Annotated in this window: 38 protein-coding genes and 1 pseudogene (1 of these 39 cut by a window edge); 15 read left to right on the top strand and 24 right to left on the bottom strand. The window is 52.0% G+C overall.

Features of this window, described 5'->3' with window-relative positions; translation table 11 throughout:
* Positions 1-86 precede the first annotated feature (86 nt).
* Positions 87-2,102 carry an excinuclease ABC subunit UvrB gene (gene uvrB / locus ACF8PE_RS10670; protein ID WP_032617132.1) on the bottom strand — a complete coding sequence of 672 codons (2,016 nt, stop codon included), beginning with the start codon at positions 2,100-2,102 and terminating at the stop codon, positions 87-89.
* A gap of 746 nt (positions 2,103-2,848) precedes the next feature.
* On the opposite strand from uvrB, the gene ACF8PE_RS10665 reads away from it, so the two are divergent.
* Positions 2,849-3,556, top strand: a complete 708-nt coding sequence (locus tag ACF8PE_RS10665; RefSeq protein ID WP_032617131.1) for an ABC transporter ATP-binding protein — start codon at positions 2,849-2,851, stop codon at positions 3,554-3,556.
* Here ACF8PE_RS10665 and bioD read toward each other — a convergent pair.
* Genes bioD through bioB form a run of 4 tightly spaced genes read right to left on the bottom strand, consistent with a single transcriptional unit; the run spans position 3,516 to position 7,146 of the window.
* Positions 3,516-4,220: a dethiobiotin synthase gene (bioD, locus tag ACF8PE_RS10660; RefSeq protein WP_392494831.1), complete on the bottom strand. Its 705-nt coding sequence runs from the start codon at positions 4,218-4,220 to the stop codon at positions 3,516-3,518. The genes ACF8PE_RS10665 and bioD overlap by 41 nt on opposite strands.
* Positions 4,213-4,968: a malonyl-ACP O-methyltransferase BioC gene (gene bioC, locus ACF8PE_RS10655; RefSeq protein ID WP_392494830.1), complete on the bottom strand. Its 756-nt coding sequence runs from the start codon at positions 4,966-4,968 to the stop codon at positions 4,213-4,215. Before bioC ends, bioD begins: the two co-directional genes overlap by 8 nt.
* The gene (bioF, locus tag ACF8PE_RS10650) at positions 4,952-6,109 is read right to left on the bottom strand and encodes an 8-amino-7-oxononanoate synthase (RefSeq protein ID WP_392494829.1); all 1,158 of its coding nucleotides are present in this window, start codon (positions 6,107-6,109) and stop codon (positions 4,952-4,954) included. Before bioF ends, bioC begins: the two co-directional genes overlap by 17 nt.
* Positions 6,106-7,146: a biotin synthase BioB gene (gene bioB, locus ACF8PE_RS10645; protein ID WP_144839853.1), complete on the bottom strand. Its 1,041-nt coding sequence runs from the start codon at positions 7,144-7,146 to the stop codon at positions 6,106-6,108. Before bioB ends, bioF begins: the two co-directional genes overlap by 4 nt.
* Before the next feature lie 69 nt (positions 7,147-7,215).
* Between bioB and bioA the strand changes: the two genes are divergently transcribed.
* Positions 7,216-8,523 carry an adenosylmethionine--8-amino-7-oxononanoate transaminase gene (gene bioA, locus ACF8PE_RS10640; RefSeq protein WP_392494833.1) on the top strand — a complete coding sequence of 436 codons (1,308 nt, stop codon included), beginning with the start codon at positions 7,216-7,218 and terminating at the stop codon, positions 8,521-8,523.
* A gap of 45 nt (positions 8,524-8,568) precedes the next feature.
* On the top strand, positions 8,569-9,045 hold the full coding sequence (locus ACF8PE_RS10635) for a kinase inhibitor (protein WP_392494828.1): 477 nt from the start codon (positions 8,569-8,571) through the stop codon (positions 9,043-9,045).
* Positions 9,046-9,113: 68 nt separating this feature from the next.
* Here ACF8PE_RS10635 and hutH read toward each other — a convergent pair whose 3' ends face one another.
* The 5 genes from hutH to hutI all read right to left on the bottom strand — a co-directional run bounded on the left by hutH (position 9,114) and on the right by hutI (position 15,382).
* Positions 9,114-10,634 (bottom strand): histidine ammonia-lyase, encoded by a 1,521-nt coding sequence (gene hutH / locus ACF8PE_RS10630; protein ID WP_032617123.1) that lies wholly within the window; start codon positions 10,632-10,634, stop codon positions 9,114-9,116.
* Complete coding sequence (gene hutU / locus ACF8PE_RS10625; RefSeq protein WP_392494827.1) at positions 10,634-12,319, bottom strand: urocanate hydratase; 1,686 nt, start codon at positions 12,317-12,319, stop codon at positions 10,634-10,636. Before hutU ends, hutH begins: the two co-directional genes overlap by 1 nt.
* Positions 12,320-12,444: 125 nt before the next feature.
* Entirely contained in the window at positions 12,445-13,179 is a 735-nt protein-coding gene (locus tag ACF8PE_RS10620) for a histidine utilization repressor (protein ID WP_032617121.1), read from the bottom strand.
* Between the two features lie 44 nt (positions 13,180-13,223).
* Entirely contained in the window at positions 13,224-14,162 is a 939-nt protein-coding gene (hutG, locus tag ACF8PE_RS10615; protein WP_032617120.1) for a formimidoylglutamase, read from the bottom strand.
* The gene (hutI, locus tag ACF8PE_RS10610; RefSeq protein WP_103791929.1) at positions 14,159-15,382 is read right to left on the bottom strand and encodes an imidazolonepropionase; all 1,224 of its coding nucleotides are present in this window, start codon (positions 15,380-15,382) and stop codon (positions 14,159-14,161) included. The genes hutG and hutI overlap by 4 nt, the downstream gene beginning before the upstream one ends.
* Positions 15,383-15,605: 223 nt before the next feature.
* Here hutI and ACF8PE_RS10605 point away from each other — a divergent pair, with 223 nt between their 5' ends.
* Positions 15,606-16,889, top strand: a complete 1,284-nt coding sequence (locus ACF8PE_RS10605) for a putative acyl-CoA thioester hydrolase (RefSeq protein ID WP_059308478.1) — start codon at positions 15,606-15,608, stop codon at positions 16,887-16,889.
* Between the two features lie 220 nt (positions 16,890-17,109).
* Here ACF8PE_RS10605 and pgl read toward each other — a convergent pair whose 3' ends face one another.
* Positions 17,110-18,105: a 6-phosphogluconolactonase gene (pgl, locus tag ACF8PE_RS10600; protein ID WP_200143028.1), complete on the bottom strand. Its 996-nt coding sequence runs from the start codon at positions 18,103-18,105 to the stop codon at positions 17,110-17,112.
* A 153-nt stretch (positions 18,106-18,258) separates the two neighbouring features.
* Here pgl and ACF8PE_RS10595 point away from each other — a divergent pair, with 153 nt between their 5' ends.
* Positions 18,259-18,519 carry an HAD-IIB family hydrolase gene (locus ACF8PE_RS10595; protein WP_371320490.1) on the top strand — a complete coding sequence of 87 codons (261 nt, stop codon included), beginning with the start codon at positions 18,259-18,261 and terminating at the stop codon, positions 18,517-18,519.
* 82 nt (positions 18,520-18,601) lie between these two features.
* Positions 18,602-19,444, top strand: coding sequence for a pyridoxal phosphatase (locus ACF8PE_RS10590; RefSeq protein WP_155166465.1), 843 nt, complete (start codon positions 18,602-18,604; stop codon positions 19,442-19,444).
* A 1,194-nt stretch (positions 19,445-20,638) separates the two neighbouring features.
* Here the strand turns inward: ACF8PE_RS10590 and ACF8PE_RS10585 are convergent.
* Both ACF8PE_RS10585 and ACF8PE_RS10580 read right to left on the bottom strand, forming a co-directional pair.
* Entirely contained in the window at positions 20,639-22,603 is a 1,965-nt protein-coding gene (locus ACF8PE_RS10585; RefSeq protein WP_155166464.1) for a nuclease-related domain-containing DEAD/DEAH box helicase, read from the bottom strand.
* A gap of 18 nt (positions 22,604-22,621) precedes the next feature.
* The gene (locus ACF8PE_RS10580) at positions 22,622-23,146 is read right to left on the bottom strand and encodes a DUF1643 domain-containing protein (protein WP_230459556.1); all 525 of its coding nucleotides are present in this window, start codon (positions 23,144-23,146) and stop codon (positions 22,622-22,624) included.
* A 376-nt stretch (positions 23,147-23,522) separates the two neighbouring features.
* Here ACF8PE_RS10580 and ACF8PE_RS10575 point away from each other — a divergent pair, with 376 nt between their 5' ends.
* Entirely contained in the window at positions 23,523-24,095 is a 573-nt protein-coding gene (locus ACF8PE_RS10575) for a recombinase family protein (protein WP_155166463.1), read from the top strand.
* A 777-nt stretch (positions 24,096-24,872) separates the two neighbouring features.
* Here the strand turns inward: ACF8PE_RS10575 and ACF8PE_RS10570 are convergent.
* Positions 24,873-25,202, bottom strand: a complete 330-nt coding sequence (locus ACF8PE_RS10570) for a hypothetical protein (protein ID WP_155166462.1) — start codon at positions 25,200-25,202, stop codon at positions 24,873-24,875.
* Positions 25,203-26,179: 977 nt separating this feature from the next.
* Between ACF8PE_RS10570 and ACF8PE_RS10565 the strand changes: the two genes are divergently transcribed.
* Complete coding sequence (locus tag ACF8PE_RS10565) at positions 26,180-26,518, top strand: zinc ribbon domain-containing protein (protein ID WP_155166461.1); 339 nt, start codon at positions 26,180-26,182, stop codon at positions 26,516-26,518.
* A gap of 137 nt (positions 26,519-26,655) precedes the next feature.
* On the opposite strand, the gene ACF8PE_RS10560 is transcribed toward ACF8PE_RS10565, so the two are convergent.
* On the bottom strand, positions 26,656-27,420 hold the full coding sequence (locus ACF8PE_RS10560) for a lysozyme inhibitor LprI family protein (RefSeq protein WP_392494826.1): 765 nt from the start codon (positions 27,418-27,420) through the stop codon (positions 26,656-26,658).
* Positions 27,421-27,862: 442 nt separating this feature from the next.
* Between ACF8PE_RS10560 and ACF8PE_RS10555 the strand changes: the two genes are divergently transcribed.
* Positions 27,863-28,627, top strand: a complete 765-nt coding sequence (locus ACF8PE_RS10555; RefSeq protein WP_155166459.1) for a hypothetical protein — start codon at positions 27,863-27,865, stop codon at positions 28,625-28,627.
* A gap of 170 nt (positions 28,628-28,797) precedes the next feature.
* On the opposite strand, the gene ACF8PE_RS10550 is transcribed toward ACF8PE_RS10555, so the two are convergent.
* The 5 genes from ACF8PE_RS10550 to ACF8PE_RS10530 form a co-directional block, all read right to left on the bottom strand.
* Positions 28,798-29,211: a hypothetical protein gene (locus ACF8PE_RS10550; RefSeq protein WP_155166458.1), complete on the bottom strand. Its 414-nt coding sequence runs from the start codon at positions 29,209-29,211 to the stop codon at positions 28,798-28,800.
* A 190-nt stretch (positions 29,212-29,401) separates the two neighbouring features.
* Positions 29,402-32,464 carry a hypothetical protein gene (locus ACF8PE_RS10545; protein ID WP_392494825.1) on the bottom strand — a complete coding sequence of 1,021 codons (3,063 nt, stop codon included), beginning with the start codon at positions 32,462-32,464 and terminating at the stop codon, positions 29,402-29,404.
* 107 nt (positions 32,465-32,571) lie between these two features.
* Positions 32,572-32,826, bottom strand: a complete 255-nt coding sequence (locus ACF8PE_RS10540) for a hypothetical protein (protein WP_155166455.1) — start codon at positions 32,824-32,826, stop codon at positions 32,572-32,574.
* A 15-nt stretch (positions 32,827-32,841) separates the two neighbouring features.
* On the bottom strand, positions 32,842-32,997 hold the full coding sequence (locus ACF8PE_RS10535) for a hypothetical protein (protein ID WP_155166454.1): 156 nt from the start codon (positions 32,995-32,997) through the stop codon (positions 32,842-32,844).
* Between the two features lie 271 nt (positions 32,998-33,268).
* On the bottom strand, positions 33,269-35,116 hold the full coding sequence (locus tag ACF8PE_RS10530; RefSeq protein ID WP_155166453.1) for a recombinase family protein: 1,848 nt from the start codon (positions 35,114-35,116) through the stop codon (positions 33,269-33,271).
* Between the two features lie 68 nt (positions 35,117-35,184).
* Between ACF8PE_RS10530 and ACF8PE_RS10525 the strand changes: the two are divergent.
* A pseudogene (locus ACF8PE_RS10525) lies at positions 35,185-35,799 on the top strand (pyridoxal phosphatase); the annotation flags it as partial.
* On the opposite strand, the gene modC reads toward ACF8PE_RS10525, so the two are convergent.
* The 4 genes from modC to ACF8PE_RS10505 form a co-directional block, all read right to left on the bottom strand.
* On the bottom strand, positions 35,800-36,858 hold the full coding sequence (gene modC, locus ACF8PE_RS10520) for a molybdenum ABC transporter ATP-binding protein ModC (protein ID WP_077226606.1): 1,059 nt from the start codon (positions 36,856-36,858) through the stop codon (positions 35,800-35,802). It lies immediately after the preceding pseudogene.
* 2 nt (positions 36,859-36,860) lie between these two features.
* Positions 36,861-37,550 carry a molybdate ABC transporter permease subunit gene (modB, locus tag ACF8PE_RS10515; RefSeq protein ID WP_032617114.1) on the bottom strand — a complete coding sequence of 230 codons (690 nt, stop codon included), beginning with the start codon at positions 37,548-37,550 and terminating at the stop codon, positions 36,861-36,863.
* A complete protein-coding gene (gene modA / locus ACF8PE_RS10510; RefSeq protein ID WP_103791926.1) occupies positions 37,547-38,323 on the bottom strand; it encodes a molybdate ABC transporter substrate-binding protein in 777 nt (258 codons plus the stop codon). Before modA ends, modB begins: the two co-directional genes overlap by 4 nt.
* A 181-nt stretch (positions 38,324-38,504) precedes the next feature.
* Positions 38,505-38,654, bottom strand: coding sequence for an AcrZ family multidrug efflux pump-associated protein (locus ACF8PE_RS10505; RefSeq protein ID WP_032617112.1), 150 nt, complete (start codon positions 38,652-38,654; stop codon positions 38,505-38,507).
* 127 nt (positions 38,655-38,781) lie between these two features.
* On the opposite strand from ACF8PE_RS10505, the gene modE reads away from it, so the two are divergent.
* From modE to galK, 5 genes are all read left to right on the top strand, one after another.
* Entirely contained in the window at positions 38,782-39,570 is a 789-nt protein-coding gene (modE, locus tag ACF8PE_RS10500; protein WP_392494824.1) for a molybdenum-dependent transcriptional regulator, read from the top strand.
* Positions 39,571-39,637: 67 nt separating this feature from the next.
* The gene (gene modF, locus ACF8PE_RS10495; RefSeq protein WP_155166449.1) at positions 39,638-41,107 is read left to right on the top strand and encodes a molybdate ABC transporter ATP-binding protein ModF; all 1,470 of its coding nucleotides are present in this window, start codon (positions 39,638-39,640) and stop codon (positions 41,105-41,107) included.
* Positions 41,108-41,312: 205 nt separating this feature from the next.
* On the top strand, positions 41,313-42,329 hold the full coding sequence (gene galE, locus ACF8PE_RS10490; RefSeq protein ID WP_032617109.1) for a UDP-glucose 4-epimerase GalE: 1,017 nt from the start codon (positions 41,313-41,315) through the stop codon (positions 42,327-42,329).
* A gap of 9 nt (positions 42,330-42,338) precedes the next feature.
* Positions 42,339-43,385: a galactose-1-phosphate uridylyltransferase gene (galT, locus tag ACF8PE_RS10485; protein WP_392494823.1), complete on the top strand. Its 1,047-nt coding sequence runs from the start codon at positions 42,339-42,341 to the stop codon at positions 43,383-43,385.
* A gap of 2 nt (positions 43,386-43,387) precedes the next feature.
* Positions 43,388-44,255 carry the 5' portion of a galactokinase gene (gene galK, locus ACF8PE_RS10480; protein WP_059308486.1) on the top strand. The gene runs 281 nt beyond the window's last position, so the window shows 868 of its 1,149 coding nt (coding positions 1-868); its start codon is at positions 43,388-43,390; its stop codon lies off the right edge, out of view.

Below are 44,255 nucleotides of genomic sequence, written 5' to 3'. Positions count from 1 at the left end.
ATATTCTGTTGAACCTGAGGTGAACGGAACATTCCGCCAGACTCAACTGACTGGCATTACTCCAGAGATGGCCATTTCGCTTTTACCTAGGACGCGGCGATAAATAGATCCCGCAGCTGGTGCAGCTGGTCGCGGATCTGCGCGGCCTCCTCGAACTCCAGATTCTGCGCATGCTGCATCATCTGTGCTTCCAGTTCGTGAATTTTCTGCTGCAGCGCCTTCGGCGTCAGGGCAACGGTATCAGCCTCAACCGGTGAGCGTGACTTGCCGCGACCTTTCGCTTTGGTTTTGGCAATATTCTGGCCGAGCGCCAGGATATCCACCACCTTCTTGTTCAGACCCTGCGGCGTAATGCCGTGCTCTTCGTTGTAGGCCTGCTGCTTCTCGCGACGGCGTTCCGTTTCCCCAATCGCTTTTGCCATTGACGGGGTGATTTTGTCGCCATAGAGAATCGCTTTGCCGTTGACGTTACGCGCAGCGCGACCAATGGTCTGGATAAGCGAGCGCTCAGAGCGCAGGAAGCCCTCTTTATCGGCATCCAGAATCGCCACCAGCGACACTTCCGGCATATCCAGCCCTTCACGCAGCAGGTTGATCCCCACCAGCACGTCGAACTCGCCAAGACGCAGATCGCGGATGATCTCCATTCGCTCCACGGTGTCGATATCGGAGTGCAGATAGCGCACCTTCTCGCCGTGCTCCTCGAGGTATTCGGTCAGATCCTCGGCCATGCGTTTGGTCAGGGTGGTGACAAGCACGCGCTCGTTGATGGCCGACCGGGCGCGGATCTCCGACAGCAGGTCATCCACCTGCGTCGCAACCGGGCGCACTTCGATAATCGGATCCAGCAGGCCTGTCGGACGCACCACCTGATCGACCACTTCGTCGCCCGATTTCTCCAGCTCGTAGTTGCCCGGCGTTGCGGAAACGTAAATGGTTTGCGGTGCGAGCGCCTCAAACTCTTCAAACTTCATTGGGCGGTTATCCAGCGCTGACGGCAGGCGGAAGCCGTACTCCACCAGGGTCTCTTTACGCGCCCGGTCGCCACGATACATCCCGCCAATCTGCGGAATGGTGACGTGGGATTCGTCCACCACCAGCAGGCCATCCGCCGGCAGGTAGTCAAACAGGGTTGGCGGTGCCTCCCCCGGCCCGCGGCCAGAGAGATAGCGCGAGTAGTTTTCAATCCCGGAGCAGTAGCCCAGCTCGTTCATCATCTCGAGATCGAACTGGGTACGCTGGCTGATACGTTGCTCTTCCAGCAGCTTGTTATTGTCCAGCAGCGTTTTGCGGCGATCCGCCAACTCGACTTTGATATCTTCCATCGCCTGCACGATGCGCTCGCGCGGGGTCACGTAGTGGGTTTTCGGGTAGACGGTGAAGCGCTGAATAATTGACTCCACCTGGCCGGTCAGCGGGTCAAACAGCGACAGACGCTCGACCTCTTCATCGAACAGCTCGACACGCAGCGCGAAGTCGTCCGACTCAGCCGGGAAGATATCGATGACCTCCCCGCGAACGCGGAAGGTGCCGCGCTGGAACGCCTGATCGTTACGGGTGTACTGCAGTTCCGCCAGCCGCCGCAAGATGGCGCGCTGATCGATAATCATCCCCTGGGTCAGGTGCAGCATCATCTTCAGGTAGAGATCGGGATCGCCGAGGCCGTAAATGGCTGATACCGATGCCACCACCACTACGTCACGGCGTTCAAGCAGCGCCTTGGTCGCGGACAGACGCATCTGCTCGATATGCTCGTTCACCGAGGCATCTTTTTCGATAAAGGTATCGGAGCTAGGGACGTAGGCTTCCGGCTGATAGTAGTCGTAGTACGAGACGAAATACTCCACCGCATTTTCGGGGAAGAACTCTTTCATCTCGCCGTATAGCTGCGCAGCCAACGTTTTATTCGGTGCCAGCACCATGGTCGGCCGCTGCAGATCGGCGATCACGTTGGCGACGGTAAAGGTTTTACCCGAACCGGTCACGCCCAGCAGCGTCTGGTGTGCAAGCCCATCCTCCAGCCCCTCTTTCAGACGGCGAATCGCTTCAGGCTGATCGCCGGAAGGACGGAAAGCGGAATTCAGTTTGAACGGTTTACTCATGAGCGGCGACCTGATGATGGTTAATACGGCAGGTGTGTAATTTTACTCCTGATGGCTATTTTTGCCAGTAAATTATACTGGATATAAATCCAGTGGCATCCGCGCCATTTTGTGCCAGCAGCAGTGGGAATCGAGCGAAGCTGCGTAAAATTTCGACTGCAACGGGATAAAATTCCAACAGGGGTGGGTTATCCCCAGAACTTTTCATTTTTTAACATTTGTCAAGGCGAGCCGCTGGACTTCACCCCTGCAAGTTGACACTTTGATGACAATGATTGCTTTTATTTAACGCTTTGATCTGCTTAAAAGTTTTCAAAAAGACGCGTTTCGCAGCAATTCAGGCGCAGGCCGCGTATTCTCTCGCTTACCTTGTGTTTTCTAACTCTAATGCACATGGTTATCCACAGGAATAGTGGATAACTGCCGCCAGCCCATACGGAACGTGACTCGGCTCGTTCCCGGTTTTTACCCACAACGGAACGGTAAAAAATTTTTATCGCCTAATTTTGGCGATCTGATGACCAAAATCACCGAAGGATTTGGTGAGATCCTGTTCACATTTTGACCAAAATCGCCCTGCACCAGGCGCATCTCAGAGGGCACCGACGCGGTGCATCGCCCCTGGCTCACCGCGCTGATTTTTGAGCCGATTCCGAAAAAAGCCGCTTTAAACGCCCTTTTATAGGCAGTGGCAAGAGTCTTGCAGAGTATCAGGTGTCACCGATGCCTGAAAAAGGAGCACCACCATGTTAAGCCTGCGCGCCGTTAATCAGTATTACGGAGATCGCCACACCCTGTGGAACGTTGACCTCGATCTCCCCCCCGGCGTCTGCACCGGCGTACTCGGGCTACCCGGGATGGGGAAAACCACCCTCGTGAGCTGTATTGCTGGCCTGCTGCCGATTGCCAGCGGCACCATGGTCTGGCATGACGCCGGGGCCTCGCCCTGCGATTTGCAGCAGGCCAGGACGGGAATTAGCTTTGTGCCGCAGGACAGGCGGATCTTCTCGCAACTGACGGTAGAGGAGAATTTGCACATTGCGCGAATGGCGAAAGGCGTCGCGGGCGGAACAACAAGCCGCGACGTTTTTGAGTTCTTTCCCGAGCTTTATCCGCTGCGCCAGCTGCGGGCCTCCGGTCTTAACGACGATCAGCAATATCAGCTGGCGCTGGCGAACGCGCTGGTGACCCGCCCTCGCCTGCTGATCCTCGACGAGCCGAGCCGCGGGACCGGCCAGTTATTTACTCTCAAACTGGCGCAACTGCTGCTCAGGTTCAACCGGGAGCTGGGGTTATCGGTGCTGCTGGCCGAGCAGCACCTCTCCCTGATCCGCCGGGTAGCGGATCGCTTTTGCCTGCTTTACCGGGGGCGAAATGTAGCCCAGGGCAGGGTCAGCGAGCTGGATGATCCGCTTATAGCCCACTGGATGGGGCCTGCGGCGTCAGCGCAGTAAGGGAAAGATAGTGCCCGACGGTTGCGGTGTCCGCCTCGTCGCCCAGCCACGGGATTTCGCCCAACAAGGGGGCTGGCAGCACGCGCCTGAGCGTGGCCATGTATTCAGGATGGCGCTTGCCGGACGGCACCACCCCGTTCGCTACCCAGCCTGCAAAATGCAGCCCTGCCTGGCGGATCGCCTGCGCGGTCAGCATGGCGTGGTTAATACAGCCCAGCTTGACTCCCACCACCAGGATCACCGGCAGGCGCTCGGCCATCACCCAGTCTGCGAAGGTCTGCTCTTGCGACAGCGGCGTAAACCAGCCGCCCGCGCCTTCCACCAGCACCCAGTCAGCCTGCGTCTCCAGCGTACGTAACCCGGCGGAAAGCGTACTGAACAGGATCGGGCGCTGCTCATCCGCGCTGATGATATGCGGCGAGGTCGGCTCGGCGAAGGTGTAGGGATTGACCGCCGGATAGCTCAAGGCCACGCTGCTGTTGCGTTGTAACGCCAGCGCATCGCTGTTACGCAGCCCTGCTGCGGTCATCTCGCTACCGGAGGCCACCGGTTTGTATCCCGCGGTATGGCGACCCAGCGCACGCGCCGCCTGTAACAGAGCGGTGCTGGCAACGGTTTTTCCGACCTCGGTGTCGGTGCCGGTGACAAAATAACGTTCAGTCACGTTCGATAATCCCATGAAAAAGTTGGTAAGAGAGCGGGAATTTCCCCGCCTGCTGTGGCCAGGCCTGGGCCAGCTGGTGCAGTTGCCCGCGGGTTAAGGGTTTATTCGACCGTCCGGCGTGAAGATGGGTGGCCCCAATCCCCTTCAGGGACTGCATGGCGCTGAGCGCATCGTCAAACAGCAGCGTGACGATCTGGACCGCGGAGCGGTACTGCCAGCCGGACAGGGCGTCGTTTACCTGCTGCCCGGACAGAAACCGGTTGGCATGTGGCTGGGTATCTATCGCCTGCCAGGCCTGATTCAGCTCCGGCAGCGAGCCATTGAGCAGCGTCGTGAAGGCCACCTTGCCCCCCGGCTGCGCCACCCGGTAGAGTTCGGCCAGCGCCTGCGGCAGGCTGGCGCACCATTGCACCGCCAGATGGCTCCAGACGAGGCTGAACTGCCCCTCCGCCAGCGGAATGGCTTCGATATCGGCCTGCAGATAGTGGTCGGCCGCCTGGTTGCGACGCGCTTCCTCCAGCATCGGGGCGCAGAGATCCATCGCCGTCACGTGGCTCCCGGCCTTGCGCCAGGTGAGGCTGTTACTCCCCGGTCCGCAGCCCGCATCCAGCACGCGGGGGAAACGGTTTTCAGCGAGCAAGGCCCGCAGCCCGTCAGCGCTTTCCCGCTGGAGTCCGTCGTGGCGTGCGTAGCTGTGCGCCGCCCGGCCAAAGGCGGCGGCAATCGCCTGTTTATTCACTTGCGACATGCAGCGCCTCCAGTAATGCGGCGATATCAGCCGACTCATGGGCCGCCGTCAGGGTCAGGCGTAAGCGCGCCGTCCCTGCCGGCACGGTAGGAGGACGAATCGCGGTTACCCAGATCCCCTGCTGCCTGAGGGTGTGCGCCAGATGCAGCGCACGGGCGTTTTCGCCCACAATCAGCGGCTGAATGGCGCTCTGCGAGGCGGTGATCGTCATCGGGAGGTCACCCACACCCGCTCGGAACTGGCGGATATGCCCCGCCAGCCGCTGCCGACGCGCTTCACCTTCGTCGCTACGGATCAGGTTAAAGGCCGCCAGCAGCGCCACCGCCTGGGCGGGCGGCATACTGGTGCTGTAGATCAGGTGCCGGGCGAACTGCAGCAGGTAGTCGGCTACCGGGTCGCTGCACAGTACCGCCGCCCCGCTGATGCCAACGCCTTTGCCAAAGGTCACCACCAGCAGCTCGGGTTTTACCCCCTGCCCGGCGGCACTTCCTCGCCCTTCTGGCCCGGTGACGCCAATGCCGTGGGCATCGTCCACCAGCAGCCAGCTGCCCTGGCGCTGCGCTGCAGCATGGATCTCACCCAGCGGCGCGCTGTCGCCGTCCATGCTAAAGATCCCCTCGGTCACGACAAGCTGTTGCCCCTCGCAGGGTTTATCCAGCAGCGCGTCCAGCTGGGCGACATCGTTGTGGGCAAAACGGCGTAATTGTGCCGGGCTAAGGCTGGCGGCTTCCAGCAGCGAGGCGTGGCTTAAGCGGTCAGCCAGGATGCGATCGTCCTTGCCGGTCAGGGCGGCAATCAGCGCCTGATTGGCGGCAAAGCCGGATATAAACAGCAGCGCCCGGGGGTAGCCGAGCCAGTCAGCAAGATGCGCTTCCAGCGCCTGATGCGCGTGGGTGTAGCCGCTGACGTGGCCGGAGCCGCCGCTGCCTACCCCGTACTGCTCCGCGCCCTGTTGCCAGGCGCGGATGATCGCCGGGTGCTGACTCAGGCCGAGATAGTCATTGCCGGAGAAATTGCAGTATTGCCGCTGCTCGCGGATGAGAAAGCGCCCCGCGCCGTTCTCCACCGGGGTGCGCACGCGCAGGGCATCTGCCGCCCGGCGCGCATCAAGGGCAGCATCGATGCGTTGTTGCCAGGTCATACCGTCGCCGCGTTGTAGAACTGGTCGGTATCGGCGTTGATCAACTGCTGTTCGAGCTGATACTGCTGCTCGTTATCGCCCGTCAGCACCGCGGTTTGCTGCGGATTCAGCCCCAGCTTGCGGAACAGCTGTACGTCTTTGTCCTCTTCCGGGTTCGGGGTGGTGAGCAGCTTGCAGCCGTAGAAAATGGAGTTGGCCCCGGCCATAAAGCACATCGCCTGGGTCTGCTCATTCATCTGCTCCCGGCCCGCCGAGAGGCGCACGAACGACGTCGGCATCATCACGCGCGCAACCGCAATGGTGCGAATAAAATCAAACGCGTCCACATCGTCGTTGTCGGCCAGCGGGGTGCCCTTCACCTTCACCAGCATGTTAATCGGCACGCTCTCCGGCGGGGTCGGCAGGTTCGCCAGTTGCAGGAGCAGACCGGCGCGATCGGTCACCGTTTCGCCCAACCCGACAATCCCGCCCGAGCAGACCTTAATGCCCGCATCGCGCACTTTGTCCAGCGTATCCAGACGCTCCTGATAGGTGCGGGTGGTGATAATGTTGCCGTAAAACTCCGGGGAGGTGTCGAGGTTGTGGTTGTAGTAATCCAGCCCTGCCGAGGCCAGACGCTGGGCCTGGGTGTCGTCCAGCGTGCCGAGGGTCATACAGGCTTCGAGGCCCATGGCCTTCACACCCTGCACCATCTGCTCGAGGTAGGGCATGTCGCGCTCGTGCGGGTTTTTCCATGCCGCGCCCATGCAGAAGCGGGTCGAACCGGCGTTTTTCGCCTGACGCGCCGACTCCAGCACCTGCTCGACCTCCATCAGGCGTTCGGATTCAAGGCCAGTCTTATAGCGCGCGCTTTGCGGGCAATATTTGCAATCTTCCGGGCAGGCGCCGGTTTTGATCGACAGCAGAGTACTGACCTGAACCTGCTGCGGGTCGAAATGCTGACGGTGGATCTGCTGCGCTTCAAACAGCAGTTCCAGCAGCGGTTTTTCAAATAATGCGGTGACTTGCGACAATGTCCAGCGAGTCTGGTGAGCCATGGGGCGTCTCCAAAGGGGTTTAGTTCAGGATGGGTTCGGGTTATGCTTGTAAACCTAAATGTTTTCAAAATGGTTTACAAGTCGATTATGACAACGGACGATCTCGCCTTCGATCAGCGCCATATCTGGCATCCCTACACCTCCATGACTCAGCCCCTGCCGGTGTACCCGGTGACGGAAGCACACGGCTGCGAGCTGACGCTGGCCAGCGGCGAACAGCTGGTGGACGGTATGTCCTCCTGGTGGGCAGCCATTCATGGCTACAACCACCCGCGGCTGAATGCGGCGATGAAAGCGCAGATTGACCGCATGTCCCACGTGATGTTCGGCGGGATCACCCATCAACCGGCGGTAGATCTCTGCCGTCGGCTGGTGGCGATGACCCCCGAGGCGCTGGAGTGTGTTTTCCTGGCGGATTCCGGCTCGGTGGCGGTGGAAGTGGCGATGAAAATGGCCCTGCAGTACTGGCATGCGAAAGGCGAAAGCCGTCAGCGCTTTATCACCTTCCGCAACGGCTACCACGGCGACACCTTCGGCGCGATGTCGGTGTGCGATCCCGACAACTCCATGCACAGCCTGTGGAAAGGCTACCTGCCAGAAAACCTGTTTGCCCCGGCACCGCAAAGCCGCTTTGACGGCGAGTGGGATGAAATGGACATGGTCGGCTTTGCCCGTCTGATGGCCGCCCATCGCCATGAGATTGCGGCGGTGATCCTTGAGCCAGTGGTACAGGGTGCGGGCGGGATGCGCATGTATCACCCGGAGTGGCTGAAGCGCATTCGCAGGATGTGCGACCGCGAAGGCATCCTGCTGATTGCCGATGAAATTGCCACCGGCTTCGGGCGTACCGGCAAGCTGTTTGCCTGTGAGCACGCGGGCATTACGCCGGACATTCTCTGTCTCGGCAAAGCCCTGACGGGCGGCACCATGACGCTCTCCGCCACCCTCACCACTCGCCAGGTGGCAGAGACCATCAGCAATGGCGAAGCAGGCTGCTTTATGCACGGCCCGACCTTTATGGGCAACCCGCTGGCCTGTGCGGTGGCCAGCGAGAGTCTGGCGTTGCTGGAGAGCGGCGAGTGGCAGAGCCAGGTGGCCGCCATCGAAGCCCAGCTGAAGGATGAGCTGGCGGCGGCGCGGATGGCAGAATATGTCGCTGACGTGCGGGTGCTGGGGGCCATCGGCGTCGTCGAAACCACCCATCCGGTGAACATGGCGGCGTTGCAACGCTTCTTTGTGGCGCGTGGCGTCTGGGTACGCCCGTTCGGAAAGCTAATTTATCTGATGCCGCCGTATATCATTGGCCGCGATCAGCTCAGCAAACTGACCGCCGCCGTGGTGGATGCTGTGAATAATCCCGCCCACTTTGCGATTTAAGCCCACAGGATTACACTTTTTGCAGGGCTTATACGGAGAGATACGATGAAACTGATCAGTCAGGATCTGCAAGACGGCGATAAACTCCCGCTGCGCCACGTGTTTAACGGTATGGGATATGAGGGAGATAACATCTCTCCGCATCTGGCGTGGGACGAGGTGCCATCGGGCACCAAAAGCTTTGTCGTGACCTGTTACGACCCGGATGCGCCTACCGGCTCGGGCTGGTGGCACTGGATCGTCGCCAATATTCCCGCCAATACCCGCGTGCTACCGCAGGGTTCCGGCTCCTCGCTGGTGGCGCTGCCGGATGGCGCGGTGGAGACCCGTACCGATTTTGGTAAGCCGGGATATGGCGGCGCGGCTCCGCCGAAAGGCGAAACCCATCGCTATATCTTTACGGTGCATGCGCTGGATGTGGAGAGAATCGAGGTCGATGAAGAGGCGAGCGGTGCGATGGTGGGCTTTAACGTCCATTTCCATACCCTGGGCAGCGCGTCGATTACGGCGATGTACAGTTAACTAAAAAAACCGGCCAATAAGCCGGTTTTTTTGTAGGCCCGGTAAGCGAAACGCCACCGGGCAAACCGTTACAGCACGGGAGGCAATAACGCCACCAGAGTGCGTTTATCCAGCAGCCCCATCGCCGCATCAATATCCGGGGCGAAGAAGCGGTCATCATCATAGTGCGCCACCTGCTCCCGCAGGATCTGCCGCGCCTGCTCCAGCAGCGGGCTGGAGGTCAGACCGTCGCGCAGATCGCAGCCCTGACAGGCCGCCAGCCACTCCACCGCCAGCACGCCGCGGGTATTGCTCGCCATCTCCCACAAACGACGCCCCGCCGCCGGGGCCATCGAGACATGATCTTCCTGATTGGCTGAGGTCGGCAGGCTGTCCACGCTGTGCGGGTGCGACAGGGCTTTGTTCTCGCTCGCCAGCGCCGCCGCCGTCACCTGGGCAATCATAAACCCGGAGTTTACGCCGCCGTTGCGCACCAGGAACGGCGGCAGTTGCGACATGTGTTTATCCATCATCAGCGCGATACGGCGTTCGGACAGCGCGCCGATTTCGGCAATCGCCAGGGCCAGATTATCCGCCGCCATCGCCACCGGTTCGGCGTGGAAGTTCCCCCCGGAGACCACGTCGTTTTCGGCCGCGAACACCAGCGGGTTATCGGAAACGGCGTTGGATTCAACCAGCAGGACCTCTGCCACCTGGCGCATCTGGGTCAGGCAGGCGCCCATCACCTGCGGCTGGCAGCGCAGGGAGTACGGGTCCTGCACTTTGTCGCAGTTGTGATGCGATTCGGCAATGGCGCTGGTATCGGTCAGCACGTGACGGAACAGCGCCGCGGCGTCGATCTGCCCGCGCTGGCCGCGCACGTCATGAATACGGGCATCGAACGGACGGCGGGAACCAAGCACCGCTTCGGTGGTGAGCGCCCCGCAGACAACCGCCGAGGCAAACAGATCTTCGGCTTCGAACAGGCCTCGCAGGGCAAAAGCGGTGGAAGCCTGGGTGCCGTTCAACAGCGCCAGCCCCTCTTTTGCCGCCAGCGTGACCGGGGCAAGCCCGGCTTTTTGCAGGGCGGTGGCGGCCGGTAGCCATTCCCCACGGTAACGGGCTTTGCCCTCGCCGAGCAGGGTCAGGGACATGTGTGCCAGCGGAGCCAGGTCGCCGGACGCGCCGACCGAACCCTTGGCCGGGATCCACGGATAAACCCCGGCATTGACCAGCGCGATCAGAGCCTGAATCACGCTCAGGCGGATACCGGAGAAACCGCGCGCCAGGCTGTTGATTTTCAGCACCATCATCAGACGCACAATGTTGTCATCCAGCGGCTCGCCGACGCCCGCCGCATGGGACAGCACCAGCGAACGTTGCAGATTTTCCAGGTCGTGCGTGGCGATACGCGTCTGCGCCAGCAGGCCAAAACCGGTGTTGATCCCGTAGGCGGTGCGCCCCTCTGCCACTATCGCTTCCACGCAGGCCACGCTGTCGTTAATCGCCTGGTGGGCTGATTCATCAAGCGTCAGCTGCAGCGGCTGTTGCCAGACCTGGCGCAGCTGGGCCAGCGTCAGTGAACCGGGAATCAGGGTTAAGGCGTTCATCAGTGCTTTCCTTCTCTGGAGGTGATCATCGGCAGGTTCAGGCCCTGCTCTTTCGCGCAATCAATCGCGATGTCATATCCGGCATCAGCATGGCGCATTACGCCTGTCGCCGGATCGTTGTGCAGAACGCGGGCAATACGGGCTGCGGCTTCATCGGTGCCGTCACAGACGATCACCATCCCGGCATGTTGGGAGAAGCCCATCCCTACCCCGCCGCCGTGGTGCAGCGAGACCCAGGTCGCGCCGCTGGCGGTATTGAGCAGGGCGTTCAGCAGCGGCCAGTCGGATACTGCGTCGGAACCGTCCTGCATCGCTTCGGTTTCGCGGTTCGGGCTGGCAACCGAGCCGGAATCAAGATGGTCGCGACCGATGACAATCGGCGCGGAGACTTCCCTGCTACGAACCATTTCATTAAAGGCCAGGCCCAGCTTCTGGCGCCACTCCAGCCCCACCCAGCAGATACGCGCCGGCAAGCCCTGGAAGCTAATGCGCTCGCGGGCCATATCCAGCCAGTGATGCAGGTGCTCATCATCGGCGACGATCTCTTTCACTTTGGCGTCAGTTTTGTAGATATCTTCCGGGTCGCCTGAGAGCGCCACCCAGCGGAACGGGCCGATGCCGCGGCAGAACAGCGGGCGGATATAGGCAGGGACAAAGCCCGGGAAATCGAAGGCGTTGGTCACACCCATCTCTTTCGCCATCTGGCGAATGTTGTTGCCGTAATCGAAAGTGGGCACGCCCTGCTGGCTGAAGGCCAGCATCGCGCTAACGTGCTCGGCCATCGAACGCTTCGCCGCCAGAACGGTGCCTTCAGGATCCTGCTGGGCTTTCTGCTGATACTCTTCCCAGCTCCAGCCTTTTGGCAGGTAGCCGTGCAGCGGATCGTGGGCGCTGGTCTGGTCGGTGACCAGGTCCGGGCGCACGCCGCGCGCCACCAGTTCCGGCACGATATCGGCGGCATTGCCACACAGGGCAATCGAGACCGCTTTGCCTTGCTGGGTGTATTTATTGATGCGTGCGAGGGCGTCATCCAGCGAGTCGGCCTGCTCATCGACGTAACGGGTGCGCAGACGGAAATCGATGCGGCTCTGCTGGCACTCAATATTCAGGGAGCAGGCGCCTGCCAGGGTCGCTGCCAGCGGCTGTGCGCCACCCATCCCGCCTAAGCCCGCAGTCAGTACCCAACGTCCTTTCAGGGAGCCGTTATAGTGCTGGCGTCCCGCTTCGACAAAGGTCTCATAGGTGCCCTGGACGATGCCCTGGCTGCCGATGTAGATCCAGCTGCCCGCGGTCATCTGGCCATACATTGCCAGCCCCTTCGCATCCAGCTCGTTGAAGTGTTCCCAGGTCGCCCAGTGCGGCACCAGGTTGGAGTTGGCGATCAGCACGCGCGGGGCGTTTTCGTGGGTTTTGAATACGCCGACCGGTTTACCGGATTGCACCAGCAGGGTTTCGTCGTTTTCCAGTTCGGTGAGGGCGGCAACTATCGCGTCATAACAGGCCCAGTTACGCGCCGCGCGGCCAATCCCGCCATACACCACCAGCTCGTGAGGATTTTCCGCCACGTCGGGATCGAGGTTGTTCATTAACATGCGCAGCGGGGCTTCGGTGAGCCAGCTTTTGGCATTTAACGTGGTGCCACGGGGGGCGCGGATCTCTTGCTGGCGATACTTACCTGACGACATTGTGTGCTCCTCATTGGGGACAGAATATACAGTAAGATATACTTGTATAGACAAGTGCACACAAGGCTGGTTTTAACAATTACGATACATTTTTGTTATATTGCGTCAGCAATCACGCTTTTGGCTTATGACATGAAATGGCCCTGCAGCCGGTAGCGGTTGCCCGGGAACAGCAATCTGGCGTGGGAAACGATGTGCGAGGCTGACCAGGTGCGGCGGTGGATCAGCAGGCAGGGATCGTGCTCTTTAATGCGCAGCAGCTCGCACTCCTGCGGCGTGGCGCGTACCGCTTCAACGATATGCTCCCCTTCCGTCAGCGGCGCAACCTGCGACAGCCAGGCATGAGGCGTGGTGACGGTGTAGTCCTGTTGCAGATAGTCCGGCACCAGCGTGGCGTTTACACAGCGATCTTCTATCTGGACCGGTACGTCGTTTTCGTAGTGCAGCATCAGGGAGTGGAAGATCAGCGTGCCCTCTTTAACATTCAGCGCCACGGCCTGCACGGCGTTGGCCTGCGTCTCTTCGAGGAGCAACACCTCACAACGGTGTTGATGGTTGCGGGAGGCGATCTCATCGGCAATGCTGCGGATCTCAAACAGCGCCGACTGCCCCTTCGGCTCGGCCACAAACGTGCCGACCCCCTGCAGACGCACCAGCAGCCCCTCATCGGTTAGCTCCCGCAGCGCGCGGTTAATGGTCATCCGGCTAAAGCCGAACTGCGCCACCAGCTCGGCTTCGGACGGGATGCGATCGTGCGGACGCCAGACGCCGGTGGCGATCTGATGGCTGATCGCTTGTTTTACCTTTTCATAGAAAGGGGCTGGCGTATTGGCCTGCTGCTGCGGGGCGCGAGAAAACATAGCAATTCCTTAAGCCGGAAGAAAAAGTCGAGTATATACAGCCTTTATGCCCACCAGTGAGCTATTTGCCAGGCAAGCCGCGCGGCGAGCTTCGCGCCCTGACCGTCGCGGTCGAAACCGGGGCTGAACTCTACCAGATCGGCCGCCTGCAGTTTGCCGCTGCGGCAGACCCGCTCAATGACCGGCAGCAGATCCCGGGCGGGAACGCCCAGCGCAGCAGGCGCGGACACGGCGGGCATCTCCCCGGTCGGCATCACGTCAAGGTCGATGGTGAGATAGACCCGATCCGCCTCGTTCAGGATGTTCTCAACTACCCGTAACGCCTGCTGCGGGAAGTCGAGATCCTCGACCAGGGTGACGTTAAGACGGGCCGCCTCATCCCAGAGTGCCCGGGTATTTGCCGCCCGGCTAACCCCCAGGCAGGCATAGTGAAACTCACGCTGCTGTTCGGCGCAGTATAGCGCCAGCTGGCGGAAGGGTGTCCCGGAGGTGGCCTGGCTGGCGTTTCGCAGATCGAGATGCGCATCCAGGTTGATAATCACCACCCGCTCGCCGGGAAAGGCATCCAGCACGCCCCGGCCATGCGCCCAGGCGGTTTCATGCCCGCCGCCGAACACCAGGGTGCGCATTCCCGCCTGCTGACAGGCGGTCACCGTCTCACTCAGTGCCTGCTGGGCGGCCTCCAGCGCCTCCCCTTCAACGCGAATGTTGCCCATGTCGGTCAGCCGCTCATGGCCCTCATGGCTGGCCATATTCCCCAGCGCCCGACGTAACGTATCCGGGGCCTGTGCGGCACCGGTCCGGCCCTGATTGCGTCTCACCCCTTCGTCACAGGCGAAGCCGATCAGGGCGATGCCGTCGCCGGAAGGCTGCTGCGTGTCGCTTTGCCGTACGGTCTGGAACAGGCGCAGGGCGTTGCTGGCCTCGTGACGGTCGTCGCGCCCCTGCCAGATGTCAGGTGAAACGGGCTGCCACACACTCATTGTACTTTTCCTCTGAATACGCGCTGATAAAGCGGGTTACGCCCCGGCTCATACACCATCTCCACCGGGCTTTTCGCATCCCAGATCGCCAGATCGGCGACAAACCCGGCCTTCAGCTGGCCGTGCGTTTCGCCGCGACCGAGCGCCTGTGCGGCGTGCCGGGTCACCCCTGCCCACGCCTCTTCCGGGGTCAGACCAAACTGGACGCAGGCCATGTTCATCGCCAGATGCAGACTGGCAAACGGGCTGGTGCCAGGGTTGTAATCGGTGGCGACGGCCATCGGCACCCCCTGCTGGCGCAACAGCGCAACCGGCGGACGCTGGCGCTCCTGTAAGAAATAGAAAGCACCGGGCAGCAGCACCGCCACGGTGCCGCTTCGGGACATCGCGCTCACCCCGGCTTCATCAAGATATTCAATGTGATCGGCAGATAGCCCCTGGTAACGGCTCACCAGCGCGGTGCCGCCGAGGTTCGAGAGCTGTTCGACGTGGCCTTTTATCGGGATCCCCCGGGCCTGTGCCGCCTGAAACACCCGCTCGCTCTGTGCTGGAGTAAAGCCGACATTCTCGCAAAACACATCCACGGCTTCGAAAAGCCCTTTCTCCCACAGCTGCGGCAGGGTGTGCTGACAAACATGGTCTATATAAGCATCGGGATCCTGGCGGTACTCTTTCGGCACCGCGTGAGCGGCCAGCAACGTCGGGCTGATCTCAATGGGATGGGTATGCGCCAGACGCTGGACCACGCGCAGCATCTTCTCTTCCGTTTCGTCGTTCAGGCCATAACCGGATTTGATTTCGAGGGTGGTGACGCCTTCGCGCATCAGGCGCTGTAAACGCTGCTGCGCCAGCTGCTCAAGCTGCTCTGGCGTACTGTTCCGGGTGGCGGTCACCGTGGCATTAATCCCACCGCCCTGGGCGCTGATGGTCTGATAGGAGACGCCGTTCAGCCGCTGCTCCCACTCGGCGGCGCGATCGCCGCCGAACACCAGATGGGTGTGGCAATCGATCAGGCCCGGCGTGACCAGCCGGCCCTGTAAATCGTTGGCGTTGGGCAGATCCGCAGGCAGGTCAGATTCAGGCACGATCGCCAGGATGGTCTCACCGCGCACAATTAACGCCCGATTCTCCAGCAGGCCATAGGCTGTGCCGTGGGCAGGATCCAGGGTCGCGAGGCGCAGGTTACGCCAGATTACGTCGTCGGGATGAAGTTGCAGCATCGGGCTTCCGCTTGTCATGAGTTGTATAGACATTTATTTTCATTCCCGGCGGCCTGTCAATCGCCTTTACCGAAATTGTTATTTATTTGTGACAACTTTCCCGCTAAGCGTGGGAAGAAAAAGTAACTTTTTGCCTTTTCATCTTCCCGTTTCGCTCAACTTAGTATAAAAAAGCAAGCTATTTCAGTTATCCCCCTATTGATATGCTTAGCAGGAGCTTCCCTTGAACATTTCCAGGATTTCTCGTCTGGCGCTGGCCCTCGCATTTGGCGTGACGTTGTCTGCGTGCAGCTCTACGCCGCCGGATCAACTGCCTTCAGAGCAGGCCGCGCCAGGCACGGCTTCCCGCCCGATCCTTTCCGCTGATGAAGCGAAAAACTTCCAGCAGGCCCGCTACTTCACGGCCATGGATCCGAACGCGGCGCCGTGGAGTCCTTATGCCATTCGCCTGCCTGCACAGCCAAACTTTGTTGTTGGCCCGGCGGGAACCCAGGGCGTTACGCATACCACTATCCAGGCGGCCGTCGATGCAGCCATTGCTAAGCACAGCAGCTCCCGCCAGTACATCGCCATTTTACCCGGCGAATACGAAGGGACGGTGTATGTACCTGCCGCGCCAGGCAGCGTGACCCTGTACGGTACGGGCGAAAAACCCATTGATGTGAAAATTGGTCTGGCGATCGACTCCGAAATCGATACCACCACCTGGCGTCGTCTGGTTAACCCGGGCGGTAAATACATGCCTGGCAAACCAGCCTGGTACATGTTTGACCGTTGCCAGAGCAAGCACAGCGCCACCATCGGCGTGATGTGTTCCGCGGTCTTCTGGTCGCAGAACAACGGCCTGCAGCTGCAGAACCTGACGATTGAAAACAATCTGGGTGACAGCGTCGATGCCGGAAACCACCAGGCGGTAGCCCTGCGCAGCGATGGCGATCAGGTGCAGATCGACAAGGTGAATATTCTGGGTCGTCAGAACACCTTCTTCGTCACCAACAGCGGTGTCGAGAACACCCTGAAAAACAACCGCATCACCCGCACCCTGGTGACTAACAGCTACATCGAAGGCGATGTGGATATTGTTTCAGGTCGCGGTGCGGTGGTGTTTGATAATACCGATTTCCGCGTGATGAACAGCCGTACGCAGCAGGAAGGCTATGTCTTCGCACCGGCTACCCTGTCGAACATGTTCTACGGCTTCCTGGCGGTAAACAGCCGCTTTACCGCGATGGGTGATGGTGTGGCGCAGCTGGGCCGCTCGCTGGATGTCGATTCTGCCTCTAACGGCCAGGTGGTGATCCGCGACAGCGTGATCAACGAAGGCTTTAATATGGCAAAACCCTGGGGCAACGCCGCGATTTCTCAGCGTCCGTATGCGGGTAACACCGGTGCGGTGGATGATAAAGGCAACGTGCAGCGTAACCTTAACGACGCTAACTTCAACCGCATGTGGGAATACAACAACCGCGGTGTAGGCAGCAAAGTTATCGCCGAACCAAAGCAGTAAGATTCTGGTAACAAGGGGGAGTGACTCCCCCTTATTGCTGCGGCTGGGCATGTCAGGCACCGCGCCTCAGATACGCATCCAGCCGTTGCAAAACAGCAACCCTGTTTATAGCGCATCAGCTCGGGATTAATAGTGGGGTTGGTGTTTTCGGTGTGCTCACCCGGTTACCTCCGGGCATAAAAAAACCTCGCATTGGCGAGGTTTTTTTATTTCATCGGCCTTAGTGCGCGTTAACCACCACCCACATTGGCCCCTGGCCGACTGCGTAACGCCCCTTCTCTTCCAGCAGGCCCTGCTCGCCCTGAATCTCATACAGGGCGATATGGTGGGATTTCTGTCCCGCCGCAATCAGGAATTTACCGCTGTGATCGACGTTAAAGCCGCGCGGCTGGGTCTCGGTTGGCTGGAAGCCTTCGATTGCCAGCACGCTGCCATCTTCAGAGATGCTGAAGATGGTGATCAGGCTTGAAGTACGATCGCAGGTATAGAGGTGGCGTCCGTCAGGAGTGATGTGAATATCCGCACCCCAGCGCGTATCGGTGAAGTCCGTCGGCATCATGTCCAGGGTCTGCACACACTCGATGTTGCCGTGCGGATCGCGCAGCGCCCAGACGTCCACAGAGCAGTTCAGCTCATTCACGACGTAGGCGTACTGCTGATTCGGGTGGAAGACCATGTGACGCGGGCCAGCGCCTTCTACAGTGGTCACTTCCGCAGGCGTTTGCGCCGCCAGCTTGCCGTCGTCGCCAAGAGTAAACAGGCAGATACGATCCTGTTTCAGCGCCGGTACCCACAGGGTGCGGTTATCCGGGGAGATGTTGGCTGAGTGGCAACCTTCCAGACCTTCAACCACCTCTACGGTCTCGGTCGGAATGCCGTCATCCAGGCGGGTCACGCTAACGCAACCGGCATTGTAGGAGCCGCTAAAGATAAAGCGCCCCTGTAGATCGGTTGAGATATGGGTTGGGCTACCCGGCAGGGCGGCTTCGGCCGTCCAGGTCAGAGCGCCATCGTCAGGAGAGATACGGTACGCAAGCACACGGAATTCCGGGCGCACGCCCACATACAGGAAACGTTTATCCGGGCTGATCACCATCGGCTGAACCTGGCCGGGAACATCGACGACCTGTACCAGGGTGAGTGTGCCTTCGGGATTCAGACGCCAGACATGGATCTGCTGGCTTTCAGGACTGGCGGTATAAACGGTTTGTTTCATGAATGCTCCTTTCCTCACTGCGCGTAAAAGTAATGTACCAGGATAGTCTTTTTTAACGGTGAATGCTGAATTTTAATCAGGAATTTTGCAGCGTTAGTTACGCGGTGTACCATCTGCTCATTCTGCCATTTCAACATTAACCCGGAATATCAAATGACCTCGCGTGTGATTGCACTGGATTTAGACGGTACGCTATTAACCCCGCAAAAAACCCTGCTCCCCTCTTCCCTCGACGCCCTGAAGCGCGCCCGGGAGGTGGGATATCAACTCCTCATCGTGACGGGTCGACATCACGTTGCTATTCATCCTTTTTATCAGGCACTGGCGTTAGATACACCTGCAATTTGTTGTAATGGCACTTATTTGAATGACTTAAATATTATACAAACAAATCCTTGCACTACATACATCTAATTCCTTGTCTCGTAATTTTGAAGTACTTAACAAGCGGTGTACCATCGGCATGACTTCTCAACTCTAACACGCGAAACAAGACATGAACTATCAAGTAATTGCCCTTGACCTAGATGGCACGCTGTTAACGCCACAAAAAACAATCCTGCCTGATTCCCTATTAGCATTACGGCGTGCACGCGAGAGTGGTGCAAAAGTGGTGATAGTCACTGGACGTCATCATTGTGCCATCCACCCTTTTTATCAGGCGTTAGAACTGGAAACCCCTGCAATTTGCTGTAACGGTGCGTTGCTGTACGATTATCATGAACAGAGAGTTATTACATCTGATCCATTACATCCAGACCAGGCAACACAGTTGATTGACCTATTTGATAGTTACAATGTTCACAGTTTGATGTATGCCGATAATGCCATGTTTTATACAGAACCCACGGGGCATATCATTCGTACTGAAAAATGGTCTCAATCGTTGCCAGAATCACAACGTCCGGTATTTAAACAGGTAACTTCACTACGTGAAGCAGCCCATGCAGTATCCGGGATCTGGAAGTTCGCCCTCACTGATACTGATACAGTCAAATTACAAAAATTCGGTCAGATCGTAGAGCGTGAACTGGGACTTGCATGTGAATGGTCATGGCATGACCAGGTTGATATAGCACAAGTGGGAAATAGCAAAGGTAAGCGATTAGCACAATGGGTAGAATCGCAGGGTTTATCTATGAACCAGGTAATCGCGTTTGGGGATAATTTTAACGATCTCAGTATGCTCAAATCTGCTGGTTTAGGCGTAGCAATGGGTAATGCTGCCGATGAGATCAAAGCAAATGCCGATCTTGTAATTGGCGACAATACAGAAACTGGAATTGCTGAGATAGTGAACAAGTACTTTATGTATGTACCAGCAACCGAACCAGTGTAATTCTGATTATGGCGGCATAGTTCAAACATTTATGCCGTCATAATCAGACTGAACTTGCCAGTACTGCACCGTTAGACCCCGCTCAATATCAGCACCAGCATCTTGATCACATCGTCCAGTACTACACAGGCGGCAACCATACGCCGAACACTGCCAGTACTACAGGTGCAATGACATAGTTCTATGCGATAAGGAACGCAAACATGTATGCGATGTAATGCTTCCATACTATCACCTTGAACACTGATTTTAGTCTTAACCTTGAAAGGATTCTTAGACTAACATTCACTAGAATCTTTACGATCCATACCTTGCTCAATTCAATCACGTTAAACGGTGTTGATTTATCATGAAGTTAACCTGTACGTGTGACATAGTACGCTTGTCACAGTTCACAATAAGTAAAAATTGATCATCATTATCTCCACTTCATGTAGGTACTATAGATCGCCTATAAACAATGCCATAATGGAATTGGAAGTTTGTAAAATTTTACTTCGGTCTGTTCTTCCCTAACAATGTATGTAGATCTACCCATCCAGTGAATTTTTGGTGAATATCTCTCCTTAATTGCTGTTGCTGCAACTGCTTTAGGCATTTTTGTACTTGAGGTTTGTTTTTCATTTGGTTCTCCTTGTAAGGGTATGTTAGGTATTTACTTATAGTCGCTCGTTAAATGATTTAATTGTATTCTTGGAGAGAGTACTAAAAATTAAATCCGGGAAGTATAAAGCAATCTGTAATATGTCTCTTCTTTATTGCCAGTGTTTATAGAGCATAAATGACATAGTACAGCCCTGAACTGATTAATAATTATTGTACCGCTAATGTTTTTGAGAGGAATTGCGAATAATGGGATAGTTAATTATCTGTGCTTATCAAGAAATATGTGGGACCAGCCAACTTACTGTACTGAATTGTGTAGAGTTATCATGAGATTACGTTTTGGTGCAACAAATGTAATGTAGCACCCTGAAAAACGTTGTCCAGTACTTAATCAGTACTACCTGCCTGACGTATATAGAATAGCTTCAAATTTAAAAGGTTTTCTTGCTGTACTTATGATTACAGTACCAACTATGCTGATACTGAGGAAAACCGTCAGTCCATGGCTTAAAACAAAGATGACAATGGGCGATGAACATAACATATTCCAGAGAATAGATTGTTTTCGCCCAGATGATAGCGAGGAGTTTAGTCAGAACTAATGCATTTAAAAAAATCTAAATATGGAACTTCCTTACTTTTATCCAAGATGATCAAATTCTCTGTTGATCGAGTAATCGACGTATAGATGATCTCCGGTGTGTCTTTGTCATCCATTACATAGAAAACTGTTTTTGACTCAAGCCCTTTAAAGCTATGTACCGTTGAAAGCTTAATTAGTCCGCTATTAGCATAAAAATGATTTTTTTTAGTTCTTCTTGCTCGCTCTAAATCAATCTTAAGTAATGGGAACCTTTTAATCACACCTCGCAATTCTTCCTCTTTCATAACTTTAAGTGACTCAACACTATAATCATGACTGTATTGAGCTATCAATTGAAAAAGTTCATGGTATGTTTCAAACATACAGTGTGTTTTTTCTCTCTCATTAAATAACTCCGCAATTCTCCTTACAATAAAAATATTTGATGACAATATGACGATATCATTAGGATTAAGATTGTAGTTGTTAATATAGTGTTGGATTTTTTGAAACGACTGAGTTATCCAATCCTTACCACACGTATAGTATGTTAGAAGATTAAAATTCATTCCTACCTGAACTGGTATGGTCTCCATTAATTCAGAGTCAGAATACTTACTTATTAAATATTTTGATTGGAAGTCTTTAAAAATCTCATTTAGTGGAGAATCTAAACTATTCCGATAAGAGCGTTTTAATTTTCTCCATCTCCCGAACCCATCCACTTTTATAGCAGCTTTTTCACTATCTCGCTCATAGATATTTTGCGATTCATCCCCAAACAGCACCATTTCACCATCAGGGACTAAAAAATTATCACAGATAATTTTTATCCATTCATTTTCAAAGTCTTGAACCTCATCAATCAGTATAGTTTGATATTGCTCAACTGACGTACCTTGAAAACAATCGCGTTTATATAAATTATCTAAACCAAATCTTTCAATCAAATCTCCAATATCTTGTCCTGTCGAATTCAATTGAGAACTAAAAAATTGATGATAATTTGTCACAGCAAAATTTTGCGTATCTCGATAGCCTAAAATGTCACTAATCCTATCCTTAATGAGGTTTTTCAGTGTAATATTAAAAGTCAGAATAAGTACTTTATCCTGATGCCTCATATGTGCATTGACCGCACGGCTTGCAATAATCGTGGTTTTTCCACAACCTGCAACACCTTTTATTTTTTCTTTAGCTTGTACACTTATAGTAAGTTTAACTTGTTTATCATCTAAAGGTATTTTTTTGCCTTGTTTAAGCGTATGTTCACTAGGCATTAGACGTCGTTTTAGATCATCGTAAACTCGCTGATCAAATAATACATGTGGTTTAAAACTTTGTATCTTTTTGGCCAGATCTTTGATTCGATCAAAACCAAAAATCATTGATTTATCCCTTGAGAGCTTCTTTTTACTTGCCGATAATTGTTCAGCCCGTTGATTGTATTTCTCTTGAGTGAGCTCATTTTTTTTATATTGATCGCTAAGTTCTTTTGATTTTTCTCGGATTTGGTTGTCAGCACTCCTATAAAAATCATCAACCAACGTTTTATCACTCTTGTGAAGATAAACAAACGGATGGACAAGATTAAAGAAATTTCTATTTTCTAAGTATGAAAGACCCAACACAGGCAAATGTAATTGATATAAATTAGATTTATAAATAAATGCCTGCGACTGTGGTGAAGGAATACGAACTAAACCCCGATTGGTTTTAACATGCCATTTATTAAAGCTATCGACACAGTAGTTATCTAAATTATAATCCTTTACTTCAATGACAAATATCGCTGTATTTTCCTTCAAAATAATAAAGTCTGGTCGATCTCCATCTAAAAATGGATTGAAATAAACTTCAAACGTGTCATCCAAATTTTCATGTAAGTAGCTAAGTAAGTAAAACTCGCCTTCTGTGGGCTTTACTTTCAAGCGAGATATGTTTTCTAAAGAAGGGTAAATTATGGCCATAACTTACTTCCTGTATTATTAATACGCCGTGATGTTATCTATCAACTTCGCCCAGAGAGCTGGAGTCAATGTCGATTTGAGATAAAGTGGATGGGCAGGTTCACCTGACTTATTCAATTTTAGATAATACAACTCAGGTATTAATGACCTTACATGTGCTGAACGTTGTCGGAAACTTCCTTCATTCCCCCATGCAGCAATAACCACCCCAGCGTATCTGGCTAATTCCACCACCCAGTAATCGTTCTCTTCACCAAGTGGGTCATCCTGCTTCTTCATTTCTTCCGGTTCAGTTGCACGATAGGCAAAAAGGTTAGCCATCACGAGGCCGCCATATCCCCAGCTTTTGGCAAACCCGATGCAGCGGCGAATGGTGGGATCATCCAAAGCCTCATCCGCCGTCGAAGGATTCAGTCCTATGAACAGAGCATAAGGCTTATCTGCGTCCCATACACGGCTTAAGGCGTAGCGGTAGCGGCGGCAAGGTGATAATACTGCATGACTGAAACTAGTCTCGTATTGCAATCTGTTAATTAAATTCACTATACTACCTCTGCTTTATGCCCATACTAAGACTGTCTAAAATCGCCACACAATCGCGTCAGGAAAGTAATATTGGTCATGATTTTTATCAATGATAAAACACGCGACTAAAAGAATACTACTCCCTCTTTCTGACTGACAATGAATTAAATACCTTTTTATGATCTTGTCCATATCTGAAGCCAGCCGCTCCAACACTACAAATTCATCGGATAGTAATATCAACAATGTATATGGCTTCTAATGCAGTATCAGAATCGTTCGTTTTTGACACCAGCACAGACAACTATCAAAACTAGTATCAAAAAATAGTACTGGACAGTTTTGATACCACTTGTACTATGAGCCTACCTTTTTGATACTATAGGTGATGATCATGAGTCGCATTTTTCTGTACTGTCGAGTGAGTACAACGGAACAGACTGTAAAAAACCAGTTATTGGCATTAAGCCAACGTGGTTACAACGTTCCGCCAGCTCGTGAAGTTGTTGAAACCATCAGCGGGGGAGTATGTGCAATGGAACGCCCCCAGTTCAGAAATATGGTACAGAACAAACTCGAACCAGGTGATGAATTAATCGTCCTAAAGCTTGACCGATTGGGCAGGGACATGATTGATGTTCTCAGTACTGTTGATATGCTCCGGACCAAAGGGATAATCGTCAAGTCATTGGATCTTGATGGTGTGGATCTGACCAGTTCTGCAGGACGCTTCCAGATGTCGGTGCTCGCTAGTGTTGCTAACTTTGAAAGGGACCGCATACGCGAACGTACTATGGATGGCTTGCTTCAGGCCAAATCACTTGGGAAAAAACTTGGGCGTCCTAACGCTGTCAGCACTGAGCGTATTCAGGAATGCAAACGTGAGGGATTATCCCAGTCTATGACAGCAAAAAAACTTGCTGTTTCAATTGCCACTGTGAAACGGTACTGGAACTATGCCGAATGATGAATTTTCATTTGTTAATGAAGAACTACTCGAATTTTGGCCGTTCGTTGAAAAGTACTACGAAGAGGAAGAGTTACTCATGTACGGCGTACTCATTTTGGATTTTGAGCATACACTCATAATGAGGATAGCGATGTATGCTTTTCCCCCTGTTTACTCATCTATATATCATTAGTATATGGTCTGTGCTAATTTATTGGTCAAGCATGCAATATCTTGATCGGTGCTACTCAATACTGAACCATTGTTTAAAAAAAACTAAAAGGTATAATAAAGGCACCAATACCATTCCACAGTTCAAAAAAAGTACAGGACATAAGCTTTAGGATTCGACAGAAAAATATTACATGAGAGTGACATTTCGTTTCATCCAAGATACTCAACATATCCGGACAGCTTATTGTATGTATTCATCAGATATAGCTGTTATAAGGTTTTTGCCATGTATACTTGTTTGACCCCACACGGATCAAATTTAGGGGTGAGGTATGTATAACATCTAATATATACGAACGATATTACTCGCTGGGCAGTACTAAACGAAGTTTACAGTATTCCATGAAAATCAATCTATAGCGTAATGACTGGGATCACATCAAAGCATGTACCAGTACTGTTATTGTGCGGTACGCGAGTGTTCAAAACTTGAATATACACATAAAAGATCGGCCTGCCGAAACTACGCGAGGCTTCCCCCGTCTGGGAGTGCCTTTTAATGCGTCTGTATCGCTCTGTATGCGTCTGTACTGAATTAAACGCGTCCGTGCGTGAATAATTCTAGCGTTGTTTGTGAAGTGATACAGGCTGTTCTAAGAGGTATTCTAAATAGTAATCACGGATTGCAATAACTTCTTCTTTGTAGAACGAATGGTTAACACCAGAATATAGTTCTTCTACAGTTTGCCAGTACTCAACATTCATAAAGTCTTCTGCGACAGTCAGTAATAGGCAACACGCCCTGCCCAGTTCTTTAGCGGTTGGTTCTTCCGAACCTTGTTCAAACTTCGAAATTAGTTCTAAAGCGTTGTGGGTCAGTTTGATACTTTCATCAGCAGACAATGATTCAAATACCAGTGTATCGTCTGCGATACTTTGTACGATTTTCATACACTTCCCGGTGTTATTGTTTAAACTCCGGCCAGTCTGGATCTTATTCTTACTGTCTGCAATACTGTACAAACATACAGTATAAATGGAGGGTATAGGGATGGGGAACAAAGATGGCTACGATGCTTCAATCACCAGTGGTATACAGCGGTTCGTACATCATGGGCAGTGGGCTACTGTGTGCTATTGGGGTTCAGCTCTAGATGAGTTCAGGATGGGTGATAAAGTCTTCTTTCAGAACGAGCATAGGCAGTACTGGTTAGGTCAGATTCAACCTGATTGCTTTGTACTGCTCTACCCTGAACCTCTACCACGAGTGCTAGACGGCCTTACCTATCTGGACTCAGTACACCGTATGCATCAGATACACGACGATGATGATTGGTTCTGTGACCAGGGTGAACTGCCGTTCTAACAGTGCCAGTGGTAATCAGGGCAATAGAGTAATACCAGGCCCTGCATGAAGTTCTGTTGATCGGGTTCTGGATGGCTAAAAAAGATGTGCAGTACTTCACTATGTTCGTCGTACTGCATATCTAATTTGATTAGTGGTTCTGTATCGATGACTGCTAGTAGTTCCTGAACCATCTCGAAATAGAGTTCAGTACTGCCATATTGCGGAAGGTATATTGATGTTCTCATAAGGTAATTTACTCGTGTGTGGGTGAGTATTTACCATGAGTGCTGGCTGAATTTCTAAACCCAGAATGTATGGCGTTCTTCCGCCAGAGTGGTTTAGTGGCGTTACATACATCTAAGATGCACATCTCATCTAGTGAAAGCACGGGAGGTTCTGACGGCGTTAGAGTCCTTGTAAAGCGGAGACTTCTTAGCAGTTTTTGCGGGCTTGCTGGTATACCCCTACTGATATGTTTGACATATTCTTACAAACTTTGTAAGTTTGCTCCTCTGTTGTAACTATCTAAAAAACCAGAGACTTTTGATTCAACAATCTCATAATATCCTTAGGGGGGAGAATGGATTTGTCAGCTAGTTTAAATGAAAAAAATTGTCCATACTGTGATGAAAAAATTTCGTTAAACGCAAAAAAATGTAAACATTGTGGCGAGATTTTAGATCAGCAAATGCGAGACATCGAGCAGTTAAAGCGGGATCGTGCTCAAAACCCTAACATTGTGGTTAGTAATAATAATAACAACAATAATAATAACGGCAATGGTTATCACCCTGGTTATGTCGCACCTAAAAGTTTTCCCCACTTGCTGCATTTTGTTCTAACATTTTTTACTGCTGGCCTCTGGCTTGTTGTCTGGGTGTTTCATTATATTTTCCGTGACAAAGAAAAATACCGTTAAAATTCGATTGGCCTGAATATAATCTCTGGTGAATTTTGAATTTAAAATAAAAACCTCATGTCTTAGTGACTAACGTAGTATCTCTAGCAATGAATAATATTTGAAAAGCCCGGTGAGCGGGCTTTTTTAGCAATTATTTATTTTACCAAGCCATGTTGTACTGCAAAGTCAGAAAGTTGTTGGCAGATTGACACGCTTCGTAATTTCAACTCATTTACTGTACTTTGAACATTTGGATCATCAACTAATTCATTACTTTTAATTACTCTGTAAAGGGCATCGCCTAAATCTGTTGCCTGTTGAGTTTGTTGTCCTTGTTGCATTGACCAAACCGTTAATGCATCCATGCCCCTATCTCCGTTAGCACTGACGTGTCTGTGACAATACCAAATCATTGCCCCCTGATCCTCTATTGCAGTTGAATATACCCTCCTTAGTTTCTTCACCTCATCACTATAATCTTTTTTGATGACTTTTGGCTGTGGCTGTGGCTGTGGCTGTGGCTGTGGCTGTGGCTGTGGCTGTGGCTGTGGCTGTGGCTGTGGCTGTGGCTGTGGCTGTGGCTGTGGCAATGATTGCTGATCATTTACCATCATATTCAAATCATTAATTCTTGATTGATACGCTTGCTGAATCATCTGGGCTGTTGTGGCTTTATTACGCACTTCTTTCAACCACAAAAGCTGGGCTTTTCTTACAAGCTGAGCATTTTCTGGCTTCGCCTGATTGACCTGTTTATATAGTGCATTTAAATGATCATCAAGAGATGATAGTGCTGGAGTAGTGCAAATTGTCAGTTCAACATACCCATTTGCTTTTGAACAATCAAAGGCTGCTGCATACGCGGATGAACCGTAAAGTACCAATGACACACTGATAGCAAGGCTTAATTTCTTTAGCATAATAAACTCGCTGTAGTTGCTTTAACTTGTTGTTCTATGTTGTTGATTATCCTTAAAGGAATGAAGATTCTATCCTTGTCATGGATTTTGTAAACAGTCCGTTGTATGAAGTCCTTTAATAATTCTTGTAATCTCCGGGCATCCTTTCGATAAGCAACTACTCAATCCCATTCGGCCCTTATCAATACTCAACTGCTTTGTAGATAATGTAAGCCATAACCTTAGTAAGAATGATTACTGGCGATGTTCTAAAATGACCTGGTGCAAGTCGCATATGCAACATGCACTCAAATCGTGTAGCACTATTTTTCCCCACCATTTTTAGTAGGTCTATACAGTTCAATAAGGGATGACATAATGTTTTGGCTGGATTGCAGTACTTAAGATTCAAATTATTCGAATTTAAATTAATAATGGCACATTACATTGCGGGATAGAATATATGGAAATTATAGGGTTACTGATTGTCGCATGGCTCGGTTATGTAATTATCGGCGGGTACAACAAAGCTAAAACCAGACGGTATTATGCAGTTGTAACTCGGGCAAAAAGAGAGCTGAATGAAACTAAAGATCTCTATCGCCCAACCTGGATCAATAACGATGATAAACGGAATGAGTTTATCGGCGTGGTCAGAACCCTAAGTTTCAAACAGGGAGTGCCAGTTAGTTACCTAGACCAACTATTCAGAAGTGAGGAATTTTTACGAGTTGTAGTTATGAAGTTCACCGCTTTGTTAGAACAAAACAAATTGAGCTTCACATCTCAGAAAACAGCAACGAGTGAACTTATCAGGGATATGTGGAATGAAGGTGTAGAACTACCGCCTGCAAACGCAAAATTAGAAAAAATTAACAGTTTTCTACGTACCAAAATTTCCAACAGCTTTGAAGCTTCTGCTGTTGCAGCCCGATTATATCTGGATGCTAATTTCATACACGCAGTTGAAATTTATAACAATCCTAATCCAGTATCGTTTGAGGAAAAATACGGTGAAACTATTTCCAATGAGGTTAAACCGTTTTTTGACAAAATAGATGTTACAAATGGTGCTCAGTATATGGAGTTAAATTACCGCACTTGCAGTATTGATATAACTGAAATCAGTAGATTCATTTCATCGCTCAGCGAGAATCGTTCATCAGACGAACTAGTACTGAAACTGTTAACAGCTACAGAGCTAGTTGAAACGTGGAGACTCCGTTAGCGTATTTTGGCTGTACTGTTCAGTACTGCCAAAGCCCCCGCCAGTACCGAACCCTAATCAACAAACCCCAAACGGTTCAGTACTGGCAGGGATTCACAGCTTACCATGACGTACCGGCATCGCAATGTCTAATCTTATGTCAAATCATGTACCATTACTTCCGCTTTATATCAAAAAAAATCTTCATATTGTTTCGTGTTGTTATGTTTTAGTTGTGCTTTTTGAACGATTAGATCCAAATTCTCTATAGCATCTTTTTTGAGTTCAAGTACTTCATTAAGATGCTGGTAAAGGCTTAAGCCCTTATCAACGCTTAACAACTGAATAACTAATTTCCAATGCTTGTCATTTTCAGTTAATTCAGACAATAGCAAAAGCCAATAACATGCGATGCCTATAGTCTCTCGACTAAGCATAATTGTACTACTATGTTCTACAGCAGTTCTGTATATCTCAATATTTTTCTTAGACTCTTCAAAAAGCTCATTACAGACGTCATCGTCATTTAAAGAGTATTGATGAAGCTCTTTTACCAGAATTTCAAATACTTCACTGGGGATGTTCAAACTGCTTTTGTTATTCATCCTAACCTCACACATTTGCTTACATGTATAGACTATATAGCTATCAATTTAGATGCAATGCATATATTTTAGAGATTTAGGTTATGTATTGTTTTTTTCAATACATTTATTAATGATTCGCATTACCTTGTTTTTTGTAAGCATTTAAAATGACGGTGGCAGTACTATCAAGTACTGCCACCTTTACCGATTAGCGTTTTCGTGCCTTACTCAGGAAAGAACGTGCATTAGATTTAGCTGCTTCGTTAGCTGGCTGCTGTGTCACAACATCAGGCACGTGAACAACATCAGGCATGACCGGAGCGGCTACGGACTTCACCAGTTCAACCCTGAATTGTTGCACTGCCTGCGACTGAATACCCGTTGTAGCTGGCTGACCTGAAATCAGGTCGAACCCTGTTAGCGAGGTATACAGTACTGGTGTGATACGTTCAGCTTTCTTGTTGATTCTGGCACGTTGGGATTTACCCATTGTGATGAACCGGTTCAGTACTGCATCTGCTGATTTATCTGCTCCATTCATCAAGTGATCCACATCTTTTTCAGTATTATAAGGATCACTATTAGGATGTGGATCACTTGCCATTACTGAACACCAGTTAGTACCCTTCATACGAACCCAATCACCATCAAACCGATCACGTAACACGAACTGAACCACTGATTCAGCCAGATCGCGTTTACCCTGTGCAGTTAACCCCTGCTGGCCTTTACCGTAGCTAACCAGATATTGCGGTAACTGGGCAATGATGAAATCACGAACGGCATTACCCGCCAGGCTATTCAAATCACCGTTCAGACGCTGCCAGTACTGTTTATCGACTTTCAGTCGATTCAGGTACTCAGGAACATCAGCACGGCTCAGACCTCGATTGATGAACGAATGGACGTGGTTACGTTGTACTTTTGCATCTGCTATATCAGTCTCAGCGTTAGGTACAAATTCACCATCAACCCACTGTGACACAAGTAGATCAACCGTCGATTCATGCTGTTCACGCACATCAGCTTTCACTGCCGCACGTTCTTCTACCAGGTCGGCAACACGAACACGGCGGCCAGGCTGCACAAACTTGAAACCATACTGTGATAGCTCCTGTGCATAATGGCTGAAATCATTTGCAGCACGATCTGCACGTTGTTCTGCCATCTCATGATCTACCCATGTATAGGAAACCTGGAAGCATTTCCCGTCCCAGTAAATCATCTCGTCCCTGCTTTCACGGCGGTATGAGTTCACGTAACTATTACGACGGCTCGTAGACATTGCCGCGATACGCTTGTTCATCAACTCTGCATTCGACATTGCCAACTGAACCAAATCAGTACTGTCAATTACCTGCACATTATCCAGTACTAGACCATCGGTGAAATGATGAGTATGGATAGTCCCAGTTACCTTACGAAAGCGGTGTGTAACCTGCTGTACGCGTTCTGGCGAACAGCTACCGATGACAATGACATCAGCCTGGTCCACAACATCATTGATATTCAGACCTTCAACAATACTGTTAGTACCGATCACGCCATCGTAATTGAAATGTGACAGTACTGGATCTTTCAGGAACGCCTGTACTTCTTCTGTATCTTTTGTATCAGCCGTGATTTCAATGAATCGTTTACCCTTGCACTTACGTTTCAGTACAGCAATTTCATTTTTATCGTTCAACAGAATTACCATTTTGTTCTTACTTTGCTGAATATGTTCAATGGCAGTACCTACCACGTCATTTTCGCAGTACTGACGGTGCAACACCTTTTCAAACTGTTGTTCTTTATTCACGCGAATTACATTTGTGAATTTGATGTTGCTGAAGTATTCAGGGCAAACAGTACCAGACATCAATACAACTGATTTGAACAGACTAAAACAGTCCATAACCATTTTGTTAGTACTGGCCTTGAAACCACTATCCAAATACAACCCGTGTGCTTCATCAACGACTAGGGTCATTTTGGAGTATTTCGCGTGATTGACTTTGTCATTCTTGATTGAATACAACTGCTGGTATGTACCCACACCACCCTCTTTCAAGTTGTTGAACTCTGCCCCCTCACGCTGGTTCTGTGACACGATACTGAGCAACGGGCAAACCATCAGTACATCATCCTGTTTCGACCAGTAGTACGATTTACCCCCACCACAAACAGCACCCATCAGGTTCACACCGCGTTCAATTTTGAATTGGTCTGCGACATCACTCAGATACTGGTCAGCATTCAGAAACAACTCGTAGTCATATTTGCTCTTAGAGTTCAGTACTGCTGGTTTAACGTCCATGAATGAAAGTTTCACCTGCGGCATCGGCATTACGTACCCTGCTGGTAAGTACTTATACAGACCTTTGATATCACCGTATGAAGCATTAGCCATACCCAGCATTTTCTGACCAGATTTCTCTGCCCCAGGACGACCAACAACATTCAGTACTGCCAACATTTGCCCATCGTTGAACCCTGCGGCTTTCATATGGTTGCCCAAAATTCGGCGGCGTTCATATTCAAGCTGCCCGGCGTTATGTTGAATTAGGTCATTGACTAACTGATCCAGTGAATCACCAAAATCGTACTGAACTGGCACTAATGGGTTTATGTACGCGGCCTTCTGAATCGGTTGAACGAATTCAATATCGGCCTGTACATCGAGCCAGTGTCCCTGATTATGATGACTGACGAACTTATCAGCATGTGCTGTGTTCAATTGCGGTAGGTACTGAATTTGCAGTGATTTACTGAATGACGCATCTGAATAGTGAAAACGCTTTTTCAGAGACTCTGAATAATCAGCCCACTGTTCAGCACTTAGAGTTTTAGCCAGTGGGAGGATTACGCGGAAGCGTTCGCCATGTTTGATACCAGTACCGCCACTTGAGTACAGTACATATTCGTATTGACTGAGATCCTTCTGAACATCCTGTACTGAAATACCGTCATCAATATCGAGTACAACAGCGTAATGAGCAATGACGTTACTTGCACTACGTGCACCACCTTCAATCATCTGTGCAATAACAACGGCATCAAATTTTTGTTTAGCTTTGCTATATGCGTCTGCATCGTGGGCAGTGAATGTAGCGCATTTAGAACGATCCATAACCATATTAGTTATCTCTGCCCATGACCATTCTGTATGTACAGTAGCGGCTACTGTACGGCCTTCTGCTGCGGCCTTCGCTTTGAGTTCAGCATTATCTGATGCAAATCGGTTTTGAAAGTAGGTTACTTTCAGCATTTGGTTTGTTGATAAATACATTGTGATATCCTTATCTGTATTTGGTTGATGTTAGGTATTTACGTTTCGGTATTCCCAGTACCGAAATACTGAAAAGCGAGGCTTTATTTAGCCTCGCTTTTTTTTGGTTAGTGTTTGAAGCTGGCGTCTTGATATTGGAACAACAGTTTATATAGTTCTGCATACGACATACCGATATCTGCGGCAAAGGCTTCATACCATGTGGAATCGATCAAACCGCGACTTGCATTTTTCCAACCATCCAATTCGAAAGTTGCCCTGAATCCAGGTAATGAGCCGATATTGTCCTCAAACCACACACCCCAGATTTTTACATTACTGAACTGCATTACTTTCTTACCATTGTGAATTACAATTTCCATATTCATACTCCTTGTTTACTTTTTGGTGATAATCATCTGATTGATTGTATATTGTATTGCCGCTGGTAAACCTTTCGGGGCTTGCCCCCCATCGACTAATGATTGTAGATATTGCATCTGCATTTCAGTCAGTCGCACTGTTACCATCCCAGTTTTTTTAATCTTTTGCATGTGTTTTTCCTGTGAAATTTGAGTTCAAAAAAGGTGTTTTCCGACGTGAAGAAAAACCCCTAATTGCAAGGGGCTTACATAATCACAATCGAAAGGGAGTCGAACTCGTCTTGATAATTTTGATTGTAACACTCATGCGTTTTTCATCCCAAAATGAGCGTGGCTTTTTGCTCTTTACATAGTTATTTATCAAATTACTCAGAAAATGAGGCTGAAACGAGGGGGTTTTGTGAAAAATAATTACGCCCCATTCCTGGGGCTATTTAGAGGATTACAGTACTGAATTCGCTAGTACTTCATTGAAATGTTCACGCATCCACACACCTAGTACTTTACTACCTGGTAATGTGTCTACATAGTTCAGTAGTAATGCATAGTCCGTAAAGACAATCACATTTTGAAGTACTGTTAATGTGAATTCATTATCTTTAACGATCAGTTCAAACGAAGGTGTTTTATAGTGTGTCTCGTCAACTTCACGCGAGATTGAAACGCTTGATGCGAGTTTAGGTTTTTTTCCACTCTGAATAATCAGTACATGTTTGAGTACGTCCACATCTTTATAATGTAGAGTACAGATATAGTGGTTACTTTCAGTGACTAGCTCTATGCGATCTATTACCTTTGAGATTTCGTATTCAATTCGAGATCTCAATTCTATATTCTCAACATCGAATACTGTGGCAATATCAATCTCTGTTAGTACTTCCGTATCTATACTCACATCCTTGATGCCATTTAACCGTTCTTGCATTGCCTTCAAATTGGTCTGACTTTCTTCTAACTCTACCAAAGCATCAAAAGGTACTTTTTTACCTTTGGACTTCAGTTTTTCAATACCCTGCTCATAGTCAGAAATATGTTCTTGCTCTTCTTTAATTTTCATTTGCAGCAACTCAATTTCAGGTTTCAGTTCACCTGACTTGATAATCTGCGTGAAATTGAGGTTCTTAATATACTCAATAATGAACTGTTCGAGTACTTCATAACGCAACGATTTGTTGTCACATAACTTATCACGTTCGGCAATGCACCTAATATAACGATATTCGGACGTTACTATTTCGCCTACGCGTTTAGCAAACCTCTCACGTGTAACGACATTATGATACATCCCCTCGTGACACCTCCCACATCTAAAAACACTTGTGAAGATGTTGCTCTTAATTAATGGTGCACCGTCATCATTCTTTTGACTAACTCGACCAATTGTCTTTTGATTATTCTTAGGATTGCGTGATTCCAGCATCTTTTGAACGAGTTCAAACTCTTCCATACTGATGACTTCTGGGTAAACATTTCTTTCGTACTTTTTCTGTACTGCGTCAGTATCATACTTGTCAAAGTCACGAACAATCTGGGTAATGAAAATGACACCCGTCACACGCTTATTAGTGAGTACCTTATATACAGACTCTGCTCGCCAACCACCACGGTTTTTTGGTGAAGCTAGTCTCCATTCGTCACCTTTCGCCTGTAGGATTTTTGCAATTGTCGGACAACCGATCCCGGTTTGATAAAGTCTGAAAATTTCTCTGACTATTTCAGCCTTCTCATTGAGTACATAATAGTCATCTACAACATCAATCCACAAAGGCCGCTTGTTTGTAACTACAGTACCCTTCTCAAAAGCAGTGATGCGTTTACGCTGCCAGCCATCGCTGATACGAGTACTCTTATACTTGCTCTCTTCATAGGCACGTTGTGCAGACATAGCCACTATAGGCAACATCGAACTGTTAGAACGGTTGATGACCAGACCCAAGCTGACATCATGAATGCTGATATCATGTTCATCCAGAGTACTGAGGTATTTCATCACGGTGAACGGGTTTTGGCGACTAAACCTGTCTATGGATTCAAGTACGAGAAGTGAGCCATCATGAATGCCTGTAGCAACTTCTTTCATCCATTTACCGAGGTTGCCCTCTGACATGTTCAGTCCTTTAAAGGCACTGACACCAGGGTCAGAAAGTTCTATAGGCAGTGGCACATCCATCTGACTACACAGGTTAAGACGCTTAACATATGCTCGTAAGTTCTCTTCCTGACGTTCAATGCCTGTACCGCCTAGTTGCTTATCAGAGCTAACCCTGTAATACATAAAGCATTTTTTCATTTATGAGTACTCCAACGTCATCTATTCCGATTGTATCACGTACATCTAATTTGTTTGTATAGCTGCCATCTTATTTGTATGATTATCAAGCTAAAAAGGTTCTGGAAGCCGATCCTTTACCGGTTACGCACGCGCTGCAATTGATTGATCTGCTCGATGAACATGATATTCACGGCCTGATGTATGTTGACGACGCGATGATGTACGAGCGTCCGACCGGCCACGTTATTCGCACCAGCAACTGGGCGCTGTCGCTGCCGGAAGCGCAGCGTCCGGTGTTCACCCAGGTGCCGTCGCTGGCGCAGGCGGCCCGGGAGGTTAACGCCATCTGGAAATTCGCCCTGACCGGTGAAGACACGGTAAAACTGAATACTTTCGCAAAACATGTCGAGCAGACGCTTGGGCTGGAGTGCGAATGGTCCTGGCACGATCAGGTGGATATCGCCCGCAAAGGCAACAGCAAGGGCAAACGCCTTGCGCAGTATGTTGAATCCATCGGCGGATCAATGAAGGATGTGATTGCTTTTGGCGATAATTACAATGATATCAGCATGCTCGAAGCGGCGGGTACAGGGGTGGCGATGGGCAATGCTGACGACGCGGTGAAAGCGCGCGCCAATATCGTGATTGGCGACAACACGACCGACAGCATCGCTCAGTTTATCTATACCCATCTGGTGTAATCAGGTGGTGATCGACACGCTCTTGATTTGCGCGTAAAGCCAGAGGCCAGGTTTGATCCCCAGCTCATCCCTGGCCCACGGGCTGATGCGCGCCCACAGCGTGCGGCTGCCAATTTCCAGCTGGACCTCAACCTGGCCGTTATCGTCGTAACACTGGGCCACTTTGGCGCGCAGAATGTTACGGATGCTGCTCTGTAACGGCGGCTGAAGCACCAGCGAAACATCCGACGCCTGAATGCGAATGCGCACGCTGCTTTGCAGGGGTTTATCCAGCTTGTTGACCCACACATGCTGATCGCCGATCGCCAGCGCAGTCATTGCGTAGTGCGGATGATGCTCCAGCACGCTCACCTTCAGAATGCTGCTCTGCTGCTCCTGCGGCAGCCACGGATGCATCACGCTGCTGCCCCACACCTCTTCCAGATTCCCGAACGCTTTAACGCTCCCATCTTCCAGCACCAGTACCTTATCAGCCAGATGCAGGATCTCATCCAGCGAGTGGCTGACGTAAAGCATCGGAATATTAATTTCGCGCGCCAGACGTTGCAGGTAGGGCAATAGCTCACGCTTGCGGGGGATGTCGAGTGAAGCCAGCGGCTCGTCCAGCAGCAACAGCTCCGGGGCGGTGAGTAACGCCCTGCCTATCGCCACGCGCTGTTTTTCTCCGCCCGACAGCGAGGAGGGCAACCGGTCAAGCAGGTGCTCAATCCCCAGCAGGGCCACCAGCTTATCGAACTGTCCGGCCATGCTTTTCGCCATGCCATAACGCAGGTTACCCAGCACTTTGTAGTGCGGAAACAGCCGCGCATCCTGGAAGACATAGCCAATCCGGCGCTTTTCTGGTGCCAGGTAGATGCGCTTTTCAACGTCATTCAGCACCCGATCGTTGAGCACGATGCGGCCGGACTGCGGCCGGGTCAAGCCGCTTATCGCGTTGATCAATGATGTTTTCCCCGCCCCGGAGACACCAAAGATGGCGGTGATCCCGCTGGCTGGCAGGGTTTCGTTAAGGGTCAGGCAGTGCTCGCCCAGAGTCTGGGTAAAATTGAGTTCCAGCATGGTTATTTCCCCATCCGCTCACGGCTCAGGCGGGCCAGCCACTCAGACACCAGCAGCGAGGCCATCGCCAGCACAATGGAGAGAATGCAAAGACGCGCGGCGGCCCCTTCACCACCGGGCGTCTGAATCAGGGTGTACATCGCCGACGGGATGGTGCGTGTTTCGCCGGGGATATTGGAAACAAAGGTAATGGTCGCGCCAAACTCACCCAGCGAACGGGCAAACGCCAGTACGGTACCGACAATAATGCCCGGCAGCGTCAGGGGAAGCGTGATGGTCATAAACACGCGCCAGCGCCCGGCCCCCAGCGTGCGGGCCGCCTGCTCGAGTTTGAGATCCACCCCTTCCAGCCCCAGGCGGATCGCCCGCACCATTAGCGGGAATGACATTACCGCCGCCGCCATGACGGCCCCGCGCCAGCTGAAGGCAAAGCTGATGCCAAACCACTCGTACAGACGCTCACCGATAAACCCGCGACGCCCCATGGCGATGAGAAGCAGGTACCCTACCACCACCGGCGGCAGCACCAGCGGCAAATGCAGAAGACTGTCGAGCAGCGCTTTGCCGGGGAACTTACAGCGAACCAGTAACCAGGCGAAGAAGATCCCAAAGGGCAAACTGAATGCAACTGCCAGGGAAGATACTTTCAGGCTCAGCAGCACGGCCTGCCATTCAGGATCGGTTAATATCATTCGTAAGTCGTAAATCCGTAACGTTTAAAGATGGCAGACGCCTGCGGCCCCTTCAGATAGTCGTAAAAGGCGCTGACGGTTGCGTTTTTATGTCCATCGACGATGGCCACAGGATATTCTACTTTCTTATGGGAGTCTTCCGGGAAGGTCCCCACCACTTTTACGCCTTTTCCGGCGACCGCATCGGAACCGTAGACGATCCCCAGCGGGGCTTCGTTGCGCTCCACCAGCGCCAGGGCACCACGCACATCTTCGGCTGGTGCCAGTTTAGGTGACAGCGTCTCCCAGGCACCCAGTTTTTGCAGCGCCTCTTTGGCATAAATGCCTGCCGGAACGTGTTCCGGGTCACCCACCGCCAACCGCCCCTCTTTCAGGAGGCTGGTCCATGGGGTCTCTTTATTGATGGCAATCTCGCCCTGAGCACTCTCTTTCGGTGCCACAACCACGAGGCTATTGCCCAGCAGGGTTGCGCGACTGGTGTTATCCATCGATTTTTTCTCGACGGCATAATCCATCCACTTCTGATCGGCAGAGATGAACAGGTCGGCAGGTGCCCCCGCTTCAATCTGACGCGCCAGGGTGGAGGAAGAGGCAAACGACGAAACCACCTCGACGTTTTTCTCTTTTTTATACTCCGCAGCAATATCCTGCATAGCATTCGTCAGGGAGGCCGCCGCGAAGACGGTAATTTTGCCCTCATCCGCCAGTGCATGTCCGGTCAGGGTGAGGGTCAGCGTTGCCCCTGCGAAAAGGCGTAACCATGTACGTGCCATTTTGTAGCTCCTGTTGCGTTTCGTTATATACATCGCAATATAACGATAACCCCAGGATTTTCCCAGCGGTAAATCGTACCGATGAGTGAGTAGATCAAATTGATGCCATAAATAATATCGGCGCGGAGGGGGGAAACTTGAGAGCAAAACGCCCGGCGGAACCGGGCGTTTTTAAAGGGAATTAATTCTGTTTTTTCGGCTGTTTTCTGTGGCCGACATTGGAAAAGATGTTGAACACCTCACCCAGACCGTAGATGGCACCGAGGATGATAGCCATCACCACTGGTACCATGATCACGGCGAATACCAGACTTTTCAGCAACTCTAACATGGCTTTCTCCAGACAATGTGAATGCTTTATTCTAACCGGAAAAGCGAGAAATACATCCCCTTTTGTGCGGTACAGTTTGCGCATAAAACGAATTACGTCACAATAGTCCTTTTGCCAGGACATTGTTATGCAGGCCGAAATTCTCCTCACCCTACGTCTTCAGCAAAAATTGTTTGCCGATCCCCGTCGCATCGCCCTGCTCAAACAGATTGCGCAAACCGGCTCCATCAGCCAGGGAGCCAAAAACGCCGGCATTAGCTATAAAAGCGCCTGGGATGCCATCAACGAAATGAACACCCTGAGCGAACATCCCCTGGTGGATCGCGCCACCGGCGGCAAAGGCGGCGGCGGCGCGATCCTGACGCGCTTCGGGCAACGCCTGATCCAGCTCTATGATCTGCTGGCACAGATTCAACAGAAAGCCTTCGACGTCCTGAGCGACGACGATGCCCTGCCGTTAGACAGCCTCCTCGGCGCGATTTCACGTTTCTCTTTGCAGACCAGCGCCCGTAACCAGTGGTTTGGTACCGTCACCGCCCGCGACAACGACCATGTGCAACAGCATGTGGAGGTTTTACTCGCGGACGGCACCACCCGCCTGAAAGCGGCCATTACCGCCCAGAGCGGCGAACGACTGGGGCTGAATGAGGGCAAAGAGGTGCTGGTGCTGCTGAAAGCGCCCTGGGTCAGCATTACCCGGGACAGTGCAGCGGCGCAACAGGCAGATAATCAGTTACAGGGGATCATCAGCCATATCGATCGCGGCGACGAACAGTGTGAAGTGCTGATGACCCTGCCCGATGGCCAGACGCTCTGCGCTACCCTGCCGCTGGCACAGAGCCAGGATTTAGAAGAAGGTGCTAAGGCAACGGCATATTTTAATGCTGACCGGGTGATTATCGCCACGTTGTGCTGAGCGCATTGACATTCGCGCCGACAGTGCGTATCCCTGATGCTTATTGCTGCAAAAAATGGGATAAATCATGTCATCATTGCAAATTTCGCAAGGCACGTTTCGTCTTAGCGACACCCGAACGCTCACGCTCGCAAATTTTACGCTGAATGCCGGCGAAAGCTGGGCGTTCGTTGGCAGTAACGGCAGCGGCAAGTCAGCCCTCGCCCGGGCGCTGGCCGGGGAGCTGACGCTGCTGAAGGGCGAACGCCATAGCACCTTTACTCGCCTGACCCGCCTCTCGTTCGAACAACTGCAAAAACTGGTCAGCGACGAGTGGCAACGCAACAACACCGATCTGCTCAGCCCCGGCGAAGAGGATACCGGCCGTACGGCAGCTGAAATTATCCAGGACGACATCAAAGATGACGCCCGCTGCCGCCAGCTGGCGGAGCAGTTCGGCATCGCTCATCTGCTGGATCGACGCTTCAAATACCTCTCAACAGGGGAAACCCGCAAGACGCTGCTGTGTCAGGCGCTGATGGCGGAACCCGAACTGCTGATCCTCGATGAGCCTTTCGACGGCCTCGATGTGAAATCCCGCGGGCAGCTGGCGGATCTGCTGGCCTCGCTCAATCAGCAGGGATACACCCTGGTGCTGGTCCTGAACCGTTTTGACGAGATCCCCGACTTTGTGCAGAACGCCGGCGTCCTCGCGGATTGCACCCTGACGGCCGTAGGCCAAAAAGCGGACCTGCTGAACCAGGCGCTGATTGCCCAGCTGGCGCACAGTGAAAAACTGAATGGCGTTACCCTGCCCGAACCGGATGCCCCTTCGGCGCGTCATGGCCTGCCGCAGAATGAACCGCGTATTGTGCTCAATAACGGCGTCGTGTCGTATGACGATCGGCCGATCCTCGACCAGCTTAGCTGGACGGTGAATCCCGGCGAGCACTGGCAGATTGTCGGCCCCAACGGTGCCGGTAAATCGACCCTGCTGAGCCTGATTACCGGCGATCACCCCCAGGGCTACAGCAACGATCTCACGCTCTTTGGCCGCCGTCGCGGCAGCGGCGAAACCATCTGGGATATCAAAAAGCATATCGGCTACGTCAGCAGCAGCCTGCACCTCGATTACCGCGTCAGCACGACGGTGCGCAACGTCATTCTGTCGGGTTATTTCGACTCGATTGGAATTTATCAGGCGGTCTCGGATAAGCAGCACAAGCTGGCGCAGCAGTGGCTGGATATTCTGGGGATGGACAACCGGGTCGCGGATGCGCCCTTCAGCAGCCTGTCGTGGGGTCAGCAGCGGCTGGCGCTGATCGTTCGCGCCCTGGTCAAGCACCCGACGCTCCTGATCCTCGACGAGCCTTTGCAGGGGCTGGATCCCCTCAACCGCCAGCTCATTCGCCGGTTTGTGGATGTCCTGATTAGCGAAGGCGAAACGCAATTGCTGTTCGTGTCCCATCATGCGGAAGATGCCCCCGCCTGTATCACCCACCGGCTGGAGTTTATCGCCGACGGCGAGCGCTACCGCTACCAGACGAGCCGGGTCTGATATCCTCACGGGGGCCATGCCCCCGTTTTTTTCGGATAACCTGCAACCTCCCACCCCAGGCGCTTTGATCTACAATCGTTTTTTAGCCAGAGAGCTGCTGCGTTTCATACAGTGTAAACGATTCCACTATTTTATCCCATGTCACACTTTCCAGCTCTCTGTTATGCTAGGATTATCTCATACCATAAGCCTAATGGAGCGAAAAATGCGAGTTCTGGTAACAGGTGGTAGCGGTTACATAGGAAGTCATACCTGTGTGCAACTGCTGCAAAATGGCCACGATGTCATCATCCTTGATAACCTGTGCAACAGTAAGCGCAGCGTGCTGCCGGTTATGGAACGCCTGGCCGGTAAACAGCCTGTCTTTGTCGAAGGCGATATTCGTAACGAAGCGCTGATGACGGAGATCCTCCACGATCACGCTGTTGATACAGTGATCCACTTTGCCGGGCTGAAAGCCGTGGGCGAGTCGGTGTCGAAACCGCTGGAGTATTACGATAACAACGTCAACGGTACCTTGCGTCTGGTTTCTGCCATGCGCGCGGCAGGCGTGAAAAACTTCATCTTTAGCTCCTCCGCCACTGTCTATGGCGATCAGCCGCAAATCCCTTATGTTGAAAGCTTCCCGACCGGGACGCCGCAAAGCCCGTACGGCAAAAGCAAGCTGATGGTGGAACAGATCCTGACCGACCTGCAAAAAGCGCAGCCGGACTGGAGCATCGCCCTGCTGCGCTATTTCAACCCGGTGGGTGCGCATCCATCCGGGGATATGGGCGAAGATCCGCAGGGTATTCCGAATAACCTGATGCCTTATATCGCTCAGGTGGCGGTAGGCCGTCGTGACTCGCTGGCGGTATTTGGTAACGACTACCCGACCCCTGACGGCACCGGCGTTCGCGACTACATCCACGTCATGGATCTGGCCGACGGCCACGTCGCAGCCATGCAGCAACTGGCGGATAAACCGGGCGTTCATATTTATAACCTCGGTGCCGGTGTCGGCAGCAGCGTGCTGGATGTGGTTAACGCCTTTAGCGCGGCCTGCGGCAAACCGGTGGCATATCACTTTGCCCCACGTCGCGACGGCGACCTGCCTGCCTACTGGGCGGATGCCACTAAGGCCGACAAAGAGCTTAACTGGCGTGTCTCGCGCACGCTCGATGAAATGGCACAGGATACCTGGCGCTGGCAGTCTCGCCACCCGCAGGGTTATCCAGACTAAGGATCTGTCATGACCCAATTTAATCCCGTCGATCACCCGCATCGTCGTTTTAATCCGTTAACCGGGCAGTGGATCCTGGTCTCTCCGCATCGCGCCAAGCGCCCATGGCAAGGGGCGCAGGAGACGCCAGCGAAACAAACGCTGCCGCAGCACGATCCAGACTGTTTCCTCTGTCCGGGCAATACCCGCGTGACCGGGGACATTAACCCTGATTACACAGGCACCTACGTTTTCACTAACGATTTTGCCGCCCTGATGACCGACACGCCGGACGCGCCGCAGAGTGACGATCCGCTGCTGTGCTGCGAAAGCGCACGCGGCACCAGCCGGGTGATCTGCTTCTCGCCGGATCACAGCAAAACCCTGCCGGAGCTGAGCGTTGAGGTCCTGACCGAGGTGGTGAAAACCTGGCAGGAACAGACTGCCGAGCTGGGGCAGAGCTATCCCTGGGTGCAGGTTTTTGAGAACAAAGGCGCGGCGATGGGGTGTTCCAACCCCCATCCGCACGGCCAGGTGTGGGCCAACAGCTTCATGCCTAACGAAGTCGAGCGGGAAGATCGCCTGCAAAAAGCCTATTTCGCTGAACAGCAGTCGCCAATGCTGCTGGACTATGTTCAGCGCGAGCTGGCCGACGGTAGCCGCACCGTGGTCGAGACCGAACACTGGTTAGCGGTGGTGCCGTACTGGGCGGCGTGGCCGTTCGAAACCCTGCTGCTGCCGAAAGCGCATGTTCTGCGGATCACCGAGCTAAGCGAAGACCAGCGCAGCGATCTGGCCCTGGCCCTGAAAAAGCTGACCAGCCGTTATGACAATCTGTTCCAGTGCTCATTCCCCTATTCCATGGGCTGGCACGGCGCACCTTTTAATGGCGAAGAGAATCAACACTGGCAGCTGCACGCCCACTTTTATCCGCCGCTGCTGCGCTCCGCCACTGTACGTAAGTTCATGGTCGGCTACGAGATGCTGGCGGAAACCCAGCGCGACCTGACGGCTGAACAGGCCGCAGAGCGCCTGCGTGCAGTCAGTGACGTTCATTTTCGCGAATCTGGAGAATAACAATGAGTCTGAAAGATAAAACCCACGCCCTGTTTGCTGAAAAGTTCGGCTATCCCGCCACTCACGCTATCCAGGCGCCTGGCCGCGTTAACCTGATCGGCGAGCACACTGACTACAACGACGGATTCGTGCTGCCCTGCGCCATTGATTACCAGACGGTGATCAGCTGCGCGAAACGCGATGACCGCAAGGTGCGCGTGCTGGCGGCCGATTACGACAACCAGATCGACGAGTTCTCGCTGGATGCGCCTGTTGTTGCGCACGACAGCCAGCAGTGGTCCAACTACGTTCGTGGCGTGGTAAAACACCTTCAGAAGCGTAACAACAACTTTGGCGGCGCAGATCTGGTGATCAGCGGCAACGTACCGCAGGGAGCGGGCTTAAGCTCATCCGCCTCGCTGGAAGTGGCGGTCGGCACCGTTTTCCAGCAGCTGTATCACCTGCCGCTGGACGGGGCGCAAATCGCCCTCAATGGCCAGGAAGCAGAGAATCAGTTTGTGGGCTGCAACTGCGGCATCATGGATCAGCTGATTTCGGCGCTGGGTAAAAAAGACCACGCCTTGCTGATCGACTGCCGTTCACTGGGCACCAAAGCGGTCAGCCTGCCGAAAGGTGCGGCGGTGATCATCATCAACAGTAATTTCAAACGCACCCTGGTGGGCAGCGAGTACAACACCCGCCGCGAGCAGTGCGAAACCGGTGCGCGCTTCTTCCAACAGCCTGCGCTGCGTGATGTCTCGCTCACTGAGTTCAATAAAGTCGCGCACGAGCTGGATCAGGTGGTGGCAAAACGTGTTCGCCACGTGCTGACCGAAAACGCCCGTACCGTGGAAGCGGCGGCTGCGCTGCAGAAAGGCGACCTGCATCGGA

The sequence above is a fragment of the Leclercia sp. GLN_9 genome, assembly GCF_043105735.1.
GTDB classification, from domain to species: domain Bacteria; phylum Pseudomonadota; class Gammaproteobacteria; order Enterobacterales; family Enterobacteriaceae; genus Enterobacter; species Enterobacter adecarboxylatus.
Note: the sequence above shows the minus strand (reverse complement) of the source record. Positions and strands in the feature narration are given on the sequence as shown.

Excerpts from the sequence above, each read along its gene's own strand:
- uvrB (WP_032617132.1), bottom strand. The coding sequence starts at position 2,102 with ATGAGTAAACCGTTCAAACTGAATTCCGCTTTCCGTCCTTCCGGCGAT.
- ACF8PE_RS10665 (WP_032617131.1), top strand. The coding sequence starts at position 2,849 with ATGTTAAGCCTGCGCGCCGTTAATCAGTATTACGGAGATCGCCACACC.
- bioC (WP_392494830.1), bottom strand. The coding sequence starts at position 4,968 with ATGTCGCAAGTGAATAAACAGGCGATTGCCGCCGCCTTTGGCCGGGCG.
- bioF (WP_392494829.1), bottom strand. The coding sequence starts at position 6,109 with ATGACCTGGCAACAACGCATCGATGCTGCCCTTGATGCGCGCCGGGCG.
- bioB (WP_144839853.1), bottom strand. The coding sequence starts at position 7,146 with ATGGCTCACCAGACTCGCTGGACATTGTCGCAAGTCACCGCATTATTT.
- bioA (WP_392494833.1), top strand. The coding sequence starts at position 7,216 with ATGGTTTACAAGTCGATTATGACAACGGACGATCTCGCCTTCGATCAG.
- ACF8PE_RS10635 (WP_392494828.1), top strand. The coding sequence starts at position 8,569 with ATGAAACTGATCAGTCAGGATCTGCAAGACGGCGATAAACTCCCGCTG.
- hutH (WP_032617123.1), bottom strand. The coding sequence starts at position 10,634 with ATGAACGCCTTAACCCTGATTCCCGGTTCACTGACGCTGGCCCAGCTG.
- hutU (WP_392494827.1), bottom strand. The coding sequence starts at position 12,319 with ATGTCGTCAGGTAAGTATCGCCAGCAAGAGATCCGCGCCCCCCGTGGC.
- ACF8PE_RS10620 (WP_032617121.1), bottom strand. The coding sequence starts at position 13,179 with ATGTTTTCTCGCGCCCCGCAGCAGCAGGCCAATACGCCAGCCCCTTTC.
- hutG (WP_032617120.1), bottom strand. The coding sequence starts at position 14,162 with ATGAGTGTGTGGCAGCCCGTTTCACCTGACATCTGGCAGGGGCGCGAC.
- hutI (WP_103791929.1), bottom strand. The coding sequence starts at position 15,382 with ATGCTGCAACTTCATCCCGACGACGTAATCTGGCGTAACCTGCGCCTC.
- pgl (WP_200143028.1), bottom strand. The coding sequence starts at position 18,105 with ATGAAACAAACCGTTTATACCGCCAGTCCTGAAAGCCAGCAGATCCAT.
- ACF8PE_RS10595 (WP_371320490.1), top strand. The coding sequence starts at position 18,259 with ATGACCTCGCGTGTGATTGCACTGGATTTAGACGGTACGCTATTAACC.
- ACF8PE_RS10590 (WP_155166465.1), top strand. The coding sequence starts at position 18,602 with ATGAACTATCAAGTAATTGCCCTTGACCTAGATGGCACGCTGTTAACG.
- ACF8PE_RS10585 (WP_155166464.1), bottom strand. The coding sequence starts at position 22,603 with ATGGCCATAATTTACCCTTCTTTAGAAAACATATCTCGCTTGAAAGTA.
- ACF8PE_RS10575 (WP_155166463.1), top strand. The coding sequence starts at position 23,523 with ATGAGTCGCATTTTTCTGTACTGTCGAGTGAGTACAACGGAACAGACT.
- ACF8PE_RS10570 (WP_155166462.1), bottom strand. The coding sequence starts at position 25,202 with ATGAAAATCGTACAAAGTATCGCAGACGATACACTGGTATTTGAATCA.
- ACF8PE_RS10565 (WP_155166461.1), top strand. The coding sequence starts at position 26,180 with ATGGATTTGTCAGCTAGTTTAAATGAAAAAAATTGTCCATACTGTGAT.
- ACF8PE_RS10560 (WP_392494826.1), bottom strand. The coding sequence starts at position 27,420 with ATGCTAAAGAAATTAAGCCTTGCTATCAGTGTGTCATTGGTACTTTAC.
- ACF8PE_RS10555 (WP_155166459.1), top strand. The coding sequence starts at position 27,863 with ATGGAAATTATAGGGTTACTGATTGTCGCATGGCTCGGTTATGTAATT.
- ACF8PE_RS10550 (WP_155166458.1), bottom strand. The coding sequence starts at position 29,211 with ATGAATAACAAAAGCAGTTTGAACATCCCCAGTGAAGTATTTGAAATT.
- ACF8PE_RS10545 (WP_392494825.1), bottom strand. The coding sequence starts at position 32,464 with ATGTATTTATCAACAAACCAAATGCTGAAAGTAACCTACTTTCAAAAC.
- ACF8PE_RS10540 (WP_155166455.1), bottom strand. The coding sequence starts at position 32,826 with ATGGAAATTGTAATTCACAATGGTAAGAAAGTAATGCAGTTCAGTAAT.
- ACF8PE_RS10535 (WP_155166454.1), bottom strand. The coding sequence starts at position 32,997 with ATGCAAAAGATTAAAAAAACTGGGATGGTAACAGTGCGACTGACTGAA.
- ACF8PE_RS10530 (WP_155166453.1), bottom strand. The coding sequence starts at position 35,116 with ATGAAAAAATGCTTTATGTATTACAGGGTTAGCTCTGATAAGCAACTA.
- modC (WP_077226606.1), bottom strand. The coding sequence starts at position 36,858 with ATGCTGGAACTCAATTTTACCCAGACTCTGGGCGAGCACTGCCTGACC.
- modB (WP_032617114.1), bottom strand. The coding sequence starts at position 37,550 with ATGATATTAACCGATCCTGAATGGCAGGCCGTGCTGCTGAGCCTGAAA.
- modA (WP_103791926.1), bottom strand. The coding sequence starts at position 38,323 with ATGGCACGTACATGGTTACGCCTTTTCGCAGGGGCAACGCTGACCCTC.
- ACF8PE_RS10505 (WP_032617112.1), bottom strand. The coding sequence starts at position 38,654 with ATGTTAGAGTTGCTGAAAAGTCTGGTATTCGCCGTGATCATGGTACCA.
- modE (WP_392494824.1), top strand. The coding sequence starts at position 38,782 with ATGCAGGCCGAAATTCTCCTCACCCTACGTCTTCAGCAAAAATTGTTT.
- modF (WP_155166449.1), top strand. The coding sequence starts at position 39,638 with ATGTCATCATTGCAAATTTCGCAAGGCACGTTTCGTCTTAGCGACACC.
- galE (WP_032617109.1), top strand. The coding sequence starts at position 41,313 with ATGCGAGTTCTGGTAACAGGTGGTAGCGGTTACATAGGAAGTCATACC.
- galT (WP_392494823.1), top strand. The coding sequence starts at position 42,339 with ATGACCCAATTTAATCCCGTCGATCACCCGCATCGTCGTTTTAATCCG.